Annotated in this window: 57 protein-coding genes and 1 riboswitch (1 of these 58 cut by a window edge); of the genes, 32 read left to right on the top strand and 25 right to left on the bottom strand. The window is 64.0% G+C overall.

The annotated features are described in order from the left end of the window. A protein-coding gene (locus JQ558_RS37605) for a hypothetical protein (RefSeq protein ID WP_249142749.1) crosses the window boundary here: on the bottom strand, positions 1-103 show its beginning. 569 nt of this gene lie to the left of the window's left edge; the window shows 103 of its 672 coding nt (coding positions 1-103); its start codon is at positions 101-103; its stop codon lies beyond the left edge, outside the window. Between the two features lie 15 nt (positions 104-118). Next, a complete protein-coding gene (locus tag JQ558_RS33460) occupies positions 119-1,294 on the bottom strand; it encodes a TAXI family TRAP transporter solute-binding subunit (protein WP_312015060.1) in 1,176 nt (391 codons plus the stop codon). 488 nt (positions 1,295-1,782) lie between these two features. On the opposite strand from JQ558_RS33460, the gene JQ558_RS33455 reads away from it, so the two are divergent. Continuing rightward, positions 1,783-2,001, top strand: coding sequence for a hypothetical protein (locus JQ558_RS33455; RefSeq protein ID WP_212296411.1), 219 nt, complete (start codon positions 1,783-1,785; stop codon positions 1,999-2,001). A gap of 109 nt (positions 2,002-2,110) precedes the next feature. Here the strand turns inward: JQ558_RS33455 and JQ558_RS33450 are convergent, their stop codons facing one another. The 3 genes from JQ558_RS33450 to JQ558_RS33440 form a co-directional block, all read right to left on the bottom strand. Further along, positions 2,111-2,908 carry an ABC transporter substrate-binding protein gene (locus JQ558_RS33450; RefSeq protein WP_249142748.1) on the bottom strand — a complete coding sequence of 266 codons (798 nt, stop codon included), beginning with the start codon at positions 2,906-2,908 and terminating at the stop codon, positions 2,111-2,113. After that, positions 2,901-3,239, bottom strand: a complete 339-nt coding sequence (locus JQ558_RS33445; protein ID WP_212212921.1) for a cytochrome c — start codon at positions 3,237-3,239, stop codon at positions 2,901-2,903. The genes JQ558_RS33450 and JQ558_RS33445 overlap by 8 nt, the downstream gene beginning before the upstream one ends. 109 nt (positions 3,240-3,348) lie before the next feature. Further along, positions 3,349-5,073: a PQQ-binding-like beta-propeller repeat protein gene (locus tag JQ558_RS33440; protein WP_212296410.1), complete on the bottom strand. Its 1,725-nt coding sequence runs from the start codon at positions 5,071-5,073 to the stop codon at positions 3,349-3,351. 506 nt (positions 5,074-5,579) lie between these two features. Here JQ558_RS33440 and JQ558_RS33435 point away from each other — a divergent pair. Beyond that, the gene (locus JQ558_RS33435) at positions 5,580-6,296 is read left to right on the top strand and encodes a dihydrofolate reductase family protein (protein ID WP_212296409.1); all 717 of its coding nucleotides are present in this window, start codon (positions 5,580-5,582) and stop codon (positions 6,294-6,296) included. Between the two features lie 67 nt (positions 6,297-6,363). On the opposite strand, the gene JQ558_RS33430 is transcribed toward JQ558_RS33435, so the two are convergent. The 3 genes from JQ558_RS33430 to JQ558_RS33420 form a co-directional block, all read right to left on the bottom strand. After that, positions 6,364-7,173, bottom strand: coding sequence for an SDR family NAD(P)-dependent oxidoreductase (locus tag JQ558_RS33430; RefSeq protein WP_212212925.1), 810 nt, complete (start codon positions 7,171-7,173; stop codon positions 6,364-6,366). 179 nt (positions 7,174-7,352) lie between these two features. Beyond that, positions 7,353-7,961, bottom strand: coding sequence for a 6,7-dimethyl-8-ribityllumazine synthase (locus tag JQ558_RS33425; protein ID WP_212296408.1), 609 nt, complete (start codon positions 7,959-7,961; stop codon positions 7,353-7,355). Positions 7,962-8,035: 74 nt separating this feature from the next. Continuing rightward, a riboswitch (FMN riboswitch) is annotated at positions 8,036-8,184 on the bottom strand. Positions 8,185-8,385: 201 nt separating this feature from the next. Beyond that, complete coding sequence (locus JQ558_RS33420; protein ID WP_212296407.1) at positions 8,386-8,733, bottom strand: glyoxalase superfamily protein; 348 nt, start codon at positions 8,731-8,733, stop codon at positions 8,386-8,388. A gap of 512 nt (positions 8,734-9,245) precedes the next feature. Here JQ558_RS33420 and JQ558_RS33415 point away from each other — a divergent pair. Continuing rightward, positions 9,246-9,746, top strand: coding sequence for a YbjN domain-containing protein (locus tag JQ558_RS33415; RefSeq protein ID WP_212212934.1), 501 nt, complete (start codon positions 9,246-9,248; stop codon positions 9,744-9,746). Between the two features lie 202 nt (positions 9,747-9,948). Then, complete coding sequence (gene proC, locus JQ558_RS33410; protein WP_249142747.1) at positions 9,949-10,776, top strand: pyrroline-5-carboxylate reductase; 828 nt, start codon at positions 9,949-9,951, stop codon at positions 10,774-10,776. Between the two features lie 116 nt (positions 10,777-10,892). On the opposite strand, the gene JQ558_RS33405 is transcribed toward proC, so the two are convergent. The 6 genes from JQ558_RS33405 to JQ558_RS33380 all read right to left on the bottom strand — a co-directional run bounded on the left by JQ558_RS33405 (position 10,893) and on the right by JQ558_RS33380 (position 16,298). Continuing rightward, on the bottom strand, positions 10,893-11,288 hold the full coding sequence (locus tag JQ558_RS33405; RefSeq protein WP_212212940.1) for a thioesterase family protein: 396 nt from the start codon (positions 11,286-11,288) through the stop codon (positions 10,893-10,895). A 151-nt stretch (positions 11,289-11,439) separates the two neighbouring features. Next, complete coding sequence (locus tag JQ558_RS33400) at positions 11,440-11,643, bottom strand: tautomerase family protein (protein WP_025590867.1); 204 nt, start codon at positions 11,641-11,643, stop codon at positions 11,440-11,442. 123 nt (positions 11,644-11,766) lie between these two features. Continuing rightward, complete coding sequence (hisS, locus tag JQ558_RS33395) at positions 11,767-13,281, bottom strand: histidine--tRNA ligase (protein ID WP_212296405.1); 1,515 nt, start codon at positions 13,279-13,281, stop codon at positions 11,767-11,769. Positions 13,282-13,425: 144 nt separating this feature from the next. Further along, positions 13,426-13,944, bottom strand: a complete 519-nt coding sequence (locus JQ558_RS33390; protein ID WP_212276268.1) for a DUF2314 domain-containing protein — start codon at positions 13,942-13,944, stop codon at positions 13,426-13,428. A 255-nt stretch (positions 13,945-14,199) separates the two neighbouring features. Further along, positions 14,200-15,090, bottom strand: coding sequence for a branched-chain amino acid aminotransferase (locus JQ558_RS33385; protein WP_212296404.1), 891 nt, complete (start codon positions 15,088-15,090; stop codon positions 14,200-14,202). Between the two features lie 131 nt (positions 15,091-15,221). After that, complete coding sequence (locus tag JQ558_RS33380; RefSeq protein WP_212296403.1) at positions 15,222-16,298, bottom strand: branched-chain amino acid aminotransferase; 1,077 nt, start codon at positions 16,296-16,298, stop codon at positions 15,222-15,224. A gap of 343 nt (positions 16,299-16,641) precedes the next feature. Between JQ558_RS33380 and JQ558_RS33375 the strand changes: the two genes are divergently transcribed. The 3 genes from JQ558_RS33375 (at position 16,642) to JQ558_RS33365 (ending at position 19,380) form a co-directional block, all read left to right on the top strand. Next, the gene (locus tag JQ558_RS33375; protein WP_212212951.1) at positions 16,642-17,193 is read left to right on the top strand and encodes a MarR family winged helix-turn-helix transcriptional regulator; all 552 of its coding nucleotides are present in this window, start codon (positions 16,642-16,644) and stop codon (positions 17,191-17,193) included. Positions 17,194-17,291: 98 nt separating this feature from the next. Continuing rightward, on the top strand, positions 17,292-17,975 hold the full coding sequence (locus JQ558_RS33370) for a response regulator (RefSeq protein ID WP_212034236.1): 684 nt from the start codon (positions 17,292-17,294) through the stop codon (positions 17,973-17,975). A 19-nt stretch (positions 17,976-17,994) separates the two neighbouring features. Beyond that, the gene (locus tag JQ558_RS33365; RefSeq protein WP_212212954.1) at positions 17,995-19,380 is read left to right on the top strand and encodes an ATP-binding protein; all 1,386 of its coding nucleotides are present in this window, start codon (positions 17,995-17,997) and stop codon (positions 19,378-19,380) included. 185 nt (positions 19,381-19,565) lie between these two features. Here JQ558_RS33365 and JQ558_RS33360 read toward each other — a convergent pair whose 3' ends face one another. After that, positions 19,566-20,111, bottom strand: coding sequence for a DUF3617 family protein (locus JQ558_RS33360; protein ID WP_212296402.1), 546 nt, complete (start codon positions 20,109-20,111; stop codon positions 19,566-19,568). Positions 20,112-20,154: 43 nt separating this feature from the next. Further along, complete coding sequence (locus JQ558_RS33355) at positions 20,155-20,445, bottom strand: hypothetical protein (protein WP_212296401.1); 291 nt, start codon at positions 20,443-20,445, stop codon at positions 20,155-20,157. A gap of 165 nt (positions 20,446-20,610) precedes the next feature. Here JQ558_RS33355 and JQ558_RS33350 point away from each other — a divergent pair, with 165 nt between their 5' ends. The 4 genes from JQ558_RS33350 to JQ558_RS33335 all read left to right on the top strand — a co-directional run bounded on the left by JQ558_RS33350 (position 20,611) and on the right by JQ558_RS33335 (position 23,454). Next, complete coding sequence (locus JQ558_RS33350) at positions 20,611-21,069, top strand: hypothetical protein (RefSeq protein WP_212212963.1); 459 nt, start codon at positions 20,611-20,613, stop codon at positions 21,067-21,069. Between the two features lie 166 nt (positions 21,070-21,235). Next, on the top strand, positions 21,236-21,919 hold the full coding sequence (locus JQ558_RS33345) for a ribonuclease T2 family protein (protein ID WP_212296400.1): 684 nt from the start codon (positions 21,236-21,238) through the stop codon (positions 21,917-21,919). Between the two features lie 132 nt (positions 21,920-22,051). After that, a complete protein-coding gene (locus tag JQ558_RS33340) occupies positions 22,052-22,912 on the top strand; it encodes a 23S rRNA (adenine(2030)-N(6))-methyltransferase RlmJ (RefSeq protein WP_212296399.1) in 861 nt (286 codons plus the stop codon). 326 nt (positions 22,913-23,238) lie between these two features. Further along, the gene (locus JQ558_RS33335; RefSeq protein WP_028350729.1) at positions 23,239-23,454 is read left to right on the top strand and encodes a cold-shock protein; all 216 of its coding nucleotides are present in this window, start codon (positions 23,239-23,241) and stop codon (positions 23,452-23,454) included. 82 nt (positions 23,455-23,536) lie between these two features. On the opposite strand, the gene JQ558_RS33330 is transcribed toward JQ558_RS33335, so the two are convergent. Together JQ558_RS33330 and JQ558_RS33325 are read right to left on the bottom strand one after the other, a co-directional pair. Beyond that, positions 23,537-24,376, bottom strand: a complete 840-nt coding sequence (locus tag JQ558_RS33330; protein WP_212296398.1) for a class I SAM-dependent methyltransferase — start codon at positions 24,374-24,376, stop codon at positions 23,537-23,539. A gap of 109 nt (positions 24,377-24,485) precedes the next feature. Next, entirely contained in the window at positions 24,486-25,109 is a 624-nt protein-coding gene (locus JQ558_RS33325; protein ID WP_212296397.1) for an outer membrane protein, read from the bottom strand. Positions 25,110-25,329: 220 nt separating this feature from the next. Between JQ558_RS33325 and uvrC the strand changes: the two genes are divergently transcribed. The 10 genes from uvrC (at position 25,330) to JQ558_RS33275 (ending at position 35,680) form a co-directional block, all read left to right on the top strand. After that, positions 25,330-27,444, top strand: coding sequence for an excinuclease ABC subunit UvrC (gene uvrC / locus JQ558_RS33320; protein WP_212296396.1), 2,115 nt, complete (start codon positions 25,330-25,332; stop codon positions 27,442-27,444). A gap of 114 nt (positions 27,445-27,558) precedes the next feature. Continuing rightward, positions 27,559-28,173, top strand: a complete 615-nt coding sequence (pgsA, locus tag JQ558_RS33315) for a CDP-diacylglycerol--glycerol-3-phosphate 3-phosphatidyltransferase (RefSeq protein WP_212212993.1) — start codon at positions 27,559-27,561, stop codon at positions 28,171-28,173. Continuing rightward, entirely contained in the window at positions 28,170-28,421 is a 252-nt protein-coding gene (gene moaD / locus JQ558_RS33310) for a molybdopterin converting factor subunit 1 (RefSeq protein ID WP_211998529.1), read from the top strand. The genes pgsA and moaD overlap by 4 nt, the downstream gene beginning before the upstream one ends. Positions 28,422-28,429: 8 nt before the next feature. Further along, a complete protein-coding gene (locus JQ558_RS33305) occupies positions 28,430-28,891 on the top strand; it encodes a molybdenum cofactor biosynthesis protein MoaE (protein WP_212276260.1) in 462 nt (153 codons plus the stop codon). Continuing rightward, positions 28,891-29,874: a 50S ribosomal protein L3 N(5)-glutamine methyltransferase gene (prmB, locus tag JQ558_RS33300; protein WP_212296395.1), complete on the top strand. Its 984-nt coding sequence runs from the start codon at positions 28,891-28,893 to the stop codon at positions 29,872-29,874. Before JQ558_RS33305 ends, prmB begins: the two co-directional genes overlap by 1 nt. Positions 29,875-29,996: 122 nt before the next feature. Continuing rightward, positions 29,997-31,337 (top strand): aspartate aminotransferase family protein, encoded by a 1,341-nt coding sequence (locus JQ558_RS33295; protein WP_212296394.1) that lies wholly within the window; start codon positions 29,997-29,999, stop codon positions 31,335-31,337. A gap of 172 nt (positions 31,338-31,509) precedes the next feature. Continuing rightward, positions 31,510-32,088: a phage holin family protein gene (locus JQ558_RS33290; protein WP_212296393.1), complete on the top strand. Its 579-nt coding sequence runs from the start codon at positions 31,510-31,512 to the stop codon at positions 32,086-32,088. Beyond that, the gene (locus JQ558_RS33285; RefSeq protein WP_212296392.1) at positions 32,088-33,209 is read left to right on the top strand and encodes a YihY/virulence factor BrkB family protein; all 1,122 of its coding nucleotides are present in this window, start codon (positions 32,088-32,090) and stop codon (positions 33,207-33,209) included. Before JQ558_RS33290 ends, JQ558_RS33285 begins: the two co-directional genes overlap by 1 nt. A gap of 134 nt (positions 33,210-33,343) precedes the next feature. After that, positions 33,344-34,810 (top strand): EAL domain-containing protein, encoded by a 1,467-nt coding sequence (locus JQ558_RS33280; RefSeq protein WP_212296391.1) that lies wholly within the window; start codon positions 33,344-33,346, stop codon positions 34,808-34,810. Between the two features lie 15 nt (positions 34,811-34,825). Further along, positions 34,826-35,680 (top strand): TIGR01459 family HAD-type hydrolase, encoded by an 855-nt coding sequence (locus JQ558_RS33275; RefSeq protein ID WP_212296390.1) that lies wholly within the window; start codon positions 34,826-34,828, stop codon positions 35,678-35,680. Between the two features lie 172 nt (positions 35,681-35,852). Here the strand turns inward: JQ558_RS33275 and JQ558_RS33270 are convergent, their stop codons facing one another. Next, positions 35,853-36,248, bottom strand: a complete 396-nt coding sequence (locus JQ558_RS33270; protein ID WP_192738834.1) for a response regulator — start codon at positions 36,246-36,248, stop codon at positions 35,853-35,855. 242 nt (positions 36,249-36,490) lie between these two features. Here JQ558_RS33270 and JQ558_RS33265 point away from each other — a divergent pair, with 242 nt between their 5' ends. The 8 genes from JQ558_RS33265 (at position 36,491) to arfB (ending at position 46,138) form a co-directional block, all read left to right on the top strand. Next, positions 36,491-37,462: a bifunctional riboflavin kinase/FAD synthetase gene (locus JQ558_RS33265; protein WP_212296389.1), complete on the top strand. Its 972-nt coding sequence runs from the start codon at positions 36,491-36,493 to the stop codon at positions 37,460-37,462. Further along, on the top strand, positions 37,459-38,013 hold the full coding sequence (locus tag JQ558_RS33260) for a sugar O-acetyltransferase (protein WP_212213019.1): 555 nt from the start codon (positions 37,459-37,461) through the stop codon (positions 38,011-38,013). The genes JQ558_RS33265 and JQ558_RS33260 overlap by 4 nt, the downstream gene beginning before the upstream one ends. A 193-nt stretch (positions 38,014-38,206) precedes the next feature. After that, positions 38,207-41,215: an isoleucine--tRNA ligase gene (gene ileS, locus JQ558_RS33255; RefSeq protein WP_212296388.1), complete on the top strand. Its 3,009-nt coding sequence runs from the start codon at positions 38,207-38,209 to the stop codon at positions 41,213-41,215. Positions 41,216-41,401: 186 nt separating this feature from the next. Continuing rightward, entirely contained in the window at positions 41,402-41,899 is a 498-nt protein-coding gene (gene lspA / locus JQ558_RS33250) for a signal peptidase II (protein WP_212296387.1), read from the top strand. A gap of 126 nt (positions 41,900-42,025) precedes the next feature. Continuing rightward, positions 42,026-42,736 carry a hypothetical protein gene (locus JQ558_RS33245; RefSeq protein WP_212296416.1) on the top strand — a complete coding sequence of 237 codons (711 nt, stop codon included), beginning with the start codon at positions 42,026-42,028 and terminating at the stop codon, positions 42,734-42,736. Positions 42,737-42,890: 154 nt separating this feature from the next. Continuing rightward, on the top strand, positions 42,891-44,282 hold the full coding sequence (locus JQ558_RS33240; RefSeq protein WP_409363437.1) for a M16 family metallopeptidase: 1,392 nt from the start codon (positions 42,891-42,893) through the stop codon (positions 44,280-44,282). Then, positions 44,279-45,652, top strand: a complete 1,374-nt coding sequence (locus JQ558_RS33235) for a pitrilysin family protein (protein ID WP_312015058.1) — start codon at positions 44,279-44,281, stop codon at positions 45,650-45,652. Before JQ558_RS33240 ends, JQ558_RS33235 begins: the two co-directional genes overlap by 4 nt. A 66-nt stretch (positions 45,653-45,718) precedes the next feature. Next, a complete protein-coding gene (gene arfB, locus JQ558_RS33230; protein ID WP_212213030.1) occupies positions 45,719-46,138 on the top strand; it encodes an alternative ribosome rescue aminoacyl-tRNA hydrolase ArfB in 420 nt (139 codons plus the stop codon). A gap of 127 nt (positions 46,139-46,265) precedes the next feature. On the opposite strand, the gene JQ558_RS33225 is transcribed toward arfB, so the two are convergent. The 3 genes from JQ558_RS33225 to JQ558_RS33215 form a co-directional block, all read right to left on the bottom strand. Next, complete coding sequence (locus tag JQ558_RS33225; RefSeq protein WP_212296385.1) at positions 46,266-46,562, bottom strand: hypothetical protein; 297 nt, start codon at positions 46,560-46,562, stop codon at positions 46,266-46,268. Between the two features lie 204 nt (positions 46,563-46,766). Next, complete coding sequence (locus JQ558_RS33220; RefSeq protein WP_212296384.1) at positions 46,767-47,300, bottom strand: RNA polymerase sigma factor; 534 nt, start codon at positions 47,298-47,300, stop codon at positions 46,767-46,769. Then, the gene (locus JQ558_RS33215) at positions 47,297-47,503 is read right to left on the bottom strand and encodes a DUF2892 domain-containing protein (protein ID WP_212276247.1); all 207 of its coding nucleotides are present in this window, start codon (positions 47,501-47,503) and stop codon (positions 47,297-47,299) included. The genes JQ558_RS33220 and JQ558_RS33215 overlap by 4 nt, the downstream gene beginning before the upstream one ends. Positions 47,504-47,668: 165 nt before the next feature. On the opposite strand from JQ558_RS33215, the gene mutL reads away from it, so the two are divergent. Next, positions 47,669-49,480 (top strand): DNA mismatch repair endonuclease MutL, encoded by a 1,812-nt coding sequence (mutL, locus tag JQ558_RS33210; protein ID WP_212296383.1) that lies wholly within the window; start codon positions 47,669-47,671, stop codon positions 49,478-49,480. Between the two features lie 87 nt (positions 49,481-49,567). On the opposite strand, the gene rsmD is transcribed toward mutL, so the two are convergent. Both rsmD and JQ558_RS33200 read right to left on the bottom strand, forming a co-directional pair. Further along, the gene (gene rsmD / locus JQ558_RS33205) at positions 49,568-50,122 is read right to left on the bottom strand and encodes a 16S rRNA (guanine(966)-N(2))-methyltransferase RsmD (RefSeq protein ID WP_212276245.1); all 555 of its coding nucleotides are present in this window, start codon (positions 50,120-50,122) and stop codon (positions 49,568-49,570) included. A gap of 7 nt (positions 50,123-50,129) precedes the next feature. Further along, entirely contained in the window at positions 50,130-52,262 is a 2,133-nt protein-coding gene (locus JQ558_RS33200) for a pseudouridine synthase (RefSeq protein WP_212296382.1), read from the bottom strand. A 153-nt stretch (positions 52,263-52,415) separates the two neighbouring features. On the opposite strand from JQ558_RS33200, the gene JQ558_RS33195 reads away from it, so the two are divergent. Continuing rightward, positions 52,416-52,874 carry a nucleoside deaminase gene (locus tag JQ558_RS33195; RefSeq protein ID WP_212034203.1) on the top strand — a complete coding sequence of 153 codons (459 nt, stop codon included), beginning with the start codon at positions 52,416-52,418 and terminating at the stop codon, positions 52,872-52,874. Between the two features lie 133 nt (positions 52,875-53,007). On the opposite strand, the gene JQ558_RS33190 is transcribed toward JQ558_RS33195, so the two are convergent. After that, positions 53,008-53,910: an alpha/beta fold hydrolase gene (locus JQ558_RS33190; RefSeq protein ID WP_212296381.1), complete on the bottom strand. Its 903-nt coding sequence runs from the start codon at positions 53,908-53,910 to the stop codon at positions 53,008-53,010. A gap of 120 nt (positions 53,911-54,030) precedes the next feature. Here JQ558_RS33190 and JQ558_RS33185 point away from each other — a divergent pair, with 120 nt between their 5' ends. Continuing rightward, positions 54,031-55,263: an acyl-CoA dehydrogenase family protein gene (locus JQ558_RS33185; protein WP_211998553.1), complete on the top strand. Its 1,233-nt coding sequence runs from the start codon at positions 54,031-54,033 to the stop codon at positions 55,261-55,263. Positions 55,264-55,603 lie beyond the last annotated feature (340 nt).

Below are 55,603 nucleotides of genomic sequence, written 5' to 3'. Positions count from 1 at the left end.
GTTGGCTCAATTGGGGTTGGCCAAATTGGGCGGCAGGCTGCCGCACATCGGCGATCAATCCGAGCGAAGCGACGAGAGCTGCGGTCACCAGCGCATTGCGCATCGTGATCTCCCAATCTCACCTGCCCTGCTTGCGTTCCTGCCACCGCATGAAATCCTGGAACAACTCTTCGCGGTCCGGCGGATTGCTGGCTGGCTGCTGCTCGAGGAACCGGCCGAACGCCTTGCGAAGCGCAGCCTCTCCGCCCGATTGCCGCTGCAGCCAGCGCTCTGCCGGACGAAATCGCCGCCACCCCGGCAGCACCTCGGGCAAATTCACCTCGCGCCATTTGGGGTGGTGAGCGTCACCGAGAAATTCGGGAAACCGCGAGAACAGCGTTTCGACAAAATGTTCCAGGAGCTGAAACCGCTCGCTTCGGGTCGGCCAGTTGTAGGCGAAAAGAGCGCATTTGATCGCGATCGTGTCGACGCTTTCACCGGTCCCAACGATGTTTGGGTAATCCTCGCGGCGGAACGTCGATGGCAGATAATCTTGCTGCAGCGCCCGGGAATACGGAATCGGCAGCAGGTGAATGCCATCCATTTGCGCGGTGCGGGCCAGGGCGCTGACCGGCTTGCCCGAAACCAGCAGGCTGGCGAAGATTTGCCCCTTCCTCATGCCATCCAGCGCGGCGTCCAGCCCCAGGTTCAATTCGCTGAACTTGACCTCCAGACGGTTGAGCACCTCACGGCCAAGCAGCGCGGCAGCACTGCCTTCTTCGCCGAGATTGACCGTCTTTCCCTCAAGATCCGCCAGGCTCTTGATCTCGGAGCGCGCGAGGAGATGGAACTCTTCGACAAAAAGCGGGGTGATGTAGACGAGCTTGTTCTGGATGTCCGGGATCGTCCTTGCATCGCGCAGCCGGTCGACCAGGACGACAGGCGCGATCGCCATGTCGGCACCTGCCAGCGTAAGCACGTCCAGGATGTTGCGGATGCCGCCGTTTCCCACCATCGGGAGCACCCGTAATGCGACCTCGCCGCGCGGACCGGTCTCCTGGCCGGTGGCCAACGTGGTCGCAATGTCCTGAGTGATGGCGAACTCGGTGCTTTGCGGCGGACCGGTTACCAATCCCGCGGTGTAAGGGCTCACAGCTGCTCCCGCTTCCTTCCGGGGAGCGCTTGCCTTGGGCGCAGATGCTTTGGCGGGTTCACTCGCAGAAACGGACGGTCGGGTTTGGGCGAGGCCCTCCCGGACCGGTTGGCCGAGCCAAGCCGCCGCAATGAATGCGGTCAACAAACCGACCCGCACCACTCCGCAGACCCTCATTGTTCCCACCTGTTCGACCAGACCGGCCCCGGGCGTGACATTCGCTCGCCGTCAGGGAAAAGGCTTGAGCCGACAAATCGTCACCCCGCGACGTCACAACCACGACCGGGCAAAGTGGATTTGCTTCGCCTTTTTTAACGCACCTGAACCAGTGGCGTTCCTTTGTCGGGGATGCCGATCAACGGACGTCGTCAGGCCGCTTCGGCAGGCCTGAAAACTGCCGATAGCAGGCTCGTGCACTGCAGCGAAGAGCAGGACTATTCAATTACGGCGTCAGCGCGCGCAAGAAGAGGGGCCGGGACTTCGAGACCGAATGTTCTGGCAGTTTTGAGGTTGATGTGAATCTCGTATCGATCTGGTTGTTCGACCGGGAGGTCGGCGGGCTTGGTCCTTGGGCGGTCCGATCGCGTATCACCCTATTTTGATGTGTGCTACTTAGATGGGTAGCAAACTGGCAGCAGGAGAAGCCGATCATGACTGACGATCAGGTCAATCTCGTCGTTCAGCACCTTTGCGAGCAATTGCACCTGGCGCTCCGATTGAAGGGCAGCGAGGCACATCCACCAAACGCCAAGGAAATTGGATTTGATCCTGCCTCTGTGAGAACTGTATTGCTGACCGGATTGCGTGCGGCGGGTGTCACGACCCACCACGAGGCAGCCGGGGCGGGCGAAGAGCCGCCGTGGTCCTAAAAAAAGCGCGGGACAGAAGCCCCGAGCCAATGCCTCAGGTGGGTCATTTTCAAATCTCGCTTCACACAAATGCGGTCTGCTTCAACCCATTACGTCAGAAAAGCGCGCCTCACTGCGGAGGTCGCAGCTCGATGCCGTAGCGGGCGTAGATCCGCGCGATGGTGCCATCGGCCAGCAGGGCCTCGATCGCCGCATCGACACGCGCGCGCAGCTGGTCGTCGGGGCGAAGCAGCCCGGCGGCAATATTCCAGTTCAGGTCCTGATCGTCGCCGAACGCCGGAATCAGGCGCAACGGCTTGTCGGCGTGCTGCAGGTTGAACCAGCCGACCGTCATCGGGGTGACGGCGGCAGCCTCGATCTCGCGATTGGCGAGCGCCGCAACGATGTCGTCCTCGAAGGCGAACGGAGACGTGGCGGCGCCGCCCTTGGCGAGCGTCATCGAGACCACCGAGCCGACGGGTACCCCGACCCGCTGGTCGGGACCGAGACCGGCCAGCGAGGACGCCTGTGAATCGCCGCGTACCGCGAGCACGACGCCGCTGCGGTGGTAAGGACGCGACGTCCGCACCCCGCCGGAGGGCGGCGTATCCTTGCGGGCGATGACGTCGAGCACGAGGTCGCAATCGGCGCGGCGATACTGGATCGCGCTGATCACCCACTCCCGCGTCAGCTTGACCCCGAGTTGCCCGGCAATTTTTTCGCCGAGTTCGATCTGGAATCCGTGGACCGGTCCGGACTTGCTGGCAAACGGCAGCGCGTTGGGGCTGGCGCAGAGCGTCAACGCACCGCGCTCGATGATGGCTTCGAGCGAGCGGGCATCCGCCGGAGCGCTCCAGATCATCAGCAGAGCGAGACTTGCCGCATATCGCGAGAGGCGATATCGCGGTTTCCACGCCGCTTTAGTCATCGAGCCCTCTGATGTAAGCCAGGATCGCGATGATCTGGCCGTCGCTGAACACCGACCCATAGGCGGGCATGGCGCCGACCTTGCCCTTCTTGATGCGCTCGATGAGGTATTCATCGCTGCGCTCGGACTTCGACAGCTTCGGACCCCTGCCCGCATGACGGCCGCCCTCCTGGTGACAGAAGCCGCAGGTGGTGGCGAACATTTTCCCGCCCTCGATGTCGTCAGGCGAGGCTTCGGCTTGCGGCAGCGGATTTGCAGCCTGCTGGGCCAACGCGGCGGTCGACAGAAATGGCCAGATGATGGCCGCAACAATCAGCAACGGTATTCGCATTCCAGCATCCGTATTAATCGCAAGAACGGCAACGCATTGAACGGCCGGGGCGGCAAGGCCTTGACCGCAAGGGCGGCAAGGAGATCGATCCCTGCCGCCCGCGCCACCATCATTGTCTGAGTGCGTAGACAATCAGAGCGCCGGTATTCTTCGACATGCTCTTGAAGGGCTCGCCATAGAGCGCAACGAACTCGTCGGCCACCAGGCTGCCCCAGCCCGCCGGTACGGCGACGTACTGCTTGCCGCCGGCCATGTAGCTGATGATGCCGGCGTTGTGCCCCATGCCGTTGTTGCGCGACCAGAGCTCTTCGCCGGTGTCGGCATTGTAGGCGTGCACGATGCCTTCGGCGTCCGGCACGAAAACCAGATTGCCCGCGGTGGCGAGAACGCTGGCGAGCGGCGGCTGCTTGTAGGCGACCTCCCACTTCTTGGCGCCGGTGACCGGATCACGGGCGCTGAGATGGCCACGGGCCGGTCCGTCCGGCGGCGCCACGATCTTGAACGTGGCGCCGAGGTTGAGCTGGGCCATCGGCTCCGTGATCGGCGTGGTCTTCTCGACCGTCATCTCCATGCACCACTCCTGCCCGATCCGGTAGAACAGCCCGTTCTTGGGGCTGTAGGCGCCGGAGTTCCAGCTGATGCCGCCGGCGATGGCCGGGCACAATGGCGGGTCCACCTTGCCTTCTACGAGGTCGCGGCGACCGATCAGTTCACCGGTCTTCGGATCGATGCTCTTGACGAAGTTGATGTTCTTTACCAGCGGCCAGACGTTCTCGACCTTGGCGTTGGAACGGTCATAGACGAAGATGTATCCGCTCTTGTTGGCATGCACCACGAGCTTCTTGCCGCCGCGCTCGATCATGACGAACTCGCCCACGGAAGAGTCGAAGTCCCAGGCATCGTGCGGCAGCTCCTGATGATAGAATTTGAGCTTTCCGGTATCGGGATCGAGCGCGATGACCGATGTCGTGTACAGATTGTCGCCCGGCCGCGGCCCGCTCTTCTTCCAGTCTGCGCCGGACCAGTCGTAGAGCGGCGCCGGGTTGGCGGTGCCCCACCACACCGAATTGGTTTCCGGATCGTAGGTTCCGGGCATCCAGCCGCCGCCGCCGCCGGTCCGCCAGGAGTCACCACCCCAGGTCTTCATGGCCTCTTCGGTTCCGGCCACCGTGAAGAATTCCCATTTCTTCTGGCCGGTCTTGCCGTCCACGCCGAAGATCGGTCCGCGACCGGTCCACTCGCCGCCCTGCGCACCAATGATCACCATATCCTTGACCACCAGCGGCGCACCGGTGAAGCCAACGGTCACCTTCTTGGAATCCAGCAGCTTGGTGTCCCACACCGGTTTGCCGGATTTCAGATCGAGTGCGATCAGGCGCCCGTCGACGGTGCCGACATAGAGATTGCCGCCCCCGATGGCGATGCCGCGATTGTAGGGCGAGTGCGTTTGCTTCGCGACCAGCTCCTCGTCGAGCTCCGGCGCATAGGCCCAGATCGTCTTGCCGGTCGCGCCATCAAGCGCGTAGACGCGGCTGTAGGAGCCCGAATAATACAGCACGCCGTCAAGCGCCAGCGGCGTCGACTGCAGGCCGCGGGTGGCGCGCTCCGGGAAATGCATCCAGGCGACTTCGAGATTCTTGACGTTGCCGGCATTGATCTGGTCGAGGCCGCTGTAATGGTAGGACTTGTAGGTGCCGTGATAGGTCGGCCAGTCGTTCATGGTCGCCTCGGCATTCAGCGCCGCAGGGTTCTGCGCGCGCGCCGGCGAGACGGTGACCAATGCAGCCACCGCCAGCGCGGCGCAGCCGACAACAGATCGTCCATAGAAAATCATCTGCATCCTCCCTTTGTGTTTGTTTGTTGGGCCGAATTTCCGTCGCGACTCGTGCAGAATGTTCTGGTGTCAAAGCCTCATGGGGCCGGCAGTTCGAGATGGATGGGTGGACCGGCGGGACTGCCGTCGAGGAGACCGCAGCACTTCATGCCGCCTGACCGAGAAGCGGCAATGGTCCGAACGAAGGAGTGTTGTCGAGGCGGGAGTGATTTCAGCGCAGCGCGGCACACGCGGTCATGGCCGGAGCTTGCCTGCCCCAAACGGTCCCCGGCGACGTCGGTGCGGTGCACCATGACATGTCCCTCGATGCGCCGCGCTATTAGCTGACCGGATTGTTGTTTTTTTGTGGAGCACCGCCGGCTTTGGCAACCCTGAGCTGAATTGCCTGATCCGCAAAAAATTTCCGGTCGGCTTCTTTGCAAATTTCAGTCAGGCTCGCACGCGCCGCCATCACGGCAACGACCACACGTCCGGCGACAATACAATCAGCAGGAAAGAGACCAGCGATGCGGCCTTACATCATCTGCCACATGAGCACATCCATTGATGGACGCCTGCATCCCAGCCGCTTCACCCGGGCGGCCACGGGCATCCCGGCGGATGTTTTGCGAGGACATTATGAAAAAATACATGAAGGGTTCGAAGCCGAGGGATGGATCGTCGGTCGCAAGACCATGAGTGAAATGGCCAAGGGAACCGAACGGCGCCTTGCCGAAGCGCCAAAAGCGCCACGTCAGGCACACATCGGCGAACGCCGTGGCCGCAAGCTCGCTATTGCCATCGACCCGTCGGGGCGGGTCCATTACGGCAATGACAATGTCGGCGGCGACCACGTAGTTGCGGTACTCGGCGAGCAGGTCGCCGACGCTTACCTCGCCGAACTTCGCGAAGACGGGGTTTCCTATGTCTTCGCCGGCGCGAAAGGCGATGATCTGTTGCACGGGATGAAGCAACTGACCGCTGTCTTGGGCGTCGAGAAGCTGCTGCTCGAAGGCGGCGGCAGGATCAACGGCGCATTCCTCAAGCACAGACTGATCGACGAGTTCAGCACATTGATCTGGCCCGCCGTCGACGGCGTGGCCGGCACGCAAAGCATCGTCGATTACGACGGCCCGGAGGGCGACCGTCCCGGCGCGGGTCAGTCGTTGCGGCTCACCCACTGCGAGACGCTGGAGGGCGGCATGATCTGGCTCCGTCACGCCGTGGAGCGCGCGCCCGGGTAGGGCCGCAATGCGCAACTCGCCGACCGAGCCATCACCGGCGCGTGTCAGCGACACATTCACCTCTTCGTCACTCAAAGCCCGGCCGCGGTACCAAATTCATCAGCATGTTGGCATAGCCGCCGTCGACGGTGATCTCGTCGCCATTGACGTAGGACGAGCGGTCGCTGGCGAGGTAGAGGATGGCGTCCGCGATGTCCTGCGGCAAGCCGACCCGCCGTAACGGCACCACGGCGGAGCGGCGTTCGGTGACACCGGGCGTATCGTAGAACGCCTGGCTCATCGGCGTGATCACCATGCCGGGGCTGACGACGTTGCTGCGGATGCCTGCCGGTCCCCACTCGCTGGCGAGCTGGCGCGAGAGCATGATGACGCCGGCCTTGCTGACGCTGTAGGCGCCGCTCTGGCCCTGCGCATGGCTGCCGGCGATCGACGACACGTGAACGATGCTGCCGCGCCCGGTTTTGCGCATCTGCCGGCCGAAGCTTTGCGCGCAGAGGAAGTAGCCGGTGAGATTGACCGACAGCACCGCGTTCCATTCGGCCAGCGTGAGATTCTCAAGGCCGCCCGGCCGCAGCACGGCGGCGGTGTTGACGAGCACGCCGCATGGCCCGAGCGATTGCTCGACCGCCTCGGACACGCCGGCAACGCTCTCGGCATTCGCGGTGTCGCAGCGCCCGACGAAATGCCCGGCGCCGAACTGGCGCAGCTCACTGCGCGTGGTCTCAAGGCCGCGCTCATCGAGATCGATCGCGGCGACGCGGGCGCCGGCCTGCGCAAGGCTGAGCGCCGTGGCGCGGCCGATGCCGCCGCCGCCGCCCGTCACCACGCACACGCGGCCTGTCAGGCCGAGCCAATCGGGTGGATTTTGTCCGGTCATGATGGCGATGCTCCCTGCTGTGGTTTTTTCTATTTGCGAAATTTCCTCATGGCCGCGGCGGCAATATAGCCGCCGCGACCTGTTCGTAGTTCGTAGGATGGGTTGAGCTCTTGCGAAACCCATCAGTTGCCGATCGAGATGATGATGGGTTTCGCGAAGAGCTCAACCCATCCTACGGTTCACCCCGTAATTCCCGCGGCGACCTGGCCGCGCAGCCGCTCCAGGCTGTGCAGGGTGTTGGCGCAGGCTTCGGCGACTTCGATGCCCTTGATGACGAAATGCTTGCGGAAGAAATCGTGGTGCACGGCGCTTTCATGGAACTGCTGCGGCGTCAGCACCGCCGAGAAGATCGGCACTTCGGTCTTCAGCTGCACGTCCATCAACGCCTTGATCACGGTGTCGGCGACGAATTCGTGGCGGTAGATGCCGCCATCGACCACGAGGCCCGCCGCCACGATCGCGGTGTAGCGCCGCGTCTTGGCGAGCAACTGCGCATGCAGCGGGATCTCGAACGAGCCCGGCACCTCGAACAGGTCGACCTGCGCGCGCAAAATATGCCGCGCCTCGATCTCTTCGAGGAAGGCGATGCGGCATTCCTCGACCACGTCGCGGTGCCAGGACGCCTGCACGAAGGCGACCCGCTGCGGCTTGACGAAACGCGGATGCACCGGCGCCGGCGGGCGCTCGGGCGTGTCGGGAACGCTGGCGCGTTCGGGAACGCTGACTTGCGCTTCCTGGGGCTGGGCCAGCTGGGTTTGGGCTTCAGGCTCTTGCAACATCTGATTCATGGCTTTCCTCTTTCAGGACCAGAATCAGGGCACACGGAACGACGATTGACCCACGCAAACGCGCGGGCCGCCGCAACCGTTCTCTTTCATCCGGACTTTAACCGTCGGCTTCGGAATCACACCGAATCTGCTGACCCTTCTTCGGGAGAAGAAGGCGCTCGCGGGCTTGGGCTACGTCACCCTTACCGCCGGTGGGGATTTTCACCCCGCCCTGAGAACATCGGCCGCCCGGAATGGACGACCTGACAGCAAATATGACCAAAGGCCGCGGCATCGGCAAGCTCCATCAGCACCGGGAATCTGCATGATCCCCATGACGGCGGGACAGGGCAGCGGCGGGTTTGTCTTCACCTCTCCCGCTTGCGGGGTCGAGACGAGCGAAGCTCGCTCTTAGGTCGACGCGCGAAGCGCGGCGGGTGGGGGTCTATCCACTCGATCGACGGTCCGTCGCCAGCGCGCGCTCGATCGCGCGCCGGGTTTTTTCGCGCCCAACAAAAATCGGCGCGACCATCTGTGGAAACACCACGAGGTCCCGCATCGGCACGATCGGGATGCCCGCGCCTGCCGTGATGGCTACCGGATTTGTTGCCCCGGCCGGCATGAGCGGAGGCAGGCTCGACTCGATTCGCGCGGCGAGATGATTCCAGTCGGGCAAGCCCAACGTTCTGGCGACAAGTTCCAGGCTCTCGCTGTGGGTGAGAGAAACCGATTTGGCCTCGAGAGCCTCGCGCAACGAATGCGCCATAGCCTTGGCATCGCGAAAATCGCGCATGGGATACGTCCTCTGCATTGGCGAACAAGATGTGTCAGGCGCTTGCGTTTCTGACTCGTTCGCTCTCGCAAAGGAGGCCTCGAACGGCTCGATACGTTCACCGTACCCTCGAAGGGGCGCAAGCAGCGGGTCGTATCCACCTGTGGAAAAATATGCGCCTCTGCGGAAGCGGCTGTCAATTCGGGTTAAGAAAAAATTAACCATTGTGGCGGGCCGGTGCTCTTCCGGTGGCGGCCGACACCAATCCACAGAATCCGATTCCGATTTGTTCTCAAATCAATAATTACGACCACGAAGAGCTGTGGACGGCCTGCGCATTGGCTGTGGACGGACTCCGGGGTCGGTTGCGCAGATTCCGCAAATCACATCACTTGAGCCGGCAAGCCTCGGGACGATCAAGAACAAGGTCAGGAACGATCAGGGGATTGCAGTCGGCCGCGACGCATCAGCTCCCGCGCGCGCCGGTCCCCGTGTGCGTATCAACTCACGTGAAATGGCAAGGTCGAGACGGAATGTCCCTCCTCGAAGGCATTATCGATTCCCCGAACAACCCGCTCGCGGTTGTCGAGGACATCGCCAGCGATAACAACTGGGCGTATGAGCGTTCCGGCGAAGACGAGGTGACGATCGTCTCCAAGGGCGACTGGACCGACTATCAGCTCTCCTTTACCTGGATGGCCGAGATCGAGGCGCTGCATCTGGCCTGCGCCTTCGACATGAAGATTCCACCCGCGCGCCGGCCCGAGGTGCAGCGGCTGATATCCGCGATCAACGAGCAATTGTGGATCGGCCATTTCGACATCTGGACCCATACCGGCATGATCATGTACCGGCAGGCGCTGGTGCTGCCAAACGGGCTCACCGCCTCGACCGCGCAATGCGAAGCCATGCTGGTCGGCGCCATCCACGCCTGCGAACGCTATTACCCCGCGTTCCAGTTCGTGGTCTGGGCCGGCAAGACCGCCGCGGAAGCCATGAGCGCCGCGATGTTTGATACCGAGGGCGAGGCGTAGGCGCTTTAGCCCGAACCACCTCCACATATTCGGTGTCGTCCCGGGCTTGACCCGGGACCCATACGCCGTGACGTGAATGGCTAAAGCAAACTGCTTGTGGCCTGTCCTTCGCTTCACTAGAACCGCTGGTGGTTATGGGTCCCGGCTCCTGGTGCGCAATTGCGCACCGGGCCGGGACGACAGCGAATTCGTGGTGAGCACCTTGAGCACAACCAACGCACTCAAAAACGTCCACGGCACCATCGCGCTCGCGGGCGCGGGCAAGATGGGCGGCGCGATGCTGACCGGCTGGCTGGCGCAGGGGCTCGATCCCCAGCGCGTCGTGGTGATCGAGCCGCATCCCGCCGGCGAGATCAGCGCGCTGGCGGCGCAGGGCATCCGGCTGAACCCGACGCCGAAGGATGTCGGCGAGGTCGATACGCTGGTGGTGGCGGTGAAGCCGCAATCCTTCCGCGAAGCCGGTGCGGCGCTGAAGGCTTTCGTAGGATCGTCGACGCTGGTGGTCTCGATCATGGCGGGCACGACGATCGCCGTGCTTGAATCGATCGTCGGCGGCAGCGTGGTTCGCGCCATGCCGAACACGCCGGCCGCGATCGGCCGCGGCATTACGGTCGCGGTCGCGGCGAAGAAAGTCAGCGCGGCGCAACGCGGAATCGCGGACGCGCTGCTGCGCGCGACGGGCTCGGTCGAATGGGTCGACAAGGAAAGCCTGATGGACGCGGTGACGGCGGTGTCCGGTTCGGGGCCGGCTTACGTGTTCCTGCTCGCCGAAGAACTCGCGCGCGCCGGTGTCGCGGCCGGACTGCCGGAGGAACTGGCGACCAAGCTCGCGCGGGAAACCGTCGCCGGCTCCGGCGAGCTCCTGCACCGTTCGGACCTGTCGTCGGCAACCTTGCGCCAGAACGTCACCTCGCCCGGCGGCACCACCGCGGCAGCGCTCGAAGTGCTGATGGGTCCTGACGGAATGCAGAAGCTGATGACGCGCGCGGTGGCCGCGGCGACGCAGCGCTCGAAGGACCTGGCGAAATGAACTCTATTGTCATTGCCGGGCTTGACCCGGCAATCCATCCCCTTCGATCGACTCTTCCGAAGAGGGGATGGATGCGCGGGTCAAGCCCGCGCATGACGAGTTAGTGGCGAGTGCAGCTACTTCACGCCCAGCCGCTTGTTAAACATCTCGACATTGACGAGGCCGCGGGCGTGGCGGCCGTCGCCGATCTTGCGCTCGCCTTCAAAGGCCTCGACCTCGAAGCGGATCACGCGGCGTTCCACCGCGACCACTTTCGCCGTGGTCCGCACGGTCGCGCCGACCAGCGAAGCGCCGAGATGGCGGATATCGACCTCGGTGCCGACCGTGATCCAGCCCGGCTGAAGATGGTCCCGGACGGCGTCGCCCGATGCCATCTCCATCTCCAGGATCATCATCGGCGTCGCATAGACCATCGGCATATCAGGCACGAAATGCCCGACCGTGCGCTCCGGCGGCACCACCAGCGTGCGTTCAGCGCTCATGCCGATTTTTATGATTTCGCGTGCGTCCATGGGGCTGGTCCAAATCACTCGCCGTCGTCCCGGCCTTGAGCCGGGACCCATAACCACCAAACGTTGTTGTTGCTGAAGGTGTCAGCCACCTTGCTCCAACCGAGAGCACAACGCGGTATGGGTCCCGGCATTCGCCGGGACGACAGGCGCCCTACTTCTTCGCGGCAGCCGCGCGTTCCACAAACGTTTTGCCGCCCTTCATCTTGTGGGCGAGCGGGGCTTCGTTGATCTGGATCACGACCGCATCGGCATCGACGCCGAGGTTCTTGACCAGCGCCTGGGTGATGTCGCGCATCATGCCGGCCTTCTGCTCGTCGGTGCGGCCGGCGGCCATGCTCACGGTAATCTCGGGCATTTTTTTCTTTCTCCCTCTTTACTTCGTCATGGCCGGGCTTGTCCCGGGCCATCCACGATCCTTTGCATCAAACAAGACGTGGATATCAGGCACAAGGCCCGGCACCACGTCTGAAATGAATGGCTAGCCCCACTTCACGTCATGGCGCGCCAAGACTTCGCGCACGGCGTCGACGAGCTTGCTGGCATCGACCTCGTATTGGGCCTCGGACTGCTTCTTCAGATACTCCTCGCGGTCCTTGATCTCGGTCAGCCCCGCCCCGAGGATGAGGTCCTTGAGCTGAACCTTGCCGTTGGCCCGCTCGTCCGAGCCCTGGATGATCGCGCAAGGGCTGTTGCGGCGGTCGGCATATTTCATCTGCTGGCCGAGGCTGTGTTTCGGATTTCCGAGATATAGTTCCGCGCGGATACCAGCGTTGCGCAGCGTCGCGACCATTTTCTGGTAATCGGCGATTTCGCCGCCGAACACGGTGACGACAACAGGCCCGACAGCGGGCCTGGTGTCGACCTTGCCGATCAGTGTCAGCGCCGCCTGCAGCCGCGAGACGCCAATGGAGAAGCCAGTTGCAGGAACGGGTTCGCCGCGAAAGCGCGAGACCAGGCCATCGTAACGTCCGCCGCCGCCGACCGAGCCGAAACGCACCGGACGGCCCTTTTCGTCCCTAGTCTCCAGCAGCAGCTCAACTTCGTAGACTGCACCGGTGTAATATTCGAGACCGCGGACGACGGAAGGATCGATCCGGATGCGATCCGATGCGTAACCGGATGCTGTGACCAGTTTGGCAATCTCTTCCAATTCGCTGACGCCAGCCTGACCCACGTCGCTCTTGGCGAGATAAACATCGGCGGCGGCAATGGCCTCTTTCCAGTCGTCGCGTTTTTGCGTGACGGCCAAAACGATGTCGGCATCCGCGGCGCTTAACCCGGCTCCGTTTGTGAAGTCGCCCTTGCCTTCTTCGCCCCCATCCCATCGTCCGGGACCGAGCAGTTTGCGAACTTCGTCGGCGGAAAATTTGTCGAGCTTGTCGATAGCGCGCAGCACCGTGAGCCGGCGTCCGGCATTCTCCTCGCCGCCGAGACCGATCGCTTCCAACGCCCCGTCGAGCACCTTGCGGTTGTTGACCTTCACCACATAGCTGCCGCGCGGAATGCCGAGCGCTTCCATGGTGTCCGCCGCCATCATGCACATCTCGGCATCGGCGGCCGGCGTCGGCGCGCCGACGGTATCGGCGTCGAACTGCATGAACTGGCGGAAGCGACCCGGACCCGGCTTCTCGTTGCGAAACACCCACCCGAAACGATAGGAACGATAGGGCTTCGGCAGTGAGTCAAAATTCTCCGCGACATAGCGCGCCAGCGGCGCGGTCAAATCGTAGCGCAGCGAGATCCACTGCTCGTCATCGTCCTGGAACGAGAATACGCCCTCGTTCGGCCGGTCCTGGTCGGGCAGGAATTTGCCGAGCGCGTCGGTGAACTCCATCGCCGGGGTTTCCACCGGCTCAAACCCATAGCGCTCATAGACTTCGCGGATTTTCTCGACCATCTGCCGCGTCGCCGAGATCGCAGCGGGACCGCGATCCTCCAGCCCGCGCGGCAGGCGCGCCTTCAGCTTCTGGGGTTTTTTGGATTTGTCTACCATGGGCGGCGTTGCAACTTGTGTAGGGTGGGCAAAGCCGCTTCTGGCGCCGCGCTCACCGGGAAAAACAGGGTGGGCTCTTTGCTCGGCCCATCCCTCGCACTTAGCCCACCGGGCCGGTTTTGACCAGAACGTCCTGCCCGGCGTTTAAGGGGTTTCCATCCTGGCGCGCAGCGCATCGGCGTCGGCCTTCGACATCTTTTTCAGCATCGGCCGGATCGTCTCGCCGCCGACGATCTTGCCGTTCCGCAAGAACATCCAGTCCGAGATGTCGGCCTCCCTGAACTCGGCCAGGTCGCCGGCCCGCTTGCCGCGCAAATGGACGGGCGTGTTGGCGAAACTGCCCGAATAGCGGCCGTTTCCAATCTTCTTCACCTCGGCCATCCAGATATGTTCGCCGCTGTTGTTCGGATAGGGAAAACGCGCCTTGAGAGAGTGACCGGTCTCCGACGGTTTTGGCGCGTCGTAGGAAGCCCAGAATTTCGGCAGCGTAGAACGCGCCTGCGCGATCGCTGCAATGATCTCCGGGTCACCGTTGCGAAAGTCGATCACGGGGGAGCGGTCCTCGGCCCTGACACTCGTTGTAGGGGAGCCGAGAAGCGCAAGCGCCGCCGCGAAGGCAGCCGCCACGACGCATTTCGAGCATGTTGAGAGGGCTGAGCTCATTTTCATCATTCGACGAACCGCTATCCGCAAGTCCGGAGTTGGTCGCGCAAGGGGCGAAACAGTTCACGGCGGAAGGGCACACCCAAGAGCGAGAACGCGGCCGTTCTTCCCTTCTCCCCTTGTGGGAGAAGGTGGCGCGAAGCGCCGGATGAGGGGTTCTATCCGCATCTCCGAATCTTGCCGTGAGGAGAGAACCCCTCACCCGTCAGCCTTCGGCTGCCACCCTCTCCCACAAGGGAAGAGGGGAAGAGCGTCCTACGCCGCTGCCGCCTTGCCCTTCGGCTGCACTTCGACCGCAAAATCCGCCATCAGCTGTTCCGAAATCTGGCCGGGCGTGAACTTCCAGTCGGCGATCTCAGCCACGGGAGTGATTTCGGCGGCGGTGCCGGTGATGAAGCATTCCGTAAAGCTGGAGAGTTCGTCCGGCATGATGCGGCGCTCGATCACTTCGATGCCGCGGCGCCGCGCGAGATCGATCGCGGTGGCGCGGGTGATGCCGGCGAGGAAACAGTCTGCGATCGGGGTGTGGATCTTGCCGTCTCCGACGAAGAAGATGTTGGCGCCGGTGCATTCGGCGACCCGCCCCTGCCAGTCCAGCATCATGGCGTCGGCATAGCCGGCGCGCTCCGCCTTATGTTTTGAGATGGTGCAGATCATGTAGAGACCGGAGGCCTTCGCCATCGCCGGGATCGTCATCGGATCGGGCCGCCGGTATTCGGCAAGGCACATGCGGATGCCCTTCATCCTGGTGGCCGGATCGAAATAGCTCGGCCAGTCCCAGGCCGCGATCGCCAGATGAATGGTGTTCGATGACGCCGACACGCCCATCATCTCCGAACCGCGCCAGGCGATCGGGCGAAGATAAGCGTCCGGCAGCTTGTTGCTGTCGATCACGAGCTGCTTGGCGGCATCGATCTCGGCCACCGAATACGGAATCTCGAAATCGAGGATGTTGGCCGAGTTCTTCAGCCGCTCGGAATGTTCCGTGCTCTTGAACACCCTGCCGCCATAGGCACGCTCGCCCTCGAACACGCAGCTGGCGTAATGCAGCCCGTGGGTCAGCACATGCACATTGGCGTCGGCCCACGGCACAAGCTTGCCATCGTACCAGATCAAGCCATCGATCTTGTCGAAGGAAACTCCCATGGGCTTTCTCCTTTTATGGACGCAGTTCGTCAATCGCGCAGGCACACGGCTCCGCGGGGCGCGCACGCCCCGCGCTCACATTCAATGAAACGCTGCTTGTTGTTTCAGAGGCGGCGGAATTCCGCCGCCGGTTAGAGAACCTTTCGGATCCACTCGTGCGGATCTTCCGCGCGGCCGTACTGGATGTCGACCAGCTTCTTGCGCATCCCCATCGCGACCGGGCCGGCCGCGCCGCCGCTGATGAGGAAATCGCCGCTTGCCGAACATACCTTGCCGATCGGCGAGATCACCGCGGCCGTGCCACAGGCGAACGCTTCTTTCAGCTTTCCGCTGGCGGCGTCGCTGCGCCATTGGTCGATCGTGTAGAGCTCCTCGCGCACGCGGGTGCCGGAGTCCTTCGCCAGCGCAATGATCGAATCGCGGGTGATACCCGGCAGGATGGTGCCGAGCGGCGGCGTCAGCAGCGAGCCGTCGTCAAACACGAAGAACACGTTCATGCCGCCCAGTTCTTCGATGTAGCGGCGTTCGACCGCATCGAGGAACACCACCTGGTCGCAGCCGTGCTCGATCGCCTCGGCCTGCGCGCGCAGGCTGGCGGCGTAATTGCCGCCGCATTTGACCGCGCCGGTGCCGCCGATCGCGGCGCGCGTGTAGTTCTCCGACACCCAGATCGACACCGGCGCGGGGCCGCCCTTGAAATAGGAGCCGACCGGCGAGGCGATGACGGAAAAGATGTACTCGGATGAAGGCTTGACGCCGAGGAAGGTCTCGCTCGCGATCATGAAGGGCCGCAAATAGAGGCTGCCCTCGCCGCCGGGTATCCAGGCGCTGTCGATGCGGACGAGCTGCTCGACCGCTTCGATGAAGACGTCCTCAGGGATCGGCGCCATCGCCATGCGCTCGGCCGAATTCCTGAAGCGCCTCGCATTGGCGTCGGGGCGGAACAGGTTCACGCCGTTGTCGCGCTTGTAGGCCTTGAGGCCCTCGAAAATCTCCTGCGCGTAGTGCAGGACGGCGGCCGCCGGATCGAGCGGAAAATTGGCGCGGGATTCGACCCGCGCGTCATGCCAGCCCTTGGCCTGGTTGTAGCGGACGATCGCCATGTGGTCGGTGAAGACCCGGCCGAAGCCGGGGTCCACGAGCTTTGCCGCGCGGTCCTGCTCGGACGTCGGAGTAGGCGTTGGCCGGATTTCGAATTTCAAACTCATTGTCTTGCTTCCCGCCCTTGCTTCCTGCTGTCGAAACCGGTGCGTTTCCTGGCGCAGGCCTGTTTCGTCAAGCCTGCTTGCTTGATTGGTCCGAACTTCACCACCACCGGCCTTGCCGCTGGTTTCCATCGCTGGCAAGTCCCTTGAGGACACGCTTTTGCGGAATGCCGAAGTCCAGTATGTTTGTGCAAATGCCGCTCGACAATCGCACGGTAGTCCAATTCGCGGCCGTTGCCGCCATCGCTGGCTTACTCCGGCCGCCCCTTACGTTGCCAAGGCCGAAACGACTTAAAGTTTCGTCGTGGCTGGCAGTTTTGTAACATTGAACCCAAGATATGTCAACATGACTGACATAAATTTCTCAAGGCCTGCCGGTGACCCTGATTCGAGGGGGCCTGACGGCGTGTCGCCAACCCCGCGCGCGGGCGAATTGCGCTGGGATATCATCGAGCTCCTGTTCTTCGCCTATCGCGACTTCGTCGGCGATGCCGACCATGAGCTCGAGGCGTTCGGGTTCGGTCGCGCCCATCACCGGGTGATGCATTTCGTCCACCGCTACCCCGGCCTCAAGGTCGCCGACCTCCTGGACGTATTGCGCATCACCAAGCAGTCGCTGGGCCGTGTGCTCAAGCAATTGCTGGACGAAGGCTATATCGTGCAGAAGACCGGCAATAACGACCGCAGGCAGCGCCTTCTTTACGCTACGGCGAAGGGCGAGGCCCTGGTGGGCAAGCTCGCCGGGCTGCAGACCGATCGCATCAACCGCGCCATGCAGGATATCGATCCTGCCGGCCAGGAAACGGTGCGGCAGTTCCTGCGCGCGATGATCGATCGCGACGACCCGGACAAGGTGCTGGAGACGATCTTCGGCAGCGGAAAGAAGCCAAGGGAGTGACTGTGGCCCAAGGAACCCCAAACGGAACCCCAAACGGAATTCCAAACGCAACTGCCAACCCAACCATCGCCGCAGCCTCCGTGCGGACGCCGCGGCAAATGGCCGACGACGCCCCGCATCTGCTGCTGGTCGATGACGACCGCCGTATCCGCGACTTGCTGTCGCGCTTCCTGTCCGGCGAGGGCTATCGCGTCACGACCGCGGCGAGCGCCACCGACGCCCGCGCCAAGCTGCTCGGCCTGCATTTCGATCTCCTGATCCTCGACGTCATGATGCCCGGCGAAACCGGTTTCGATCTCGCCCGCTTCATCCGCACCTCCTCCTCGGTGCCGATCATCATGCTGACGGCGCGCCATGAGGCGGAAGCCCGCATCGAAGGGCTGCAGATCGGCGCCGACGATTATGTGGCCAAGCCGTTCGAGCCGCGCGAACTGGTCCTGCGGATCGGCAACATCCTCAAGCGCACCGCGACGCCACCGGTGGAGACGCTGGAGCAGATCGCGTTCGGGCCCTACGTCTATCATCTCGAACGCGGCGAGCTGCGCGAAGGCGAGGAGATCATCCACCTGACGGACCGCGAACGCGAGATGCTGCGCATCCTGAGCCTGAGCCCCGGCGAAACCGTGCCGCGCGCGGCGCTGACCGGCGGCGGCACCGTCAACGAGCGCGCCGTCGACGTGCAGATCAACCGGCTGCGCCGCAAGATCGAAAAAGATCCGGCCAATCCGTTGTTCCTGCAGGCGGTGCGCGGCATCGGCTATCGCCTGGTGGCGTCGCCGTGAGCCAAACGAACCAAGCGCGATGAGCACGCTCGACACCGGCCTCACGCTGATCCGCACCGCCGCCGGCCGGGTCTCCAAGGTCAATGGCTGGATGGGCAACGCCTTCAAGGGCTGGATGCCGACCGGCCTCTATGCCCGCGCGCTCTTGATCATGATCGTGCCGATGGTGGTGCTGCAGACCGTGGTCGCGTTCGTGTTCATGGAGCGGCACTGGAACACGGTGACGCGGCGCCTGTCGGCCGCGGTGGTGCAGGATATCGCCAGCCTGATCGACATCTACAAGTTCTTTCCGCAGGACAAGGACCGCGCGCAATTGCGCCTCGTCGGGCAGCGGCTGCAGCTGGTGGTCGATTTTCTCCCGGTCGGCGACATGCCGCCGCCGGGGCCGAAGCCGTTCTTCTCGCTGCTCGACCAGACCCTGTCGGCACAGATCGGCCGCCAGATCCGCCGCCCGTTCTGGATCGACACCGTCGGCAAATCCAACCTCGTCGAGATCCGCATCCAGCTCGATGACGCTGTCATGCGCATCTTTGCGCAAAGAAGTGCGGCCTACGCCTCCAATTCGGAGATCTTCATCTTCTGGATGCTGGGCACGTCCTCGATCCTGTTGATCGTCGCGGTGCTGTTCCTGCGCAACCAGATCAGGCCGATCCTGCGGCTGGCCGACGCCGCCGAAAGTTTCGGCAAGGGCCGCGAGGCGCCGAACTTCCGTCCCCGCGGCGCGCGGGAAGTGCGGCGCGCGGCGCAGGCGTTCCTGGAGATGAAGGCGCGCATCGAGCGCTCGATCGAGCAGCGCACCGCGATGCTCGCCGGCGTCAGCCACGATCTGCGCACCATCCTGACCCGCTTCAAGCTCGAGCTCGCGCTGATCGGCGACATTCCCGAGGTCGACGGCATGCGCAAGGACGTCGACGAAATGTCCGCGATGCTCGAGGCCTATCTCGCCTTTGCCCGCGGCGACAGCGGCGAGGTCGCGCAGCCGACCGACATGTCGATGGCGCTGGAGGAATTGCGCAGCGATGCCGAGCGCCACGGCCATACCGCCACGGTGGCTTTCCACGGCCTGCCGGTGGTGACCGTAAAACCGGCCTCGTTCAAGCGCTGCCTTGCCAACCTCGTCTCCAACGCCGCGCGGCACGCCAATGCGATTTCGATCACCGGCCATCGCGACCACCGCTATCTGACGGTCACGATCGACGACGACGGACCGGGCATTCCGGCCAACATGCGCGAGGAAGTGTTCAAGCCGTTCCTGCGGCTCGACGACGCCCGCAACCAGGACGAAGGCGGCACCGGCCTTGGGCTGGCGATCGCCCGCGACATCGCCCGTTCGCATGGCGGCGACATCACGCTCGGCGACAGTCCGATGGGGGGATTAAGGGCGGCGGTCAGGGTGCCGGTGTAGGGCACTTCTCCCGCACCACTTCTTGGATCGCTATCTCGTCATGGCCGGGCATAGCCGTCTGAAGGACGGCGTCGCTTCCGCTCGCCTGTGCCCGGCCATCCACGTCTTGGCGGCAAAGGAAGTCGTGGATGCCCGGGACAGGCCCGGGCATGACGGCATTGGTTAGGCGGGGAGATTCAAGCGAATTACTTCGGAGCCTGCTTCGGCAACAAACCCTTCAGCTTTTCCATGTCCTTGAGGTTTATCTTCATGCCGCCCGGCATGATGATGTCGCCGGGCTTTTGATCGGCCTTGCAGGCGCCGAGCCACTTCGCCTCGATCGTGGCCGTGGAATCGCGCGGCACGCCGGCCGGAGCGCCGGTGCTGTTCGATGTCGACTTCACGGTGTAGGCGGAGTTGAAGTCGCCGGTGATCTCGGCACGCGATTTGACCGACATGCCGCCGAAGCCGCAGACGGAATCGGTGACGTAGCCGGTCGCGGTCTTCTGGATATCGTTTTTCGAGCAGGCGTCCTTGGTCATCGGCGAGAACGAGGTGCTCATATCCTTGTCGGTGGTCGCGTCGGTGCACTGCTGCATCGTCATCTCGGGCACCGGCGAGCCGGTCTGCACCACCTTCATTTCCCACAGGCCGGCCTTGCGCACCGGCAGCTCGACGGCGCTGGCATGGCTCGCAGGCCACACCGCGAGCAGGCCAAGCACCAAACAAACGGAATCAAGCTGTCGCGCCATGCTCGCGCTCCCCTTATTCGTGGTTCAGGCGCTCAGGTCCCGCTCAGTAGAGCGTGCGCAGCGGCCGGGCGTCGGTCCCATAGGGCACCCAGCGGCAGGCAAAGGAGAGGTATCCGCCCTCATAGGGCTGCACCGCCAGGAACTTCACCACCTTGCCGTAACCGGCGCAGTGATCGACCGCGAGCTGGCGCGCATCCGCCTGTCTCGCCAGCGAATAGGCGACAATGCCGCCGGTATCATTGCCCTTGAACGGCGGCACCCAGTCGGCCTGCGCCGGCGCAGCCGCCAGCAACCCGCATATCGCAACCAGGCCCGCGGCCCCAATTCTCTGCATCGCCGACTCCATTTCGCTGGGGCCACCATAGAGTGCGCCGGCGGCCATGAAAAGAATGGGTTACGGCCAAACCCCGACTTGCCTGCAAGGTGTTGCCGCGCTGCACTTGACCTCGTCCGGGCTTCACGGCACGGTCCTGACGGTTGGATGACCGGCGGAATTTCCATGCGCACCCTCTTCACATCGTTGAAAACCCTCGGCCTGGCCGCGGCACTCGCCGTCCTGGCATTCGGCCAGTCGGCGCAGGCCGCCAATCCGCTGGAATTGAATTTCTGGCTGTCCGGTCCCCGCTATGACGGACGCGTTGCGCCGTGCGAATCGGCGCTGCCGACCATCATTTCGCAGTTCCGGGAGAAGGAAAGCACCTTCTGGAATTCGCCCCTGACCATCACCGCTTATGGCCGGATCCACGAAACCACGTTCCGGCCCTGGCAATCCGACAACATTCCGCGCCGCTATTGCACCGGCGACGTGATGCTGAGCGACGGCAAGGTGCGCAACGTGCACTATTCGATCCTCGAGGATGGCGGCTTTGCCGGCTTCGGCCAGGGTGTCGAATGGTGCGTCACCGGGCTGGACCGCAACTGGGCCTATAACCCCGGCTGCAAGGCCGCACGGCCTTAAGCTTACCCAAGCTTACCCTAAGTTTCCTGCCTGAGTTTTTCGATCGCGGTGGCCGGCGCCACCCGATTCGCGCCTAGCGCCATTTTTGTTCTTGAAATGTTCCGGCTCCCTGCTAGGCTCGGGTGATCGAGTACCGTCATGCTTTTGCGAGTTAAGGGAGCGTTTGATGTTTCCATCGGTCATTGTTTCGCGGCTGCTGATTTCCCTGGCACTTGTTTTGGTCACCGCGGGCCACGCCGCCGCGCAGGACCGCCGGCAGAACGCCCCTGGCGAGTTCGATTTCTACGTGCTGGCCCTGTCATGGTCGCCCTCCTTCTGCGAGGCCGCCTCCGAACGCGGCAATAGCGGCCGTTCTGCGCAGATCCAGTGCGAGCGCCCGTTTTCCTTCGTGGTTCACGGCCTGTGGCCGCAATACGAGCGCGGCTTTCCCGAATATTGCCAGCGGCCGTCGCCCCGTCTCGACCGCAACGTCATGTCGTCGATGCTCGACCTGATGCCGGCGCCCGGGCTGATCTTCAACGAATGGGACAAGCACGGCACCTGTTCCGGCCTTGGCGCGCGGGCCTATTTCGAGAACATCCGCAAAGCCCGCGCCGCGGTAAAGATCCCCGAGGAATTCCTGCAATTGTCGGAATCGAAGACGATCGCCCCCGAGGCGCTCGAGGCAGCCTTCATCAAGGTCAATCCCGGCCTGAGCAGCTCGGCGATTTCGGTCGTCTGCAGCAGCCGGCGGCTCAGCGAAGTCAGGGTCTGCATGAGCAAGGACCTGCAATTCCGCTCCTGCGAGGAAATCGACCGCCGCACCTGCCGCCGCGACGAGGTCGTGATGCCGCCGGTGCGCGGGAGTTAGAGGTCACTCTACCGTCATTGCGAGCGCAGCGAAGCAATCCATGGTCCCGCAAGAGGAAGAATGGATTGCTTCGTCGCTTCGCTCCTCGCAATGACGGTTACTTTCCTCGCCGCGATGTCGTAACCCCTTATCATGAACTACCGACACGCCTTTCATGCCGGCGGCTTTGCCGATGTCATCAAGCACATCGTGCTGGTGCGGATGCTGACCTATCTGCAGGAAAAGCCCGCCGCCTTTCGCGTCATCGACACCCATGCCGGCGCCGGGCGCTACGATCTGTCCGGCGACGAGGCCAGCCGCAGCGGCGAATGGCTGACCGGCATCGCACGGGTGATGCAGGCACGGTTCTCGGAAAATGCGTTGCCGCTGGTGGCGCCCTATCTCGACATCGTCAGGGCCTTCAACGCGCAAGCCGAGCTGAAAGCCTATCCCGGATCGCCCTTGATCGCGCGTGCGCTGCTGCGGCCGCAGGACCGCCTCACCGCGTGCGAGATCGAGCCGAAAGCCCACAAGCAATTGATCGATGCGCTGCGCCGCGACACCCAGGCCCGGGTGGTCGATCTCGACGGCTGGACGGCGTTGCCGGCCTTCGTGCCGCCGAACGAGCGGCGCGGCCTGGTGCTGATCGACCCGTCGTTCGAGCAAAAGGACGAGTTCGACAAGCTCGCCGACGGCTTTGCGGAGGCCTATGCGAAATGGCCGACCGGCAGCTATCTGTTGTGGTATCCGGTCAAGAGCCGGCGCATCACCGACGGCCTGGCGCGACATGTCGCCGCCGTGGCTGAGACCGGCAAGCCGGCCGGGAAATGTCTGCGGCTCGAATTCAGCGTCGCACCGCAGCAGGCCGGCGGTCCGCTCACCTCCGCCGGGCTTCTGATCGTCAACCCGCCGTGGACGCTGGCGGGCGAGCTGAAGACCATTTTACCCGAACTGGAAAAGCCGCTCGGCCAGGGCGGCGCCGGCCGGTTCAGGCTTGAGACGCCCAAACCTTGAAGGCTCGTCTTGAACGCAATCCTTGAAAGCAAGCCTTGAAAGCAAGCCTTTCGAGGTAAGCCTTCAAGGCAGGGCATTGGGCCGAAAAGTGCGATTGAGCCATAGTCAATTTGCGCGGAACCGTATTATGCTCGGCCGTTATGACTGGCTTTACGTTCCGCTTCCGCGAATGGTTGCGGCGGAGTGATCAAGGCCTAAAAAAATCCAGACTGATCGGTGCGTGACCCGATCAGTTCAGGTGGCCAAGCTTCCGGCAGCGAATGTCCGGTCGGCCGATACGCGAATTGCGCGTAGCGGCACAGCAATGCGGGGGAGGAGTTTTCCCGATGGCCATGACTGGTACAGTCAAGTTCTTCAATGGAGAACGCGGCTACGGCTTCATCAAGCCAGATGACGGCGGCCGCGACGTGTTCGTTCACATCACTGCCGTTGAGCGGGCCGGATTGAAGGATTTGACTGAAGGACAGCGCATTACATTCGAGGTTGAACCGGACAAGAAGGGCAAGGGCCCCAAGGCGGTCAACCTGGTGATTTCATCGTAGGCTGACGCGCGAGCTGAAGCTTCTCGGTGAAAGCGGACTGAAGTTTTGCCTGCACCAAATCCCGCTGAGCGCGAGGCGCGGCTCAGAACGTGGACGCGTGCATGATGTGGCCGCCGAGCGCCGGTGCGTTGCGTTCGCTCTCGGGGAAGAACCGCGCCGCGATCCTGTCAGGGCCGACATCATCGACATGCCGGAAGCCGGCCGCGCTCATGCGGGCGCAAAGCGATGCGGTATCAAAATAGCTCTGAAGGCTTTCGCCAACCGCGGCCACCCGCTCGGCAAGCGCTTGATGCGCCGCGCGGCCGGCCGGTGCGACCGAGCTTGCGGGATTGACATAGTCGAACACCACTTCAGCGCCGCCTTCGAGCTGCGCGATATAGCCGAGCGTCGAGAACATTGCCGTCTCGGTCAGATAGGGCACCACGCCGAGCCAGCTGAAGAAGCTGCGTTTGGCGGCGACAAAGCCTGCGGCGTCCAGCGCTTCGGCCAATGTCTGCCGTTCGAAATCGATCCCGACATAAGTCAGCGTGTCCGGCACGGCGATTGTCGCAGCGGCCAGCATGTCGCGCTTGCGTGCTTGCGTGGCGGGGAAATCGACCTCGAAAATCCGCAGGCCACCCGCGAGCGGCGTCCGGTAGGCCAGCGTATCGAGCCCTGCGCCGAGCACCACGAGCTGCGTCGCACCATTTTTCACCGCTTCCGTCAGCGCTTCTTCCGAGATGCGCGAGCGCGCGGCGATGAACCAGCGCAGCCGTGGCCCGGACGTGTGGGCCCGGGCATGGTCGAGCGAGACCTGGATATCGTCGCCGAGAATGCGTAACGCCAGCGGATCCCGAAGGATCGATGCGTTATCCAGCACCTGATGCGCCGCGCGCAAGCGGGCGGCGCCCAACGCGGTCAGACTTGGCTGCCCCGGCTGCATCGACGAGTTTTAGGCGTGCCGCCGCGCACTGTCCACGAGACAAAAAAATCCCGGCGGCTTGGCGCCGCCGGGAGGCTGCAACAGACGGTTTCTTTGCGTTTTCTTGATCTCAGAACCGATAGTTCACGCCGGCGCGGATCAGCCCGAAGCTGTAGCCGTTTGATGCTCCGGTGATGACAAAATTGGTGTTGGCGAGGTCGACATAGAGATATTCGACCTTGGCGCTCCAGTTCGGCGCAAAGCCCATTTCAGCGCCGACGCCCGCGGTCCAGCCCGCCGTGGTGTGGGATTCCGACAGGCCGAACGTGGTGGCGCGCAGTTCGCCGAAGGCGAGACCGCCAGTGCCGTAGAACATCACGTTGTTGAAGGCGTAGCCGACCCGGCCACGCAGCGTGCCGAACCAGGGGTTGGAGAACTTCCACGGCGCGAAAGTGTCCGCCGCGCCGCTCGCGTTGATATCGCCCTCGAGGCCGAACACCCACGGTCCGTTCTGAAAGTTGTAGCCGGCCTGCACGCCGCCTGCGAAGCCCGACGGCTTGGTCGGATTGTTGGCGACCGAACCCCAGGCATAGCCGAGATTGCCGCCGAGATAGGGACCGGCCCAGCTATAGGCATTGAGCGGCTGATTGACGGTATAGGGCGCGCGCGATCCGTAATTCATATCGGCCGCCTGCGCCGACATCGTCCAGGCTGCGGCGACAACCGCTAGCGTTCGCAAAACAAAGCTGCCCATCACTCAACTCCACTACGCAACAGCCGCACCCTTCCGGCCGAGGCCGGCTTGGTTACGGAATTCCACTTTTTTCCTGTAAGATTTATCGAGAGTTTTAAGTTAAAGGGTTGTTAAGCCCTCTTACCGCCCGATCATCAGTCTTAAGAATGTGTTACCCGGCATGGCCTCGGTCGCCGCCGGCACGCTGGCGATGCCGGCCAGCAGCGCTTAATTTAGGCCCATGGATCACGATTCTACCGACCATCCGAAAGCTCCGGGCAAGCCGCGGCGGGGTTCCCAGCCGGATTTGCTTTCAAAGGACCCTGCAAAGGACCCCGCGCAGGAGCTTGGCTCCGCCGATCTCGATCCGGCGACGTCCGCGGCCGAGGAGGAGGATGAGGCCCGCCTGCCGGAACCCGCGGAGGAGACCGCCGAGGACGCCATGGAGACCGTGGCCGAGGGCCCGCTCGCGGTCGGCCACGCCGCGATCGAAAATGCCGTGCGCCTGGCGCCGACCTCGCCCGGTGTCTACCGCATGCTCAACACCGGCCACGACGTGCTCTACGTCGGCAAGGCGAAGAACGTCCGCAAGCGGCTTGCCTCCTACGCCCGCGTCAACGCGCCGCTGCCGGCGCGGATCCTGCGCATGATTGCGGCCACCGTTGCGGTCGAGATCGTCTCGACCACGACGGAGACCGAGGCGCTGTTGCTCGAAGCCAATCTGATCAAGCAGCTGCGGCCGCGCTTCAACGTGCAGCTGCGCGACGACAAGTCATTTCCCTATATCCTGATCACCGGCGACCACTGGGCGCCGCAGATCCTCAAACATCGCGGTGCGCAGTCGCGGCCGGGACGGTATTTCGGGCCGTTCGCCAACGCCGGCGCAGTCAACCGCACCATCACGGCACTGCAGCGCGCGTTTTTGATCCGCTCCTGCACCGACGGCTTCTTCGAGAGCCGCACCCGGCCCTGCCTGCTCTATCAAATCCGCCGCTGCTCCGGACCCTGCACCCGCGAGATCGATTTCCCCGGCTATACCGAACTGGTGCGTGAGGCGGGCGACTTCCTGTCCGGCCGTAGCCATCTGGTCAAAAAAGAACTGGCCGGCGAGATGGAGAAGGCGTCCGCCGAACTCGAATTCGAGACTGCCGCACTCTACCGCGACCGCCTCGCCGCACTGTCGGCGATCCAGTCGCAGCAGGGCATCAATCCGCGCACCGTGGAAGAGGCCGACGTGTTCGCCATCCACCAGGAGGGCGGCTATTCCTGCGTCGAGGTGTTCTTCTTCCGCACCGGCCAGAACTGGGGCAACCGCGCCTATTTCCCGCGCGCCGAGAAATCCTTCACGCCGGAGGAAGTGCTGGCCTCGTTCCTGGCGCAATTCTACGACGACAAGCCGCCGCCGAAACTGATCCTGCTGTCGCACGAGATCGAGGAAAGCGCGCTGCTGGCGGATGCCCTCGCCGTCAAGGCCGGCTACAAGGTGGAAGTCTCGACGCCGAAGCGCGGCGAGAAAAAGGAATTGATCGCGCACGCGCTGACCAACGCGCGCGAGGCGCTCGGCCGCAAGCTCAGCGATACCGCGACCCAGGGCCGCCTGCTGCAGGGCATGGTCACGACGCTCGGGCTGCCGCATGCGCCCAAGCGCATCGAGGTCTACGACAACAGCCACATCCAGGGCACCAATGCGGTCGGCGCGATGATCGTGGCGGGACCCGACGGATTTATCAAAAACCAGTACCGCAAGTTCAACATCAAGTCGGAAGGCCTGACGCCCGGCGACGATTACGCGATGATGCGCGAGGTGCTGGAGCGTCGCTTCAAGCGGCTGTTGAAACCGCCGGAAGACGATACCGCCAAAGCAAAAGCCGCGATCAAGGCCGACGACGATTCGTTTCCGCAATGGCCGGATCTGGTCATTATCGACGGCGGCCGCGGCCAGCTCAACGCGGCAAGGCAGATCTTCGAGAGCCTCGGACTGGCGCAGGTCACGTTGCTGGCCGTGGCCAAGGGGCCGGACCGCGATGCCGGCCGGGAAACGCTGTTCATGCCGGACCGCGAGGCGATCAAGCTCGAACCGCGCGACCCCGTGCTGTATTTCATCCAGCGGCTGCGCGACGAGGCGCATCGTTTCGTGATCGGATCGCACCGCAAACTGCGCAAAAAGGATATCCGCGAAGCGGGTTTGCAGGAGATTCCGGGCATCGGCCCGTCACGCAAACGTGCCTTGCTGCATCACTTTGGAACGCTGAAGGAAATCGAGCGGGCCTCGATCACCGACCTTGGCAAGGTTCCAGGGGTCAGCGCCGAAAGCGCCCGCAAGATTTTCGAGTTTTTCCATGCGCAACCGGGTTAAAGGGAGCCGATTCACATGACGTTCACCTGGACGTTTCATTTGGCCGTCGCCTGCGACAGATCATCTGGGGCCTGCACGGTTGACCTTCACGCCTGAGCGGTATTGGTAAGACGGATGAACATCGCGACCACCAAGGGCCAGTCCAAGAGCCTGTCCCTCCCGAATATCCTGACCTATGCCCGCATCGCCGCCATCCCGGTGGTGGTCGGCTGCGTTTATGCCCAATCCATCATGGACGGCCCGCTGTGGCTGCGCTGGGTGGCGCTGGCGCTCTTTATCGCCGCCGCCGTGACCGACGTTCTCGATGGCTATTATGCACGGATGTGGGACCAGCAATCCGCCTTCGGCCGCATGCTCGACCCGATCGCCGATAAATTGCTGGTCGCGTCCTGCCTGTTGATGCTGGCCGCCGACAACAGCATCCATGGCTGGACGCTGTGGGCCGCCATCGTGATCCTGTGCCGCGAAATCCTGGTCTCGGGCTTGCGGGAGTATCTCGCGGCGCTCCGGGTCAGCGTCCCCGTGACCAAGCTCGCGAAATGGAAGACCACCGTGCAGCTGGTCGCGATAGGCTTTCTGATCGCCGGCGAAGCGGGTGAACAGATTTTCCCCCCGACCACCATGATCGGGATCGCCCTGCTGTGGACATCGGCGATTGTCACGATCTACACCGGCTGGGACTATTTCCGCGCCGGCATCCACCACCTCATCAAGGAGGATGAGGGATGAAGGTCAAATATTTCGCCTGGGTGCGCGAACGGATCGGCATTTCGGAAGAAATGGTCGAGCCGCCGGCCGCCGTGCGTACGGTGGACGATTTGATCGGCTGGCTCTCCCAGCGCGGCGAGACCTATGCCTACGCGTTCGAGAAGCCGAAGGTGATCCGCGCCGCGATCGACCATACCCATGTCAAGCCCGATGCGATGATATCAGGCGCCCGCGAGATCGCGTTCTTTCCGCCGATGACCGGCGGTTGATCTCTACAATGACCGCGACCATCCGCATCCAGCAAGCCGATTTCGACATCGCGCAGGAGATTGCGGCGCTGACCAAGGGCCGCAACGATGTCGGCGCGGTCGTGACCTTCAGCGGCATCTGCCGCGGCAGCGAGAATGGCGAACCGATCGCGGCACTGACGCTCGAGCACTATCCCGGCATGGCGGAGGCCGAAATCAAGCGGCACACCGACGAAGCGATGTCACGCTGGCCGTTGACCGGCCTCACCGTGGTGCATCGCGTCGGGCGCATCGCGCCGGGCGAGAACATCGTGCTGGTGCTGGCGGCGTCGGCGCACCGCCAGGCGGCGTTTCAGGCGGCGGAGTTCCTGATGGATTATCTGAAGGCCAATGCGCCGTTCTGGAAGCGCGAGGAAAGCGCGAAAGGAACCAGCTGGATCGAGGCGCGCGGCCATGACGACGACGCCGCGGCGCGCTGGACCAAACCCTGATGGCCAAACAGAGCAAGGCGCCCGTCAAACGCGGTCTGCCGAAATACACCAAGCCGAGATTTCCAAAAGTCCGCGCCGGCGAATTACTGACGCTCCTGGATTTCGTTCGCTTTGCGGCAAGCCGCTTCATCGAAGCCGACCTGGTATTCGCGCACGGCACCACCGATCCGGTCGCCGAGGCCGCGTTCCTGGTCTGCGAATCGCTGCACCTTCACCCCGACCAGTTCGAGGCATTTGCCACCGCCCGGGTCACGGCGGCCGAAGGCAAGGCGATCCTCGCCCTGATCGAGCGCCGCGTCACCACGCGGACACCGACCGCCTACCTCGTCAACAAGATCTACATGCGCGGCCTGCCGTTCTATGTCGACGAGCGCACCATCGTGCCACGCTCTTTCATCGGCGAACTGCTCGACTCGCATTTTGGCCAGGAAAACGAAGGTGACGACGTGACCGGCGGTTCGCTGATCCCGGACCCGACGGCGGTGGAAAATGTGCTCGACCTCTGCACCGGCTCGGGCTGCCTTGCCATCCTGGCGAGCCGGAGTTTCCCCAACGCCGAAATCGACGCGGTGGATATTTCCAAGGATGCGCTCGATGTCGCCGCGCACAATGTTGCCGATTACGGGCTGCAAGATCGCCTGACGCTGCACCGCGGCGACCTGTTCAAGCCGCTGGGCGACAAGCGCTACGACCTCATCATTTCAAACCCGCCCTATGTCGATGCGCAAGGCATGGCCGCCCTGCCGCGCGAATGCCGCGCCGAACCGAAACTCGCCTTCGACGGCGGCGCTGACGGGCTCGACATCGTCAGGCGGATCCTCGACGAGGCCAAACAGCATCTGACGCCGGATGGCGGGCTGCTCTGCGAGATCGGCCGCTGCCGGCCCGCGCTTGAAGCGGCCTATCCGCAACTACCGCTGATGTGGCTCGACACCGAGGATTCGGAAGCCGAAGTATTTTATATCACGGCCGACGATCTGTAGCGCGTTTTGGCGCTTGAACCGCCGGATTGCGCGGAAATATCACGCACCATTGGCGTTCCCGACGCAGCGCGAAACTGGTAGTTTGGCGGTAATTCCACGCCGCAATACCAGAGAGGCCTGCCATGCTGGACAAGAGCCCCACCAAGGTCAACGTTCCGAACGACCTCGCCGCGCACTGGATGCCGTTCACCGCAAACCGCGCCTTCAAGAAGAACCCGCGGCTGCTCGCCGCCGCCAAGGACATGCATTACTTCACCGTCGACGGCCGCAACATCATCGACGGTGCTGCCGGCATGTGGTGCTGCAATGCCGGCCACGGCCGCAGCCAGATTTCAGAGGCGATCGGCAAGCAGGCCGCCGACCTCGATTACGCGCCGCCGTTCCAGTTCGGCATCCCACAGGCCTTCGAACTCGCAAGCCGCCTCGCCGATCTTGCGCCTGCCGGCCTTGACCATGTGTTCTTCTGCAACTCCGGCTCGGAAGCGGCCGACACCGCACTCAAGATTGCGCTGGCCTATCAGCAGATCAGCGGCCAGGGCGGCCGCAACAGGCTGATCGGCCGCGAGCGCGGCTATCACGGCGTCGGCTTCGGCGGCACGTCCGTCGGCGGCATTGTCGGCAACCGCAAGATCTACGGCTCCTTGCTGACCGGTGTCGATCATATTTCCCATACCTACGACCGCGAGAAGCAGGCCTTCAGCAAGGGCGAGCCGGAATATGGCGCGCATTTCGCCGACGATGTGGAGCGGCTGGTCAATCTGCACGGCGCCAACACGATTGCCGCCGTCATGGTCGAGCCGATGGCGGGATCGACCGGGGTGCTGCCGGCGCCGAAGGGCTATCTCAAGCGCTTGCGCGAGATCACCCAGAAGCACGGCATCCTCCTGATCTTCGACGAGGTCATCACCGGCTTTGGCCGGCTCGGCTTTGCCTTTGCCGCCGAACGCTATGGCGTGGTGCCTGACATGCTGACCTTCGCCAAGGGCGTCACCAATGGTGCGGCGCCGATGGGTGGCGTGCTGGTGCGCGACACCATCCACGACGCCTTCATGAGCGGCCCGGAACATGCCGTGGAACTGACCCATGGCTATACCTATTCGGCCCATCCGCTGGCTTGCGCCGCGGCGCTTGCCACGCTCGACATCTACCGCGACGAAAAACTGTTCGAGCGGGCGGGCAAGCTCGAACCGAAGTTCGCCGAAGCGGTCATGTCGCTGCGGAAGGAACCCGGCGTGGTGGATATCCGCACCGTCGGCCTCACTGCCGGCATCGACCTCGCGCCGCGTCCGGATCTGCCCGGCAAGCGCGGCTTTGACGGGCTCAACAGCGCCTTCCACGACAACGATTTGATGATACGGGTCGCCGGCGATACTTTGGTGCTGACCCCGCCCTTGATCATCAGCGAGGACCAGATCGGCGAAGTCATCGACAAGGTCGCCAAGGTGATCCGCGCGACGGCGTAAGGGGCCTACTCTCGTGTCCCGGCCTTGAGCCGGGACCCATCTCTCCACATCCGATCTGCAACACGGGTCCCGGCTCAAGGCCGGGACACGCGCGCTGTCGGAACATTCGAAACCAACTCGCGTTCACTCCCGGCGGAGACAATCATGCCTCTGCCGACGGAGGAAAGCTGACATGCCCGGGCCTTCGAGCGGCTTGTTGCGCGCCGGCATTGCGCTGAAGCTCAACCAGGTCAAGCGCGCGACGCAATCCTATCTGCGCGACCGGACCAACCAGGCCACCGGCACCGTTTCTTCCTACGCCATCGCCGCCGGTCTCTTCGCGGCCGCCGGTATTTTTCTGATCGCCGCGCTCCTCGTCGGCGCAGCAGCGCTGTTTCGCTGGGTTGAAATCAACTACGGACAGTTTTGGGCGTTCGGCGCCATCGGCGGCCTGCTCGCGGTCATCGCCGGCATCTGCGCCGCGGTAGCCGTCATCAAACTCAAGCGCCCTCCGCCGCAGTTCCCGTCGCTCGCCAGCCGCTTGCGGGTGGCGATCAAGGCCAGCCCCGTGAAGCCCGATCAGATCGAGGCCGTCCGGGATACCGCCGCGGCGATCCTGCAAGCCCCCGCGGCGCCGGTTGGACATCGGAGCCGGCGAAGCCGGCCGGGGCACGGCAATAGAAACGCGAATATCGGCTTGATCCTGATGGCAAGCTTGTTGGGCTACGCGGCGGTGCGGCGGCGGCAACAGGCACGACACGCGGGGATCTGATGTCCCGCGCCCGCTCCGACCATACGGACAATCTGATCCTGATTGCGGCCACCACCCTCGTGATCCTGACCGCGCAGCGCTATTTCCAGACGTCTGCGCCTGAACACGCCAATCCCGCGACCGATCCGGCGGTCACCAAAGGCAACGACTTTACCCCCGAGCTTTCCCAACGCGGCCGCGGGCGGCGCGCGCGCAGCCCGTTCAGCATTCCCTGGGCGGGCTGGAAAGACATTCTGTGGCGCACCTATCAGCAGGCCAATGACGACCGCCTGCTCGCCACGGCCGCAGGCGTGGTCTTCTTCGGCCTGCTCGCGGTGTTCCCAGCCGTGACGGCGCTGGTTTCTTCCTATGGCCTGTTCGCCGATCCCTCGACCATCGGCGCCAACCTGCAGACGCTGGCGCTGATGCTGCCGGAAGGCTCGTTCCAGATCGTGCAGGACCAGATTGCGCGTGTGCTCGACAAGGGCAGCACTGCGCTCGGCGGAGCCTTCCTGTTCGGCCTCGCCCTTGCAATCTGGAGTGCCAACGCGGGGGTCAAAGCCGTGATCGACGCCCTCAACGCGGTCGATGGAGAACGGGAGAAGCGCAGCTTCATCAGGTTGAACCTGATCTCGCTGGCGTTCACGATCGGCGGGATCGCGGCGCTGTTGTTGATGGTCGGCGCTGTGGTGGCGTTTCCTTTGGCGCTCAATCATCTGGGCCTGCCTCCGGACATCCTGTTCATCGTGAGCCTGGCGCGTTGGCCGTTCTTGTTCGCGGTGCTGCTGGCGGCGCTCGGCGTTCTCTACCGGTTCGGACCGAGCCGGCGCCCGGCGCAGTGGAAATGGCTCAGTGTCGGCACGCTGCTCGCCGCCCTGCTGTGGATCGCCGGCTCCGCGGCGCTGTCCTGGTATCTGTCGAACTTCGGCAATTACAATGCGACCTACGGTTCGCTCGGCGCCGCCATCGGCCTGATGATGTGGATGTGGATGTCGGCCATCATCGTGCTGTTCGGCGCGGAACTGAATTCGGAAATCGAGCACCAGACCGCGGTCGATACCACCGCCGGCCACCCAAAGCCGATGGGTAGCCGCGGCGCCACCATGGCCGATACGCTGGGACCGGCTGTTCCAGCCTCCTGAAAGAACACTAGACCCGCGAATCAACATTGATGCTAAGGTCGTTGCGCTTGGGGGAGCGCAAACTGGACGATGCCTGACGACACCAGCGTTTTCCCGGGCGGGGGTAGTTCGGACCTGAAGGCGTAGCGCGCGACATGATTCGCATTTCGACGATTTTTATTGCCATCTGCATGGTGCTGGTCGCAGCCTCGCTTGGCCTCGTCCTGCATGCGGTCGCCGGTATCAGCGGAACCGAATCCGCGATCGTGGCGCTGACGGCGCTGACCTTCCTGATCCTCTACAACGCAGTTTCGATGCGGCTGCGCGATCGCTCCGATGTCGGCAGCCAGATCGCGGACCTGTCCCGCGGCACCGCCGACCTCGCCCGCCAGGTCGCCGAATTCGGCCGCCGGCTCGCGGCCGTCGAGGGCCGCGTGGTGTCGGCGAATTCCGCCAGCAGCGACCGCATCCAGGCCGTGGTCGGCGAGATCAACGAACTCGGCGTGCTGGTCAAGCAGCTCGCGGTCTCCGTCGCCAGCCATGAGGATTTGATTGCCTCGGGCGCCGCTGCCGCGCCACCGGCACCGGCACCGGCACCGATCGTGGCTGCGCCTGTCGCCGGGCCGCAAATCTCACCACCATTGTCCATCGAATCCGCAGCGCCGCCCGTCATCGCCAGGCCGGCACCCGTCGCGCCGGCCGAAGCCGCCGCGCGCAGCCAGCCGCAGCTTCTCGCCGCGGTGAAGAACGCCATCGAGGAGAACCGGCTCGACATCTATCTGCAGCCGATGGTGACGCTGCCGCAGCGCAAGGTGCGCTTCTACGAGGCGGTGACGCGGCTGCGCGACGACAACGACCAGATTCTTGCCGCCGACGATTTCATCGCCACCGCCGAAGCCGGCGGCCTGATGGGGCGCATCGACCACATGGTGATGTTGCGCTGTGTGCAGGTGCTGCGCCGCCTGATGGTGCGCAACAAGGATGTCGGCGTGTTCTGCAACGTCTCCGCGGCGACGCTGGCCAATCCCACCACCTTCGCGCAATGCCTCGACTTCCTCGAAGCCAATCGCGCGCTGGCGCCGTCCTTCGTGCTCGAGTTCAAGCAGGCCACGTTCCGCAACCTCGGCCCGACCGAGAGCGAGCATCTCGCGGCGCTGTCGCAGCGCGGCTACCGTTTCTCGATCGACCATGTCAGCGACCTCCGGGTCGAGCCGCGGGAACTCGCCGACCGCGGCGTCCGCTTCATCAAGGTTCCAGCGGCGCTGCTGCTCGATCCCAGGCAGAGCTCGACGTCGGACATTCACCCCTCTGACCTGTCGGATCTGCTCGGCCGCTTCGGCATCGACCTGATTGCCGAAAAGATCGAGGGCGAGCGCGCGGTGGTCGATCTCTTGGATTTCGACGTGCGGTTCGGCCAAGGCTTCCTGTTCGCGCCGCCCCGGCCGTTGCGGCCCGAGGGGGCATCTGCTACCGGCGGGACGACTTCGAACAGCACCAATGGTTCCAATGGCCCAAGCCCGCCTGCAAGCCCCCCTGCTCCCGTCGCCAGCCCGGCGATCGAACCTTCGACGCGGGCGACCGGCAATGCCGCGCTGGCCCGCCGCGCCGCCGGACCGGGCTAACCGGCGCCCGATGTCATGACCGCACTCCGGTTCGTCGAAAAACTGAGCGACCTCGTCGATGGCGTGGAAGTCATCCTGTCCGATATCTGGGGCGTGGTGCACGACGGGCTCGAGGCATTTCCCGAGGCCTGCGCGGCGCTGCATACCTTTCGCCAGCGCGGCGGCACCGTCATCCTCATCACCAACGCGCCGCGGCCCGCTGATTCGGTGCAGCGGCAGTTGCGCAAGCTCGGCGTTGCCGACGAGATCTATGACGCGATCGTCTCTTCCGGCGATCTGACCCGGCACTTTGTCGCCGACCATCCGGGGCAGAAAGTTTTCTGGCTCGGTCCGGAGCGCGACAATTCGATCTACCGCGGCCTTGATCCGGTGATGGCTCCGCTCGAACAGGCTGATTACATCGTCTGCACCGGACCGTTCGACGACGAAACCGAATCGGCTGAAGATTATCGCGCGATGATGCTGCAGGCGCGCGAGCGCAAGCTGCCAATGATCTGCGCCAACCCTGACATCGTCGTCGAACGCGGCGACCGGCTGATCTATTGCGCGGGCGCGATCGCCGAGCTCTATCGCGAACTCGGCGGCGAGGTGATCTTCTACGGCAAGCCGCACCGGCCGATCTATGAACGCGCGATGGCGCTCGCCGCCGAGCACCGCGGCCATGCCGCCCCGCTCGACCGGGTGCTGGCGATCGGCGATTCCGTCCGCACCGACCTCACCGGGGCATTGGGTTTCGGCATCGACTGCCTGTTCGTGACCCGCGGCATCCATTCCGAGGAATTCGAAGGCATCGACCAGCTCGACCCGGCCTCGGTCAGGGAATTGTTCGGCCATCCGCCAAAGGCGCTGATGCGGGAACTGAAGTGGTAGTGGCGGCACGCGCCTCTGCTCCCTCGCCCCGCTCTTGCGGGGAGAGGGTTGGGGTGAGGGGCTCTCTCGGCGAATTCTGAAGATGTGGTGAGAGCGGTACCCCCTCACCCGGCGCTACGCGCCGACCTCTCCCCGCAAGCGGGGCGAGGTTAAGAAAGAAGCTAGAGCAACTTTACGCCGTCGCCATGTCCGGGAAGACCGCCTCGATCTTGGTCTTCAGCGTCGCCGCGTTGAACGGCTTGACGATGTAATTGTTCACGCCGGCCTTCTTGGCCGCGATCACGTTCTCGGTTTTGGATTCCGCTGTGATCATGATGAAGGGCGTGGTGGCCAAATTGGGATCGGCACGGACTTCCTTGAGCAGGTCGTAGCCGGTCATCGGCTCCATGTTCCAGTCGGAAATCACGAGCCCGTATTTCTTGCCGCGCATCTTGTTCAGCGCTTCCGAACCGTCGCTGGCATCGTCGATATTCTCAAAGCCGAGCTGCTTCAAAAGATTTCGGATGATCCGGATCATGGTGTTGTAGTCATCGACCACCAGAACCGACATCGACAAATCAACCGCCATCTCTTCCCCCACTAACGCTTACGCCACTAAATATCGGCAGGCCTGCGCGACCCGCAGTCCTCGCCCCACCCCTAGCATCAAGGCGTTAAACAGCGCGTTAATCGGGCGCGGCTGGATTGCCTCGGTTTTGAACCAAAGCCGTCCGGCTTGACTTCGCCCGCGCGCCCACGTCACGGTCCGGCCGCGCGCATCGCGACCCAAGGTCTTTTTGAATCCGCAAGAATCCTGCAAGAATCCGTCACATGACAACTGGTTTTACCGTTATTCGAGACACCACCCCCGCCGCCGACATCCCCAAAGGGGCGGTGGTCGCCATGGGCAATTTCGACGGCGTCCATCTCGGTCACCGCGCCGTGATTGCGGCTGCGCTGAACATGGGGCACGCCCACGGCAAACCCGCTTTTGCGGTGACCTTCGAGCCGCATCCGCGCAGCTTCTTCAGCCCGAACAGCCCGCAATTCCGTCTCACGGACGAGACCAACAAGCTGCGGCTCCTGGCCGCCACCGGGCTCGCCGGCGCCGTGGTGATGACCTTCGACAAGGGCCGCGCCGGAACGTCGGCGCAAGATTTCATTCACCATGACCTGATCGGCCGGCTCGGCATCAGCGGCATCGCGGTCGGCTACGACTTCCATTTCGGCAAGGGCCGGGTCGGCTCGCCGAGCCTCCTGGTCAGCGAGGCGCCGCGGCTCGGGATCGAGGTCGACGTCCAGGCCCATGTCGACATCGCCGAGCGGCCGGTGTCCTCCAGCGCCATCCGCATGGCGCTGGCGGAGGGCCAGATCGACGACGCCACCGCGATGCTGGGCGGACCGTGGTTTGCGACCGGCGAGGTGATCCATGGCGAGAAGCGCGGCCGCGACCTCGGCTATCCCACCGCCAACATCCGGCTCGACAAGAACTGCGCGCTCAAGCACGGCATCTATGCGGTGCGGGTCGGCCGCGGAGCCGAGCGGCTCAACGGCGTGGCGAGCTATGGCCGCCGTCCGACCTTCGACAACGGCGCACCGCTGCTGGAAGTGTTCCTGTTCGACTTCAAAGGCGATCTCTATGGCTCGGTGCTCGACGTCGCCTTCATCGCCTTCATCCGCGATGAACTTAAATTCGACGGCATCGAGGCGTTGATCCGCCAGATGGACGACGACAGCGTCCGGGCCCGGGCAGCGCTCGCAGCCGCGCCCGATGCGTTTCCGAAGCTTGGAGTGATCGATTGAGCAGAAGCGAAAAGCAAAAGATGCTCGCCGGCGAACTGTATCGCCCCGACGCCGAACTCGGCGCCGAACAGGCCGTCAACAAGGCCTGGCTGGCGCGCTACAATGCAGCGCTGGCGCAGCCGGTCTCGGAACGGCACGCGTTGCTCTGCGAACGCCTCGGCCATGTCGGCAAGGACGCCGTGATCCGGCCGCCGTTCTTTTGCGACTACGGCTACAACATCCGCCTCGGCGACGGCGTGTTCATGAACTTCAACTGCGTCATCCTCGATGTCGTCGAGGTCTCGATCGGCGACCGCACCCAGATCGGGCCCGCGGTGCAGATTTACGCGGCCGACCATCCCCGCGACGCCAGGACCCGGCGCGAAGGCCTCGAATTCGGACGCCCGGTGCGGATCGGCAGCGACGTCTGGATCGGCGGCGGTGCCATCATCCTGCCCGGCGTCACCATCGGCGACGGTGCGGTGATCGGCGCCGGCAGCGTGGTCACGCGCGACGTCGGCGCTGAGGTGACCGTCACGGGAAACCCGGCAAGGCCGAAACGGTCGTCCTGAGATGCGGGGCCCGGCGGGCCTTTGCGATTTCCGCTTCCGGCTGCTATGGAAAGCCCATGTTTGCGCGGCGCACCATCCCCATTAGCGGCCCGGCTTCCGCCTGAGCTTTGGCTCGGCGCAAGACCGGGATTTCCCCGTTTACCCCGCGAATGACCAGCGTATCTCGCGCCCTTTGAGCCAAACCAGAGCATTCATGTCCGAAAAACCGCAAAAGTCCGAAAAGTCCGAAGGACCAGACTATTCCAAGACCCTGTTCCTGCCGCTGACGGAATTCCCGATGCGCGCCGGCCTGCCCAAGCTCGAGCCTGAGATCCTCAACCACTGGAACAAGATCGGTCTCTACGAGAAGCTGCGCGAGGCGGCCGAGGGGCGACCGAAATTCGTGCTGCATGACGGCCCGCCCTATGCCAACGGCAACATCCATATCGGGCACGCGCTGAACAAGATCCTCAAGGACGTCGTGACCAAGAGCCAGCAGATGCTCGGCTTCGACTCCAACTATGTGCCGGGCTGGGACTGTCACGGCCTGCCGATCGAATGGAAGATCGAGGAAGAGAACTACCGCTCCAAGGGCAAGCCGAAGCCCGACTTCCGCGACTCCACGGCGATGGTGGCGTTCCGCAAGGAATGCCGCGCCTATGCCACGCATTGGCTCAACGTGCAGCGCGAGGAATTCAAGCGGCTCGGCATCATCGGCGACTGGGATCATCCCTACGCCACCATGAGCTATCCCGCCGAAGCCCAGATCGCGCGCGAACTGATGAAGTTCGCCGCCAACGGCACGCTGTATCGCGGCTCCAAGCCCGTGATGTGGAGCGTGGTGGAAAAGACCGCGCTCGCCGAGGCCGAGGTCGAATATGAGGACTACACCTCGGATACGGTGTGGGTGAAATTTCCGGTGACCTCGCCGGCGCATGGGGCGCTGGCCAATGCATCCGTAGTGATCTGGACCACGACGCCATGGACGCTGCCCGGCAACCGCGCCATCAGCTTCTCGCCCAAGATCGCCTACGGTCTGTTTGAGGTCACCGATGCGCCGGCGGACAATTGGGCCAAGAACGGCGACCTCCTGATCCTCGCCGACGCGCTGGCCGAGAGCGTGTTCAAGCAGGCGCGCGTCACCGCCTACAAGAAGGTTCGCGAGCTGCCGGCCGACACGCTCGACGCGGTGGAATGCGCCCATCCGCTAAAAGGCTTCAGCGGCGGATACGAGTTCACCGTACCGCTGCTGCCCGGTGACCACGTCACCGACGATGCCGGCACCGGCTTCGTCCATACCGCGCCCGGCCACGGCCGCGAAGACTTCGACGCCTGGATGGCGAATGGGCGCGAACTCGACAGCCGCGGCATCAATACCGCGATCCCCTATACCGTCGACGAGAACGGCGCCTTCACCGACCACGCCCCGGGCTTTGTCGGCAAGCGCGTGATCAACGACAAGGGCGAAAAGGGCGACGCCAACGAGGCCGTGATCAAGGTTCTGGTCGAAGGCGGCAAGCTCTTGGCGCGCGGCCGCCTCAAACATCAGTATCCGCATTCCTGGCGCTCGAAGAAGCCGGTGATCTTCCGCAATACGCCGCAATGGTTCATCGCGATGGACAAGGACATCGCCGACAACGGCAAGGCCAAGCCCGGCGACACGCTGCGCGCCCGCGCGCTGCATGCGATCTCGGTGACGCAATGGGTGCCGCCGGCCGGGCAAAACCGCATCAACGGCATGATCGCCGGCCGCCCCGACTGGGTGATCTCGCGCCAGCGCGCCTGGGGCGTTCCGATCGCGGTGTTCGTCCGCGAAAAGGGCGACGGCTCCGCCGAAATCCTGCAGGATGAAATCGTCAACCAGCGCATCGCCGAGGCTTTCATGGAGGAAGGCGCCGACGCCTGGTACATGGAAGGCGCCCGCGAACGCTTTCTTGGGTCCCGTGCGAGCGAAGACTGGAAGAAGGTCGACGACATCTGCGACGTCTGGTTCGATTCCGGCTCGACGCATGCCTTCGTGCTGGAAGACCGCCAGAATTTTCCCACGCTCGGCAACATCGTCCGCAAGGTCGATGGCGGCGAGGATACCGTGATGTATCTGGAAGGCTCAGACCAGCATCGCGGCTGGTTTCATTCCTCGCTGCTGGAAAGCTGCGGCACCCGCGGCCGCGCGCCTTACGACGTGGTGCTGACGCACGGCTTCACGCTGGACGAGAACGGCCGCAAGATGTCGAAGTCGCTCGGCAACACCGTCGAGCCGCAGAAGGTGATGAAGGATTCCGGCGCCGATATCCTGCGGCTCTGGGTCAGTTCGACCGACTATGCCGACGACCAGCGCATCGGGCCGGAAATCCTGAAAAATACCATCGAGACCTACAAGAAGCTGCGCAACTCGATCCGCTGGATGCTCGGCACGCTGCACCACTTCAAGCCCAGTGACGCGGTCGCGCATGAGGAGATGCCGGAACTCGAGCGGCTGATGCTGCATCAACTGGCGGGACAAGCCGCGATCGTGCGGCAGGCCTATGCCGAGTTCGATTACAAGACAGTTGTCGCCAGCCTGTCGGCGTTCATGAACACCGAATTGTCGGCGTTCTATTTCGACATCCGGAAAGACGCGCTGTATTGCGATGCGCCGTCCTCGCCGGTGCGCAAGGCGGCGCTGACCGCGATCGACATCATCTGCGACGCGATCCTGAAATGGCTGGCGCCGGTGCTCAGCTTCACCACCGACGAAGCCTGGCGGATGTACCGGCCGGGCGCCGCGCCGTCGGTGCACCTGACACTGTTCCCGACCGATCTAGGTTCATTCCAGGACGATGCGCTGGCTGCGAAATGGGAAACCATCCGCGACGTCAGGCGCGTCGTCACCGGCGCGCTCGAACTCGAACGCGCCGCCAAGAACATCGGCTCGTCGCTGGAAGCGTCGCCTCTGGTCTATGTGTCGGACAAGGCGATCTTCAACACGCTGTTCGACGTCGATCTGGCCGAAGTGTGCATCACCTCGAACGCGATGGTGACCAATGACGACGCGCCGGCCGCGGCCTTCACCCTCGCCGACGTTCCCGGCGTCGCGGTCGTGGTCGAAAAGGCCCAGGGCATCAAATGCGCGCGGTCGTGGAAGATCCTGCCGACCGTGGGCGATGACGCCGAATACCCTGATGTCTCGCCGCGCGACGCGCAGGCGCTACGGGAGTGGAAAGCGCTCGGAGTGAGTGTCTAAAATTCTATCGTCGTCCCTGCGAACGCAGGGACCCATAACCACCGGCGTCTGAGATCGACAAAGGAAGATGACCCAAAGTCTTTCCAACAAAATCCGACACGGCGACGCGATGAGCGCTATCGCTCTCACGCTGGTGGTCCCGGCCTTCGCCGGGACGACACCGGAGTTTGTGTCGGGCACGTCGCCATGAGCCCTCACCTCCGCACCGGCATCATCGCCGCCGTCGCAGCCCTGGTGCTCGACCAGGCCTCGAAACTCTGGCTGCTGTTCGTGTTCGATATCGGCCGGCGGGGCGCGGTGAAGTTGACGCCGTTTTTCGATCTGGTGCTGGCCTGGAATGTCGGGATCAGCTTCGGCTGGTTCCAGAACGACGGTTTTCTGGCCCAGGCCATCCTGACCGCGATCAAGGCGGTGGCCGTGGTCGTTCTGGCGGTCTGGATGGCCCACTCGCGCAACTGGCTGGCCACCGTGGCGCTCGGCCTGATCATCGGCGGGGCAATTGGCAACGCCATCGACCGGGTCGCCTATGGCGCGGTGGTCGATTTTGCCCTGTTCCACGTCGAGATCGGCGGAAATACCTACAATTGGTACGTGTTTAACGTGGCCGATGTGGCCATTGTTGCCGGGGTAGCGGCCCTATTGTATGATTCCTTCCTGGGGGTACCCGCCGCAAAAGCGCCCTGATCCCGGTCGATACGGGCCGTTGGCGGCAGCCGTCCCTATTTGGGCGTTAACTGCCTTGCAAACACGGGTTTGTGCCTCAAGGCCACCCCGGAAAGTTTTGCGGAAAATTGAATGGGAACGAGCGCGATGCGCGAGACCGAAACCGGCTTCTGGATGGTGCAGAAAACCTCGCTGACACGGGCGATGCGGTTCGCCGCCGTTGCCCTTGGCGTTGGCCTCGTGATGGCCGCTGGTCCGGTGCGCGCCGCCGATGACGACGAGGATGACGACAGGACCTTCGAGGAAAAGATCATCCACAACATCATGACGGGCCTCGGCGGCAAGAACATGGAAAGCAAGGGCATCGATTACCGCGAGCGTTCGCCGCTGGTGGTGCCTCCGAAACTCGATCTGCCGCCGCCGGCTGGCGCCTCGGCCGCAGCGAACGCGCCGAACTGGCCAAAGGATCCCGACGAGGCACGCCGCAAGGCTGCGATCGCGGCCCGCAAGAAAGAAAACAAGGACTCCTCCCAGTCGGCCCGAGCCCTGTCGCCGGCCGAACTCAACGTCGGCAGGACCGCCGCGCCCGTCCGCACCAATAACGATCCGGTCCAGCCGGGCACCACCAACAACGCCCCGCAGCTGAGCCCATCGCAGCTCGGCTATGAAGGCGGTTTGTTCGGTATGTTCAAAGGCAACAAGACTGAGTCGGCGGAGTTCAAGGGCGAACCGCCGCGACAGTCGCTGGTCGAGCCTCCGGCTGGGTACCAGACGCCCTCGCCGAACTTTGCCTACGGCACCGGGCCCAAGGAATCGCTGAACAAGAACTACGACGTCATGACGGGCAAGGAACGCTGACGCCAATTTCGGCTCCGCGCCGTCGCCTGCGAGGACCGCTGTTGGAACCGCCAGGCGTTTTGCTCTCTGCATCGTGACATCAGGCGTGATACGCGCGGTATACGATGCCGCGGGCTTTGTCCCGAACGCTTGGGTTCGGGCTTCCAGATAGGTCATGATGTCCCCACATCGCTTTGCCGTTTCGCTCGTTGCCGCTTTTATTTCGACAATCGCTTTTTCCAGCAGCGGCGCGCCGGCCCAGACCACGGTGACATCGGAGCGGCCCGCCAGCTTCACGCTCGGCAACGGCCTGCAGGTGGTGGTGATCCCCGATCACCGCACCCCCGTCGTGACGCAGATGATCTGGTACAAGGTCGGCTCCGCCGACGAGACGCCGGGCAAATCGGGACTGGCGCATTTCCTCGAGCATTTGATGTTCAAGGGCACCGCCAAGCATCCCGCCGGTGAATTCTCCGAAACCGTGCGCCGGATCGGCGGCAACGAAAACGCCTTCACCTCGGTCGACTATACCGGCTATTTCCAGCGCGTGCCGCGAGACCAGCTGGGGCGGATGATGGAATTCGAGGCCGACCGCATGACCGGCCTCATTCTGAAGGACGAAAATGTTCTGCCCGAGCGCGACGTCGTGCTGGAGGAATACAACATGCGGGTCGCCAACAACCCGGACGCGCGGCTGAACGAACAGATGATGGCCGCGCTGTATCTCAACCATCCCTATGGCCGCCCCGTGATCGGCTGGCGACAGGAGATCGAGAAGCTCGACCGCGAGGACGCGCTGGCGTTCTACAAGCGCTTCTACGCGCCGAACAACGCCACCCTGGTGATTGCCGGCGATGTCGATGCCAAGGAGATTCGCCCAATGGTGGAGCGCGCCTATGGCGCGATCCCCGCGCAGCCGGCGATTCCCGCGCAGCGGATTCGTCCGCAAGAGCCGGTGCCTGCGGCTCCGCGCACCGTGACGCTGTCCGATCCGCGCGTCGAACAGTCCGGCCTGCGGCGCTATTACCTCGTTCCCTCCTCCACAACCGCGGCTGCCGGCGAAAGCCCGGCGCTCGACGTGCTTGCGCAACTGATGGGCGGCGGCTCCAACTCCTATCTCTACCGCGCGCTGGTGATCGACCGCCCGCTCGCGATCAACGCCGGTGCCGGCTATCAGGGCACCTCGCTCGATCCGTCGCAATTCTCGATCTCGGTCTCGCCGAAACCCGGCGTGGAGTTCTCGGCAATCGAGCAAGCGATCGACGACGTGATAACGGACGTCATCCAAAATCCCGCCCGCGCCGAGGATATCGAACGGGTCAAGACCCAGCTGATCGCAGAGGCGATCTACGCGCAGGACAATCAGGCGACGCTGGCGCGCTGGTATGGCGGCGCGCTCACCACGGGCCTGAGCATCGAGGACATCCGCAGCTGGCCTGATCGCATCCGCGCCGTCACCGCCGAACAGGTCCGTGACGCCGCTCATAAATGGCTCGACAAGAAGCGTTCGGTGACGGGCTATCTGATCAAGGACCCCGCACCGAAACGCGAGGAGAAGCGCTCGTGATCCATTTTTCGATTGGCGCGCAGCGCTTCACATCAACCATTGTCGCCCTCGCGGCACTGCTGTTGCTGAGTTCGGCACCATCGCACGCCGCCGCAAAAATCCAGCACCTGGTGTCACCCGGCGGCATTGAAGCCTGGTTCGTGCAGGACGCCACCGTGCCCCTGATCGCGATGGAATATGCCTTCCGCGGCGGCTCGAGCCAGGACCCGGCCGACAAGCCCGGCACCGGCAATCTGGTCGCCGGTCTGCTCGACGAAGGTGCCGCCGATCTCGACTCCAAGACCTTTCACGAGCGGCTTGACCGCCGCGCCATCGAACTGAGCTTCTCGTCGACGCGAGATTACTTCCGCGGCAGCTTGCGCATGCTCAAGGACAACAAGGACGAAGCCTTCAACCTGCTGCAGCTGGCATTGACCTCGGCACGTTTCGACGCCGCCGACGTCGAGCGCATCCGCGCGCAGGTGATCTCCGGTCTGCGGCGTGAGACCACCAACCCCTCCTCGCTGGCGAGCCGCAAATTCCTGGAAGTCGCGTTCGGCAATCATCCCTATGGCCGTCCGTCCAACGGCACGCTGGACGGCGTGCCCAAGATCGACGTGTCGGAGATGAAGGCCTATGCCGGCCGCATCATCGCCAAAGACACATTGCGGATATCCGTGGTGGGCGATGTCGACGCCGACACGCTCGGCAAACTCCTCGACAAGACGTTCGGCGGATTGCCGGCCAAAGCCAGCCTGACGCCGGTCGCCGAAATCCAGGCCGCCCAGCCGCCGCAGCGCGCCTTCGTTCCGCTCGACGTGCCGCAGACCGTGGTCATGTTCGGCGGCCCCGGCATCCGCCGCCATGATCCGAATTTCATGGCCGCCTATGTCGTGAACCATATCCTCGGTAGCGGATCATCGTCGCGGCTTTACAGGGAAGTCCGCGAGAAACGCGGGCTGGCTTATTCGATTTCTGAATCCCTGCTCTGGATGGAACGCTCCGCCTTGTTCGTAGGCAATACCGGCACCCGCGCCGACCGCGCCGGTGAAACCGTCGATGCCATTGAAAAGGAGATCCGCCGTATCGCCGAGGACGGCCCGACCCAGAAGGAACTGGATGAGGCCAAGTCCTATCTGAAGGGCTCGCAGATGCTGGCGCTCGACACCTCCTCGAAGCTCGCCGCGGCACTGCTGCAATACCAGCTCGACAGGCTTCCGATCGATTACATCGAACGGCGCAACGCCCTCGTCGATGCCGTGACGCTCGATGATGCCAAAAAGGCCGCCCAGCTGCTGTGGGCCAACGGTCTGCTCACCGTCATCGTCGGCCGCGCCCCGCAAGCCGCCGCCCAGCCGGCTGTTGCCGCGCCGCCGCCGAAGGCGAACTGACAGAGCAACTTCTGTCCAAAAACGCTATCTTGCGCGCACCGATTCTTTCCACGCCCGGTGAACGCCATGCTGCGGGTCTCCCGCGACCTTTCAATTGAAGAGAACGACATCGAGATCGGCTTTGTCCGCGCCTCCGGTCCGGGCGGGCAGAACGTCAACAAGCTCTCGACCGCCGCGCAATTGCGTTTCGACACGCGCAAGATATCGCTGCCGGAAGACGCCGCTCTGCGGCTCAACCGGCTCGCCGGCCAGCGCATGACCAAGGAAGGCGTGATCGTGATCCACGCCCAGCGCTTCCGCACCCAGGAGCGCAACCGCGCCGACGCCATCGACCGCCTGCTCGAACTGCTGCGCGAAGCGATGGTGAGGCCGGTGCCGCGGCGCGCCACCAAGCCGACTTTCGGCTCGAAGCAACGGCGACTGGAGGGCAAGAAGAGCCGCAGCGACGTCAAGTCGAAGCGCGGCGCGGTGCGCTTCGACGACTGACGGATATGGCGGCGAGCATTGGTTTGCTGCGCCAGAGCTTCGGCTTAATTGAGTCAGAAAAAACTCCGGCCGACATGCGACCGGAGTTTCCGAGTTGTGACTGGAACCTGCTGAAGGGCGCGCGGTACTAGTAGCGCTTGCCGCCGGTCGCGGTGTCGCCGGCAGCACCGCCAGTGCCCTTGGCCGCGCCACTGCCGGCGCCGACCGTGCCCTTCGCACCAGTCTTCGCGGCCTTTTGTCCGGCGGCACCTGGCTGCGCACTGAGTTCCTCGTCGTCGGTGGCCGCTGCCCCGCCCTGCATCTGGCTCTTGCCCTGCACGCCGCCGCGGATCTTGCTATCGGACGAGGCACCCTGCGCCAGCACGGGACCGGCCACCATGGCCGAGATGGCAAGCGCGATCGCCGAGGTTTTCACTAACTTCATTCAGTTCTCCTAGGTTTGATTCGCGATGAGCGGTTCGGTTGTTCCATGCGCCATCCGTCCGGACCTGCCCATCGCACAGAGCAATTTGTGGCGAACGGCGCACGCACCAGACAATCCGCGCCGTGTGGTCTTCGTTTAGGGATTTCGGGGCAATTTCGCGAAAACTTGGCCACGGGTCGACCCAATATGCGGCACGTGGAACCGTCAGTCGCGAATCAAATATTCCCGGATCATGATCCGCGCGCGGTGAATGCGGGCCTTGACGCTTTCGCGAGAGAGGCCGAGCGCGCCGGTGATCTCGTCGATCGACAATTCCTCGATGTCGCGCAGCAGGATCACTTCGCGATAATGCTCGGGCAGCGACTGGATGGCACGCGAAAGATCGATGCGAAGGTCTTCAGGACACCAATGCGCCAGACGCGCCTCGGTGTCTGCCGCCGACGCGTCGGCCATTCCGATCGACCGGCGCAAGAGTCGCAGACAAGCGCGCCGCGCGACCGCGAACAGCCACGCCGAAAACGACGTCACCGCCCGCAGCGTTCCGACGCGCCGGTAGAGCAGCAGCAGCGTTTCCTGAACCGCATCGTCGATGTCGGCTGCGCGGTAATTGCGCGCCGCGTAGCGACGGACGTCAGGCTGGGCCGCTGATATCAGCGACACCAGCGCATCGGCGTCCCCGTCCCGCGCCGCCTCGATCAGCCCGGGATCGCAGCGGCTGGTTCGGACAAGCGCATTCATGGCGAGGGCAGCCGGCGGCCGACCATGGCGCACATCGGGCAGAATCCGAAGAATCCGGTCGCGATCGCGACGGCTCCGGCGCCGGCGATCAAATAGCCTGATGTCGTGCCTAACATCGCCATCAGCCCATACGCGATCATCATGATGCCCCCGACGGTCCGCATCGCCCGCTCCCAGCCCGGCAGATTCTTACGATAGAACATTCTAGCTCCTTTGATTTCACGAGAGAACTCATGCGTTCTCGTGTCATAGAGCCGCCCCGCCGGGCTTTCGGTTCGCGAGTCCCGAACTATATTTCGCTCAAGAATTCCGGGAACATCCGCGCCGATGGGGTCCCGCCTCGCCCCTGAATCGGCTACCCATACGACATGCCCGTCCGCCAGCTCCCAGAACAGGTCGCCAACCGCATCGCCGCCGGCGAGGTGGTGGAACGGCCTGCCAGCGTGGTCAAGGAACTGGTCGAGAACGCCATCGACGCCGGCGCCTCCAGGGTCGATATCTTCACCGATGGCGGCGGCCGGCGGCGGATCGGCATCACCGACGACGGCAGCGGCATGACCCATGCCGACCTGGCGCTGGCGGTCGATCGCCACGCCACCTCCAAGCTCGACGACGAGGACCTGCTGCGCATTCGCACGCTGGGATTCCGCGGCGAGGCGCTGCCCTCGATCGGCGCGGTGGCCAGATTAGGCATCACCACGCGGCATGCAGGCGAGCCGCACGCCTGGTCGCTGTCGGTCGAAGGCGGCGCGAAGTCGCCGATCATGCCGGCGGCGCTGAGCCAGGGCACCCGCGTCGAGGTCAGCGATCTCTTTTATGCGACACCAGCGCGGTTGAAGTTTCTCAAGACCGACCGCACCGAAGCCGAAGCGATCCGCGAAGTGGTGCGAAGGCTGGCAATGGCGCGCCCCGACATCGCCTTCACGCTGGCCGGCGAGGAGCGCGCACCGGTGACTTGGGCCGCAGCACTGCCCGGCGCTGCCGGCCGGCTGACGCGGCTCGGCGATATCCTCGGCGCGGATTTCCGTTCCAGCGCGATCGAAGTGCGCAGCGAGCGCGAGGGCGTGGTGGTCGAAGGCTTTGCCGCCGCCCCCTCGCTGACGCGCGCCAATGCGCTCGGGCAATATCTGTTCGTCAACGGCCGCCCGGTGCGCGACAAGCTGATCCTCGGCGCGGTGCGCGCGGCCTATTCCGATTATCTGCCGCGCGACCGCCATCCGGTCGTGGCGCTGTTCGTGACGCTGGAGCCGCAGGAAGTCGATGCCAACGTGCATCCCGCCAAGACCGAGGTCCGGTTCCGCAACGTCGGCCTGGTCCGCGCGCTGATCGTGCATGCGCTGAAGGACGGCCTCGCCCGCGAAGGCCGGCGCACCGCGGCTAATACCGATGGGGCTGCGCTCGCCTCGTTCCGCCCATCCTTCGCCCCGCGCCCGACCAATTGGGACTGGCGGAGTTCGCCCTCCTATCCGACGGGGCCGACGCCCTCCTTCACCGGTTCGGCGGCGCCGTCGTTCGCGGAAGCCGGACAGGCCGCATTCGATGTCGGCACGCCGACGGCCGATGTGCGTTTTGAAGCGCAGCCCGCTGCCGACATGCTGGATCGCCCGCTGGGTGCGGCACGAACGCAGATCCACGAGACCTATATCGTGTCGCAGACCCGCGATGGACTGATCGTCGTGGACCAGCACGCCGCCCATGAGCGCATCGTCTATGAGAAGCTCAAGGCCTCGCTGGCGCGCAATGGCGTGCAGCGGCAGATATTGCTGATCCCCGAGATCGTCGAACTCGACGAAGCGACGGTCGAGAAGCTGCTCGATCGTTCTCTGGAGCTGGCAACGTTCGGACTGGCGATCGATTCCTTCGGCCCCGGCGCGGTTGCGGTGCGCGAAACGCCGTCGCTGCTCGGCAAGGCTAATGCCGCGGGGCTGCTCCGTGATCTCGCCGAGCACATGGCGGAATGGGATGAGGCGCTGCCTTTGGAACGCCGGCTGATGCATGTCGCCGCCACCATGGCCTGCCACGGCTCGGTCCGCGCCGGCCGCCGCCTCAAGCCGGACGAGATGAACGCGCTGCTGCGCGAGATGGAAGACACGCCGAACTCCGGCCAGTGCAACCACGGCCGCCCGACCTATGTCGAATTGAAGCTGTCGGATATCGAGAAGCTGTTCGGGCGGAGATAGCGTGATGGATTTGTAGGGTGGATTGAGCGAAGCGTAATCCACCGATTTTGCCAGCCTGAGGGCGGATTACGCTTCGCTCAATCCGCCCTACTTCGCCTTCAGGAACACGAACTCCGTGTCATCATAGGCTCGCCGCTCGAGCTCTTCGAACCCTTCGGGTGCCGCGAACGCCGCGACCTTCGCCTCCTCGACGATCAGCAGCGCGCCCGGCGTCAGCCAGCCGCCTTCGCGCATCGAGGCCAGCGCTTTGTCGGCGAGTCCCTTGCCATAGGGCGGATCGAGGAACACCAGCGAGAACGGCTCCATCGGATGCGCGGGGCCGAGATTGGTGGCGTCGCGGCGATAGACTTTTGTCACGCCGCCAAGACCGAGCGCCTCGACATTGTTGCGCAGCAGCGCCCGTGCCTCCGCGCCATTGTCGACGAACAGCGTGAACGCGGCACCGCGCGAGGTCGCCTCGATGCCGAGCGCGCCGGTGCCCGCGAACAGGTCGAGCACGCGCGCGCCTTCGATCGGGTCGTCATAGGCATGGACGAGGATGTTGAACACGGATTCGCGCAGCCGATCCGCCGTGGGGCGGATCTCGCGCGATGAGGGCGAGGCCAGATTACGACCCTTCAACCGTCCGCCGACGACACGCATAGGCCAACTACTCGTCCCGTGGCTTCAGATCGCGCTTGCCGTGATAGCCGCGCTGAGGGCGGCGCGGCGGGCCGTAGCCATTGGCCTCTTCCTCGTTGCGCGCGCGGGCTTCCTCGCTGCCGGTGCGCTGCACCAGCACGCGGCGGCCCTTGCGGTCGGCGATCACGCCTCGCTGGGTCACCGGCTTGGGAGGCGTTGGCTCCTTGTCGCCCGGCATCGGTCGATTGAAGTCGGCGCCTGCGAGCGTCGCAATCTTCTCGCCGAGCTGCTCGCGCAGGACGCGGGTCTTGACCTCTTCGACCTCGCCTTCGGCGAGTTCGCCGAGCTGGAACGGGCCGTAGGAGACCCGGATCAGCCGGTTCACCTCGAGGCCGAGATGCGCCATCACGTTGCGCACTTCGCGGTTCTTGCCTTCGCGGATCGCAAACACCAGCCAGACATTGGCGCCCTGGTCGCGCTCCAGCGTGGCATCGATCGAGCCGTATTTGACGCCGTCGACCTCGACGCCCTTCTTGAGTTCATCGAGCTGCGCCTGCGTGACTTCGCCATGGGCACGGACGCGGTAGCGCCGCAGCCAGCCGGTGTCGGGCAGTTCGAGCGCGCGTGCCAGACCGCCATCATTGGTCAGCAGCAGCAGGCCCTCGGTGTTGAAGTCGAGCCGCCCGATCGAGATCAGCCGCGGCAGGCCTTCGGGCAGATTATCGAATACCGTCGGCCGCCCTTCGGGATCGGCATGCGTCGTCATCAAGCCGCGCGGCTTGTGGAACATGAACAGGCGCGTGCGCTCGCGCGGCGGCAACGGCTTGCCATCGACGGTGATTACATCATTGACGGTGACATCGAGCGCCGGCGAATTGATGACGCGGCCGTTGACGCTGACGCGGCCCTGCGTGATCCATTCCTCGGCATCGCGGCGCGAGGCCAGGCCGGCGCGCGACACCACTTTTGCAATTCGCTCGCCAGACTTCTTCACCTTCGGTGGCTGCGGACCCCGTTTCTCAAATTCAGTCTTGCGCTCACGGTAGGCGCCACGGCCGCCGAACGCCGGACGTTTTGCAAAGATCTTGCTGTCGTCCTCGTTCTCGCGGCGCGGCCGTTCGTCACGCGCGTCGCTGCGCGGATGTTCCTGCCAGTCCGTGCGGCCTTCGGGCCGCTGACGCGGGCGGTCGAATTTCGGGCGATCGCCAGCGGGACGATCCTCGCGCGAACGCGAGAAGCGCGGACGTTCTTCGCCGCCGCGATCGTCGCGGGAGAAGCGCGGCTTGTCGAAACCGCGCGCACCGTCGCGGGCGGGGCGGGAATCCCGGCCGCCACGATCTTCACGCTTCTGCCACGGCTTTGAGTCGCTGCGATCAGCGCCAAAGCTTTTGCGCGGACCGCGATCGGGCGCGCCGCGCGAGGAGAATTTCTTGTCACCGCCAAATTTTCGTTCCGGACGATCGCCGCGAGGGCCGTCGCCACGCGGCGTATACGGCCGCTTCTCACCACCACCCTCGCCACGCGGAGTGTAGGGACGCTTCTCGCCGAATTTCTTCTCGCCGAAACGCGAGGCCGGACGCGCATCGTCACGATCCCGAGGGCCGCTCTCGCGGTCCCGGCGCGGCGGACGGTCGTCGCGATTGAAGTTCGGGCGGTCGCCGCGCGGCGTGTACGGGCGCTTCTCGCCACCCCGATCCTCGCGCGGCTTGAACGAACGCTTCTCGCCATCGTCACCACGGGATGGACGGCTGGAAAACGGACGATCGCCACGGGGACGGTCGTCGCGATTGAAACGTTGCGGACGATCCCCGCCCTCGCTGCGATCGCGGAACGGCCGGTCGCCACGCGGCGGACGCGGCGCGTCGAAATCGCGGCGCGGCGGACGATCGCCGTCGCGCTTGCCGGCGTAGGGCTTGCCGCCGCCCGCATAAGGCTTCTTGTCGAACGACCGCGCGCCGTCGGACTTGCCGGCATAGGGACGGCGCTCGCCGTCGCGCTTGTCGCTGTCACTTTTTCCGGCAAAGCCGCGCTTGGCGAATTTCTTCTCCGGACCCCTCGCCGCGCCCGAGCGGCCTTTGCCTCCGCCGGCGCGGCCTTGGCCGCCACCGGGGCGATCACGCCGGCCGCGGGAATCGTTGTCTTTGTCGTTGTCGCGGGGCATGAATAGTCTCTCGTTCGTAGCTGAAATGGCGATCAGGCGGATGTGGATCGGCTGTCATAGCGGTAACGCGCGCGCACTTGGCTCAAGGCGCAATCTCACGCAAAACCGGTATCCACGTTTGCTGAAGGCGCTTCTAGTAGCAGGTTTCTTCCGATGATACGAGGGATGACTGCCCCTTCTTTCATGGATTTGGCGCTCAAAACGGCCAAAAACGCCGCCAAGGCGGGCGAAGTTCCGATCGGATGCGTCATTGTCCGGGGTTATGAGGTCATCGCCACCGCCGGCAACCGGACCCTGACCGACCGCGATCCGACCGCCCATGCCGAGGTTTTGGCGATCCGGCAGGCCGCGGATGCCATCGGGACCGAGCGGCTGGTCGATTGCGACCTCTATGTCACCCTCGAGCCCTGCACGATGTGCGCCGGCGCGATCTCGTTCGCGCGGATCCGGCGGCTCTATTACGGCGCCGCCGATCCGAAGGGCGGCGCGGTCGATTCCGGCGTGCGGTTCTTTGCGCAGCCGACCTGCCATCACGTGCCGGAAGTGTATTCGTCGGTCGGCGAGACCGAGGCGGCGACGCTGCTGAAGGATTTTTTCCGGGTGAGGAGGTAGCGGCCACCCACGCCCGTCATTGCGAGCGAAGCGAAGCAATCCATCGCGCGGCAAAACGGATGGATGGATTGCTTCGTCGCTTCGCTCCCTTGCGCAAACGCTTTGCGTTTGTCGTAGGCAATGACGGGAATGACTAGCCAGTGAAAAACTCCTTCAACAACCTCGCCGTCACCTCCGGATTCTCCTCCGGCAAAAAATGCCCGCTGTCGACCGGTGCGCCCTGCACGTTGGTCGCCCACTTCTTCCAGGTGTCGAGCGGGGTGGTCGCGGCGCTGGCGACGCCGGCGTCGCCCCACAGCGCCAGCATCGGGATCGTGATCTTCTTGCCGGTGTCGAAATCGGCCTTGTCGATCTCGTAATCGGCATAGGCGCCGGCGCGGTAATCCTCGCACATCGCATGGACGCGGGCGGGATCGCGGAACGGCGCGAGGTAATGCTCCAGCGCGCGCGGGTCGATGGCGTCAAGCGTCTTGCTCTTGGTCTGGCTCGCCATCTTCAGCCGGAGGAAAAACTCGCCATGGCCGTCGATCAGCGTTTCCGGCAGCGGATGCGGCTGCGCCAGGAACGCCCAATGATAAATTTTCAGCGCGGAGAGCCGGTTCAGCTTCTCCCAGTAGTCATAAGTCGGCGCGATATCGAGCACGGCGAGTTTCGACAGCCGGCCGGGATGGTCGAGCGCGAGCCGGTACGACACCCGCCCGCCGCGGTCGTGGCCGGCGAGCGCGAAATGCACATGGCCGAGCTGCTCCATCGCCTCGACCATGACCTTGGCCATCGCGCGCTTGGTGTAGGGCGTGTGGTGCTCGTCGGTGCGCGGCATGTCCGACCAGCCATAGCCCGGCAGGTCGGCGATGATCAGCGTGAACTTGTCCGCCAGCTGTGGTGCTACCGTGTGCCACATCACATGCGTGGACGAGAAGCCATGCAGCAGCAACAGCGGCGGCCCCTTACCGCCGACGCGGGCGAAAATGCGGCCCGTTGATGTATTGATCCATTCGGAGGCGTAGCCGGGAAACAGGTCGGCAAGATCGGGCATGGTGAGCGCTCCCTTGTGCCCGCGCTGCTTTAAACATTGTTTAGCGTTGCCGCTGGCACGTCCCGGGTTTATGCCATTCATCAAGTCTGCCCAACAAGAACCAAAAAGCGAGGAAGTGCCATGTCGATCGATTTCGAGATTCCGGCCGAAGCCAAGGCGATCCGCGAGAAGGTCCGCAAATGGGTGCAGGAAGAGTGCATTCCGGCGGAGAAGGAACTCGATACCAAGCCGCTCGCTGAAGTGCTGGGCCCGCTGCGCAAGAAGGCGCGGGCGCAGGGCCTGTGGTGCCCGTGGGTGCCGAAGGAGTATGGCGGCATGGGCCTTGGGCCCCTCGCCAATGCGCTGGTGCAGATGGAGCTCGGCGAGAGCATGCTCGGGGCGCTGTCGATGAACACGCAGGGCCCCGACGACGCCTCGATGATGACGATATTGGCCCATGGCACGGAATATCAGAAGGAGAAGTTCCTCAAGCCCCTGCTCAACGGCGACAAACGCATCTGCTTCTCGATGACCGAAAAGGCCGCCGGCGCCGACGCGACAGGCATGCAGACAACAGCCGTCAAGGACGGCAACGAGAACTACATCCTCAACGGCGAGAAATGGTTTTCGTCTTCGGCCAGCGTGGCCGACATGGCGCTGGTGGTTGCCAGAACCGATCCGAACGCGCCGCGCCACAAGCAGCACTCGACGTTCATCGTCGAGCTGCCGAACCCCGGCTACAAGATCAAGCGCAACGTCGCCAACATGGCGATCGAGGGGCCGCATGCCGATGCGATCCACGGCGGCCACTCCGAGATCGAGATCAAGGATTTGAAAGTGCCAGCCGACAATCTGCTCGGTGGCGAAGGCAACGGTTTCAACATGGGCCAGCATCGGCTGGCTTACGGCCGTCTGCGTCACGGCATGCACAACGTCGCCAAGGCGCAGCGCGCGCTCGACATGGCGGTCGGCCACATCACCAAGCGCTCGACGTTCGGCCAGCTGCTCGCCGACCGCCAGGCCGTGCAGTTCATGCTCGCCGACTGCGCCGAGCAGCTCTATATCGGCCGCCTGATGCTGCTCCATATCGCCTACAAGGCGGAGAAGGGCCTCGACATCCGCCAGGAGAACTCGATCGCCAAGGTCTATCATGCGCACATGGTGCACAAGGTGATCGACACCGCGATCCAGCTCCACGGCGCGCTCGGCTTCAGCCAGGATACCCCGCTCGCCAAATGGTACACGCAGGTGCGCTCGCAGCGCCTGGTCGATGGTCCGGACGAGGTGCACCGGTGGAAGATCGGCAAGAACGTCATCAAGGCATTCCGCGAGCATGGCACTACGGCGAGTGCTGTGGGCGGGGATTTGCTGTAGGGGTCGGTTACTCGACGTCGCTCCGCAACACGCTGTCGTCCTCCGCGAAAGCGGGGGACCCAGTACGCCGCGGCTTCTCGGTTCTATCATCGGCGTCTCTGGAATACTGGGTCGCCCGGTCAAGCCGGGCGATGACAGCGGAATATGAGTTCGCATTCTCGCGGTGCACTGCGCCCGAGCTTTGCCAGAAACTTCCCGCCCTCTCATGAGAGGGCGCAGGGAAGACCGGGTGCGCGCTGCACCCGCGGTCCCGTGTGCGGTTTGCACTTAGTAGGCTGCACACGAGCATACAGGGCAGCGGAGAACACCCGGCCTTCCCTGCGCAATGGCTTTACGGCTT

The sequence above is a fragment of the Bradyrhizobium sp. AUGA SZCCT0160 genome (assembly GCF_018130105.1).
Taxonomy (GTDB): domain Bacteria; phylum Pseudomonadota; class Alphaproteobacteria; order Rhizobiales; family Xanthobacteraceae; genus Bradyrhizobium.
The sequence above is the reverse complement of the archived record's forward strand: the minus strand, read 5'-3'. Positions and strand labels throughout refer to the sequence as shown.

Bases quoted from the DNA above. Each gene is read 5' to 3' on its own strand.
- JQ558_RS33455 (WP_212296411.1), top strand. From the start codon at position 1,783: ATGACTGACGATCAGGTCAATCTCGTCGTTCAGCACCTTTGCGAGCAA.
- JQ558_RS33450 (WP_249142748.1), bottom strand. From the start codon at position 2,908: ATGACTAAAGCGGCGTGGAAACCGCGATATCGCCTCTCGCGATATGCG.
- JQ558_RS33445 (WP_212212921.1), bottom strand. From the start codon at position 3,239: ATGCGAATACCGTTGCTGATTGTTGCGGCCATCATCTGGCCATTTCTG.
- JQ558_RS33440 (WP_212296410.1), bottom strand. From the start codon at position 5,073: ATGATTTTCTATGGACGATCTGTTGTCGGCTGCGCCGCGCTGGCGGTG.
- JQ558_RS33435 (WP_212296409.1), top strand. From the start codon at position 5,580: ATGCGGCCTTACATCATCTGCCACATGAGCACATCCATTGATGGACGC.
- JQ558_RS33430 (WP_212212925.1), bottom strand. From the start codon at position 7,173: ATGACCGGACAAAATCCACCCGATTGGCTCGGCCTGACAGGCCGCGTG.
- JQ558_RS33425 (WP_212296408.1), bottom strand. From the start codon at position 7,961: ATGAATCAGATGTTGCAAGAGCCTGAAGCCCAAACCCAGCTGGCCCAG.
- JQ558_RS33420 (WP_212296407.1), bottom strand. From the start codon at position 8,733: ATGCGCGATTTTCGCGATGCCAAGGCTATGGCGCATTCGTTGCGCGAG.
- JQ558_RS33415 (WP_212212934.1), top strand. From the start codon at position 9,246: ATGTCCCTCCTCGAAGGCATTATCGATTCCCCGAACAACCCGCTCGCG.
- JQ558_RS33405 (WP_212212940.1), bottom strand. From the start codon at position 11,288: ATGGACGCACGCGAAATCATAAAAATCGGCATGAGCGCTGAACGCACG.
- JQ558_RS33400 (WP_025590867.1), bottom strand. From the start codon at position 11,643: ATGCCCGAGATTACCGTGAGCATGGCCGCCGGCCGCACCGACGAGCAG.
- hisS (WP_212296405.1), bottom strand. From the start codon at position 13,281: ATGGTAGACAAATCCAAAAAACCCCAGAAGCTGAAGGCGCGCCTGCCG.
- JQ558_RS33390 (WP_212276268.1), bottom strand. From the start codon at position 13,944: ATGAGCTCAGCCCTCTCAACATGCTCGAAATGCGTCGTGGCGGCTGCC.
- JQ558_RS33385 (WP_212296404.1), bottom strand. From the start codon at position 15,090: ATGGGAGTTTCCTTCGACAAGATCGATGGCTTGATCTGGTACGATGGC.
- JQ558_RS33380 (WP_212296403.1), bottom strand. From the start codon at position 16,298: ATGAGTTTGAAATTCGAAATCCGGCCAACGCCTACTCCGACGTCCGAG.
- JQ558_RS33375 (WP_212212951.1), top strand. From the start codon at position 16,642: ATGACTGACATAAATTTCTCAAGGCCTGCCGGTGACCCTGATTCGAGG.
- JQ558_RS33370 (WP_212034236.1), top strand. From the start codon at position 17,292: ATGGCCGACGACGCCCCGCATCTGCTGCTGGTCGATGACGACCGCCGT.
- JQ558_RS33365 (WP_212212954.1), top strand. From the start codon at position 17,995: ATGAGCACGCTCGACACCGGCCTCACGCTGATCCGCACCGCCGCCGGC.
- JQ558_RS33360 (WP_212296402.1), bottom strand. From the start codon at position 20,111: ATGGCGCGACAGCTTGATTCCGTTTGTTTGGTGCTTGGCCTGCTCGCG.
- JQ558_RS33355 (WP_212296401.1), bottom strand. From the start codon at position 20,445: ATGCAGAGAATTGGGGCCGCGGGCCTGGTTGCGATATGCGGGTTGCTG.
- JQ558_RS33350 (WP_212212963.1), top strand. From the start codon at position 20,611: ATGCGCACCCTCTTCACATCGTTGAAAACCCTCGGCCTGGCCGCGGCA.
- JQ558_RS33345 (WP_212296400.1), top strand. From the start codon at position 21,236: ATGTTTCCATCGGTCATTGTTTCGCGGCTGCTGATTTCCCTGGCACTT.
- JQ558_RS33340 (WP_212296399.1), top strand. From the start codon at position 22,052: ATGAACTACCGACACGCCTTTCATGCCGGCGGCTTTGCCGATGTCATC.
- JQ558_RS33335 (WP_028350729.1), top strand. From the start codon at position 23,239: ATGGCCATGACTGGTACAGTCAAGTTCTTCAATGGAGAACGCGGCTAC.
- JQ558_RS33330 (WP_212296398.1), bottom strand. From the start codon at position 24,376: ATGCAGCCGGGGCAGCCAAGTCTGACCGCGTTGGGCGCCGCCCGCTTG.
- JQ558_RS33325 (WP_212296397.1), bottom strand. From the start codon at position 25,109: ATGGGCAGCTTTGTTTTGCGAACGCTAGCGGTTGTCGCCGCAGCCTGG.
- uvrC (WP_212296396.1), top strand. From the start codon at position 25,330: ATGGATCACGATTCTACCGACCATCCGAAAGCTCCGGGCAAGCCGCGG.
- pgsA (WP_212212993.1), top strand. From the start codon at position 27,559: ATGAACATCGCGACCACCAAGGGCCAGTCCAAGAGCCTGTCCCTCCCG.
- moaD (WP_211998529.1), top strand. From the start codon at position 28,170: ATGAAGGTCAAATATTTCGCCTGGGTGCGCGAACGGATCGGCATTTCG.
- JQ558_RS33305 (WP_212276260.1), top strand. From the start codon at position 28,430: ATGACCGCGACCATCCGCATCCAGCAAGCCGATTTCGACATCGCGCAG.
- prmB (WP_212296395.1), top strand. From the start codon at position 28,891: ATGGCCAAACAGAGCAAGGCGCCCGTCAAACGCGGTCTGCCGAAATAC.
- JQ558_RS33295 (WP_212296394.1), top strand. From the start codon at position 29,997: ATGCTGGACAAGAGCCCCACCAAGGTCAACGTTCCGAACGACCTCGCC.
- JQ558_RS33290 (WP_212296393.1), top strand. From the start codon at position 31,510: ATGCCCGGGCCTTCGAGCGGCTTGTTGCGCGCCGGCATTGCGCTGAAG.
- JQ558_RS33285 (WP_212296392.1), top strand. From the start codon at position 32,088: ATGTCCCGCGCCCGCTCCGACCATACGGACAATCTGATCCTGATTGCG.
- JQ558_RS33280 (WP_212296391.1), top strand. From the start codon at position 33,344: ATGATTCGCATTTCGACGATTTTTATTGCCATCTGCATGGTGCTGGTC.
- JQ558_RS33275 (WP_212296390.1), top strand. From the start codon at position 34,826: ATGACCGCACTCCGGTTCGTCGAAAAACTGAGCGACCTCGTCGATGGC.
- JQ558_RS33270 (WP_192738834.1), bottom strand. From the start codon at position 36,248: ATGGCGGTTGATTTGTCGATGTCGGTTCTGGTGGTCGATGACTACAAC.
- JQ558_RS33265 (WP_212296389.1), top strand. From the start codon at position 36,491: ATGACAACTGGTTTTACCGTTATTCGAGACACCACCCCCGCCGCCGAC.
- ileS (WP_212296388.1), top strand. From the start codon at position 38,207: ATGTCCGAAAAACCGCAAAAGTCCGAAAAGTCCGAAGGACCAGACTAT.
- lspA (WP_212296387.1), top strand. From the start codon at position 41,402: ATGAGCCCTCACCTCCGCACCGGCATCATCGCCGCCGTCGCAGCCCTG.
- JQ558_RS33245 (WP_212296416.1), top strand. From the start codon at position 42,026: ATGCGCGAGACCGAAACCGGCTTCTGGATGGTGCAGAAAACCTCGCTG.
- JQ558_RS33240 (WP_409363437.1), top strand. From the start codon at position 42,891: ATGATGTCCCCACATCGCTTTGCCGTTTCGCTCGTTGCCGCTTTTATT.
- arfB (WP_212213030.1), top strand. From the start codon at position 45,719: ATGCTGCGGGTCTCCCGCGACCTTTCAATTGAAGAGAACGACATCGAG.
- JQ558_RS33225 (WP_212296385.1), bottom strand. From the start codon at position 46,562: ATGAAGTTAGTGAAAACCTCGGCGATCGCGCTTGCCATCTCGGCCATG.
- JQ558_RS33220 (WP_212296384.1), bottom strand. From the start codon at position 47,300: ATGAATGCGCTTGTCCGAACCAGCCGCTGCGATCCCGGGCTGATCGAG.
- JQ558_RS33215 (WP_212276247.1), bottom strand. From the start codon at position 47,503: ATGTTCTATCGTAAGAATCTGCCGGGCTGGGAGCGGGCGATGCGGACC.
- mutL (WP_212296383.1), top strand. From the start codon at position 47,669: ATGCCCGTCCGCCAGCTCCCAGAACAGGTCGCCAACCGCATCGCCGCC.
- rsmD (WP_212276245.1), bottom strand. From the start codon at position 50,122: ATGCGTGTCGTCGGCGGACGGTTGAAGGGTCGTAATCTGGCCTCGCCC.
- JQ558_RS33200 (WP_212296382.1), bottom strand. From the start codon at position 52,262: ATGCCCCGCGACAACGACAAAGACAACGATTCCCGCGGCCGGCGTGAT.
- JQ558_RS33195 (WP_212034203.1), top strand. From the start codon at position 52,416: ATGATACGAGGGATGACTGCCCCTTCTTTCATGGATTTGGCGCTCAAA.
- JQ558_RS33190 (WP_212296381.1), bottom strand. From the start codon at position 53,910: ATGCCCGATCTTGCCGACCTGTTTCCCGGCTACGCCTCCGAATGGATC.
- JQ558_RS33185 (WP_211998553.1), top strand. From the start codon at position 54,031: ATGTCGATCGATTTCGAGATTCCGGCCGAAGCCAAGGCGATCCGCGAG.